General features: G+C 46.2%; 40 protein-coding genes (2 of these 40 cut by a window edge). 15 read left to right on the forward strand and 25 right to left on the reverse strand.

What is annotated here, in order from left to right:
• The 9 genes in view from murC to rsmH are tightly spaced (at most 18 nt apart) and all read right to left on the reverse strand, a layout consistent with a single transcriptional unit that may run on beyond the window.
• A protein-coding gene (gene murC / locus ACESPU_RS11625; protein WP_005861375.1) for a UDP-N-acetylmuramate--L-alanine ligase crosses the window boundary here: on the reverse strand, positions 1–996 show its 5' portion. Its footprint begins 393 nt before the window's first position; 996 of the gene's 1,389 nt are visible here — the first part of the coding sequence; its start codon is at positions 994–996; the stop codon falls past the left edge of the window.
• A 5-nt stretch (positions 997–1,001) separates the two neighbouring features.
• Positions 1,002–2,108: an undecaprenyldiphospho-muramoylpentapeptide beta-N-acetylglucosaminyltransferase gene (murG, locus tag ACESPU_RS11630; protein ID WP_008773833.1), complete on the reverse strand. Its 1,107-nt coding sequence runs from the start codon at positions 2,106–2,108 to the stop codon at positions 1,002–1,004.
• The gene (locus tag ACESPU_RS11635; protein WP_005866970.1) at positions 2,105–3,412 is read right to left on the reverse strand and encodes an FtsW/RodA/SpoVE family cell cycle protein; all 1,308 of its coding nucleotides are present in this window, start codon (positions 3,410–3,412) and stop codon (positions 2,105–2,107) included. The genes murG and ACESPU_RS11635 overlap by 4 nt, the downstream gene beginning before the upstream one ends.
• Before the next feature lie 11 nt (positions 3,413–3,423).
• Positions 3,424–4,761 (reverse strand): UDP-N-acetylmuramoyl-L-alanine--D-glutamate ligase, encoded by a 1,338-nt coding sequence (gene murD / locus ACESPU_RS11640; protein ID WP_373133370.1) that lies wholly within the window; start codon positions 4,759–4,761, stop codon positions 3,424–3,426.
• A gap of 3 nt (positions 4,762–4,764) precedes the next feature.
• Positions 4,765–6,024, reverse strand: coding sequence for a phospho-N-acetylmuramoyl-pentapeptide-transferase (gene mraY, locus ACESPU_RS11645; protein ID WP_005861367.1), 1,260 nt, complete (start codon positions 6,022–6,024; stop codon positions 4,765–4,767).
• Positions 6,025–6,037: 13 nt separating this feature from the next.
• The gene (locus tag ACESPU_RS11650) at positions 6,038–7,498 is read right to left on the reverse strand and encodes a UDP-N-acetylmuramoyl-L-alanyl-D-glutamate--2,6-diaminopimelate ligase (RefSeq protein ID WP_087343696.1); all 1,461 of its coding nucleotides are present in this window, start codon (positions 7,496–7,498) and stop codon (positions 6,038–6,040) included.
• 2 nt (positions 7,499–7,500) lie between these two features.
• Positions 7,501–9,696, reverse strand: coding sequence for a penicillin-binding protein (locus tag ACESPU_RS11655; protein ID WP_005866967.1), 2,196 nt, complete (start codon positions 9,694–9,696; stop codon positions 7,501–7,503).
• Between the two features lie 18 nt (positions 9,697–9,714).
• Complete coding sequence (locus ACESPU_RS11660; protein ID WP_005861360.1) at positions 9,715–10,068, reverse strand: FtsL-like putative cell division protein; 354 nt, start codon at positions 10,066–10,068, stop codon at positions 9,715–9,717.
• A gap of 12 nt (positions 10,069–10,080) precedes the next feature.
• Complete coding sequence (rsmH, locus tag ACESPU_RS11665) at positions 10,081–10,998, reverse strand: 16S rRNA (cytosine(1402)-N(4))-methyltransferase RsmH (protein ID WP_129984525.1); 918 nt, start codon at positions 10,996–10,998, stop codon at positions 10,081–10,083.
• A 476-nt stretch (positions 10,999–11,474) separates the two neighbouring features.
• Here rsmH and ACESPU_RS11670 point away from each other — a divergent pair, with 476 nt between their 5' ends.
• Both ACESPU_RS11670 and ACESPU_RS11675 read left to right on the forward strand, forming a co-directional pair.
• Complete coding sequence (locus ACESPU_RS11670; RefSeq protein ID WP_373133371.1) at positions 11,475–12,299, forward strand: 1-acyl-sn-glycerol-3-phosphate acyltransferase; 825 nt, start codon at positions 11,475–11,477, stop codon at positions 12,297–12,299.
• A 12-nt stretch (positions 12,300–12,311) separates the two neighbouring features.
• A complete protein-coding gene (locus tag ACESPU_RS11675; RefSeq protein WP_005866962.1) occupies positions 12,312–13,286 on the forward strand; it encodes a GNAT family N-acetyltransferase in 975 nt (324 codons plus the stop codon).
• 104 nt (positions 13,287–13,390) lie between these two features.
• Here ACESPU_RS11675 and ACESPU_RS11680 read toward each other — a convergent pair whose 3' ends face one another.
• The 3 genes from ACESPU_RS11680 to ACESPU_RS11690 all read right to left on the reverse strand — a co-directional run bounded on the left by ACESPU_RS11680 (position 13,391) and on the right by ACESPU_RS11690 (position 17,706).
• The gene (locus ACESPU_RS11680; RefSeq protein WP_048927964.1) at positions 13,391–14,122 is read right to left on the reverse strand and encodes a YjbH domain-containing protein; all 732 of its coding nucleotides are present in this window, start codon (positions 14,120–14,122) and stop codon (positions 13,391–13,393) included.
• Positions 14,123–14,188: 66 nt separating this feature from the next.
• Complete coding sequence (locus ACESPU_RS11685; RefSeq protein ID WP_008780715.1) at positions 14,189–16,444, reverse strand: carboxypeptidase-like regulatory domain-containing protein; 2,256 nt, start codon at positions 16,442–16,444, stop codon at positions 14,189–14,191.
• 11 nt (positions 16,445–16,455) lie between these two features.
• Complete coding sequence (locus tag ACESPU_RS11690; RefSeq protein ID WP_034527693.1) at positions 16,456–17,706, reverse strand: hypothetical protein; 1,251 nt, start codon at positions 17,704–17,706, stop codon at positions 16,456–16,458.
• A 597-nt stretch (positions 17,707–18,303) separates the two neighbouring features.
• Between ACESPU_RS11690 and cls the strand changes: the two genes are divergently transcribed.
• Entirely contained in the window at positions 18,304–19,740 is a 1,437-nt protein-coding gene (cls, locus tag ACESPU_RS11695; RefSeq protein ID WP_158532577.1) for a cardiolipin synthase, read from the forward strand.
• On the opposite strand, the gene ACESPU_RS11700 is transcribed toward cls, so the two are convergent.
• Genes ACESPU_RS11700 through ACESPU_RS11710 form a run of 3 tightly spaced genes read right to left on the reverse strand, consistent with a single transcriptional unit; the run spans position 19,712 to position 21,732 of the window.
• On the reverse strand, positions 19,712–20,269 hold the full coding sequence (locus ACESPU_RS11700) for an RsmD family RNA methyltransferase (RefSeq protein ID WP_005861342.1): 558 nt from the start codon (positions 20,267–20,269) through the stop codon (positions 19,712–19,714). The two genes, cls and ACESPU_RS11700, sit on opposite strands and share 29 nt — an antisense overlap.
• Positions 20,260–21,084, reverse strand: a complete 825-nt coding sequence (locus tag ACESPU_RS11705; protein WP_122378445.1) for a DUF3822 family protein — start codon at positions 21,082–21,084, stop codon at positions 20,260–20,262. The genes ACESPU_RS11700 and ACESPU_RS11705 overlap by 10 nt, the downstream gene beginning before the upstream one ends.
• Positions 21,085–21,096: 12 nt before the next feature.
• Positions 21,097–21,732: a hypothetical protein gene (locus ACESPU_RS11710; RefSeq protein ID WP_005861338.1), complete on the reverse strand. Its 636-nt coding sequence runs from the start codon at positions 21,730–21,732 to the stop codon at positions 21,097–21,099.
• Between the two features lie 93 nt (positions 21,733–21,825).
• Here ACESPU_RS11710 and ACESPU_RS11715 point away from each other — a divergent pair, with 93 nt between their 5' ends.
• The 5 genes from ACESPU_RS11715 (at position 21,826) to ACESPU_RS11735 (ending at position 26,344) form a co-directional block, all read left to right on the forward strand.
• Positions 21,826–23,241, forward strand: a complete 1,416-nt coding sequence (locus tag ACESPU_RS11715; protein ID WP_005861336.1) for an ATP-dependent RecD-like DNA helicase — start codon at positions 21,826–21,828, stop codon at positions 23,239–23,241.
• 109 nt (positions 23,242–23,350) lie between these two features.
• Positions 23,351–24,046: a hypothetical protein gene (locus tag ACESPU_RS11720; protein ID WP_057325993.1), complete on the forward strand. Its 696-nt coding sequence runs from the start codon at positions 23,351–23,353 to the stop codon at positions 24,044–24,046.
• Positions 24,047–24,055: 9 nt separating this feature from the next.
• Positions 24,056–24,760: a 16S rRNA (cytidine(1402)-2'-O)-methyltransferase gene (gene rsmI / locus ACESPU_RS11725; protein WP_005861332.1), complete on the forward strand. Its 705-nt coding sequence runs from the start codon at positions 24,056–24,058 to the stop codon at positions 24,758–24,760.
• A 19-nt stretch (positions 24,761–24,779) separates the two neighbouring features.
• Positions 24,780–25,652, forward strand: coding sequence for a hypothetical protein (locus tag ACESPU_RS11730; RefSeq protein WP_005861330.1), 873 nt, complete (start codon positions 24,780–24,782; stop codon positions 25,650–25,652).
• A complete protein-coding gene (locus ACESPU_RS11735; protein WP_005866942.1) occupies positions 25,652–26,344 on the forward strand; it encodes a YjjG family noncanonical pyrimidine nucleotidase in 693 nt (230 codons plus the stop codon). The genes ACESPU_RS11730 and ACESPU_RS11735 overlap by 1 nt, the downstream gene beginning before the upstream one ends.
• Before the next feature lie 131 nt (positions 26,345–26,475).
• Here the strand turns inward: ACESPU_RS11735 and ACESPU_RS11740 are convergent, their stop codons facing one another.
• The 10 genes from ACESPU_RS11740 to ACESPU_RS11785 all read right to left on the reverse strand — a co-directional run bounded on the left by ACESPU_RS11740 (position 26,476) and on the right by ACESPU_RS11785 (position 41,334).
• A complete protein-coding gene (locus ACESPU_RS11740; RefSeq protein WP_057325994.1) occupies positions 26,476–27,483 on the reverse strand; it encodes an FAD:protein FMN transferase in 1,008 nt (335 codons plus the stop codon).
• Between the two features lies 1 nt (position 27,484).
• Positions 27,485–29,065, reverse strand: coding sequence for a peptide chain release factor 3 (locus ACESPU_RS11745; RefSeq protein ID WP_005866938.1), 1,581 nt, complete (start codon positions 29,063–29,065; stop codon positions 27,485–27,487).
• A gap of 29 nt (positions 29,066–29,094) precedes the next feature.
• The gene (rfbD, locus tag ACESPU_RS11750; RefSeq protein ID WP_087343679.1) at positions 29,095–29,958 is read right to left on the reverse strand and encodes a dTDP-4-dehydrorhamnose reductase; all 864 of its coding nucleotides are present in this window, start codon (positions 29,956–29,958) and stop codon (positions 29,095–29,097) included.
• A 14-nt stretch (positions 29,959–29,972) separates the two neighbouring features.
• Positions 29,973–30,521, reverse strand: coding sequence for a DUF4924 family protein (locus ACESPU_RS11755; RefSeq protein WP_005861320.1), 549 nt, complete (start codon positions 30,519–30,521; stop codon positions 29,973–29,975).
• The gene (locus ACESPU_RS11760; protein ID WP_373133372.1) at positions 30,518–31,444 is read right to left on the reverse strand and encodes a UDP-N-acetylmuramate--alanine ligase; all 927 of its coding nucleotides are present in this window, start codon (positions 31,442–31,444) and stop codon (positions 30,518–30,520) included. Before ACESPU_RS11760 ends, ACESPU_RS11755 begins: the two co-directional genes overlap by 4 nt.
• A gap of 63 nt (positions 31,445–31,507) precedes the next feature.
• Entirely contained in the window at positions 31,508–32,977 is a 1,470-nt protein-coding gene (locus ACESPU_RS11765; protein WP_121773458.1) for a PD40 domain-containing protein, read from the reverse strand.
• A complete protein-coding gene (locus ACESPU_RS11770; RefSeq protein WP_373133373.1) occupies positions 32,974–34,749 on the reverse strand; it encodes a DUF6057 family protein in 1,776 nt (591 codons plus the stop codon). Before ACESPU_RS11770 ends, ACESPU_RS11765 begins: the two co-directional genes overlap by 4 nt.
• A gap of 15 nt (positions 34,750–34,764) precedes the next feature.
• The gene (locus ACESPU_RS11775; RefSeq protein WP_008780705.1) at positions 34,765–36,333 is read right to left on the reverse strand and encodes an ATP-binding protein; all 1,569 of its coding nucleotides are present in this window, start codon (positions 36,331–36,333) and stop codon (positions 34,765–34,767) included.
• A gap of 215 nt (positions 36,334–36,548) precedes the next feature.
• On the reverse strand, positions 36,549–38,255 hold the full coding sequence (locus ACESPU_RS11780) for a RagB/SusD family nutrient uptake outer membrane protein (protein WP_036613511.1): 1,707 nt from the start codon (positions 38,253–38,255) through the stop codon (positions 36,549–36,551).
• Positions 38,256–38,271: 16 nt separating this feature from the next.
• Positions 38,272–41,334, reverse strand: a complete 3,063-nt coding sequence (locus ACESPU_RS11785) for a SusC/RagA family TonB-linked outer membrane protein (RefSeq protein WP_347172694.1) — start codon at positions 41,332–41,334, stop codon at positions 38,272–38,274.
• Between the two features lie 464 nt (positions 41,335–41,798).
• Here ACESPU_RS11785 and ACESPU_RS11790 point away from each other — a divergent pair, with 464 nt between their 5' ends.
• From ACESPU_RS11790 to ACESPU_RS11820, 7 genes are all read left to right on the forward strand, one after another.
• Entirely contained in the window at positions 41,799–42,650 is an 852-nt protein-coding gene (locus tag ACESPU_RS11790; RefSeq protein ID WP_373133375.1) for an MBL fold metallo-hydrolase, read from the forward strand.
• A 295-nt stretch (positions 42,651–42,945) separates the two neighbouring features.
• Entirely contained in the window at positions 42,946–45,267 is a 2,322-nt protein-coding gene (locus tag ACESPU_RS11795; protein ID WP_347173271.1) for a glycoside hydrolase family 20 protein, read from the forward strand.
• 74 nt (positions 45,268–45,341) lie between these two features.
• Positions 45,342–47,825, forward strand: a complete 2,484-nt coding sequence (locus tag ACESPU_RS11800) for a prolyl oligopeptidase family serine peptidase (protein ID WP_373133376.1) — start codon at positions 45,342–45,344, stop codon at positions 47,823–47,825.
• A gap of 545 nt (positions 47,826–48,370) precedes the next feature.
• Positions 48,371–51,487 carry a SusC/RagA family TonB-linked outer membrane protein gene (locus ACESPU_RS11805; protein ID WP_373133377.1) on the forward strand — a complete coding sequence of 1,039 codons (3,117 nt, stop codon included), beginning with the start codon at positions 48,371–48,373 and terminating at the stop codon, positions 51,485–51,487.
• Positions 51,488–51,514: 27 nt separating this feature from the next.
• On the forward strand, positions 51,515–53,110 hold the full coding sequence (locus tag ACESPU_RS11810) for a RagB/SusD family nutrient uptake outer membrane protein (protein ID WP_122144757.1): 1,596 nt from the start codon (positions 51,515–51,517) through the stop codon (positions 53,108–53,110).
• 179 nt (positions 53,111–53,289) lie between these two features.
• Positions 53,290–56,979, forward strand: coding sequence for a phosphoribosylformylglycinamidine synthase (gene purL, locus ACESPU_RS11815; RefSeq protein WP_373133378.1), 3,690 nt, complete (start codon positions 53,290–53,292; stop codon positions 56,977–56,979).
• Positions 56,980–57,246: 267 nt separating this feature from the next.
• Positions 57,247–57,671, forward strand: the 5' portion of a protein-coding gene (locus tag ACESPU_RS11820; protein ID WP_005866912.1) for a hypothetical protein. 226 nt of this gene lie beyond the right edge of the window; only the first 425 of its 651 coding nucleotides appear in the window; the start codon lies at positions 57,247–57,249; its stop codon lies beyond the right edge, outside the window.

The following is a 57,671-nucleotide window of genomic DNA, read 5'->3' on the forward strand; positions in this document are numbered from 1 at the left end:
ATCGATCAATACCACTTGATCAGTCTTCAAATGGAAATCGAAACGGCGGCGAGGTCCGGCAAATGTAGCCATACCCTTTTTCAAATCCTCCGGTTTCACTCCGTTCAACCAAGCGATCGCCATAGCCGCTACCCCGTTCTCTATATTAACCTTTACGGGAACACCTAATTCCACATCAGGAATACGGATTTCCGGACCAACGAAGTCAAAGGTAATATTTCCGTCGCAAATACGAATATTTTCAGCGTAAAAGTCCGCTATTTCCGTAACGGAATAGGTATATTTCTTGACACCCTCCTGTAAACGGGGCGTTACGTTGATTCCTTTCTTGATCAGTAGACAACCATCGGGACGAATTAAGGAGGTAAATTTCTCGAAACTCTCCCGGTAAGCCTCCGCCGTACCGTAAATATCCAGATGATCTGGATCTGCGGAAGTAATCACTGCCATATAAGGAGTAAGCCAATGAAAAGAACGATCGAACTCATCCGCCTCGATCACGGTAAAGTCGCTCGTATCAGACAACATCAAATTACTCTCGTAGTTCTTTAGGATTCCTCCGAGGAAAGCATTGCAATCCACTGGCGATTGTTTCAGCAAATGAGCCAGCATAGAAGAGGTCGTTGTCTTGCCGTGCGTTCCCGCCACGCATAAACCCCGGCTGCTTTTCGTAATCTCTCCCAAGACACGTGCCCGCTTCATCACCTCAAAACCGTGCGCCCGGAAATAGGTCAATTCCGTATGCGACTCCGGGACCGCCGGCGTATAAACCACCAGCGTATCATCGGGCGACTTGAACGCCTCCCCGATCAAAGCTACATTATCCTCATAGTGAATATCGGCTCCCTCCTTTTTCAACTCCTCGGTTAAATCGGAAGGGGTCTTATCGTATCCGCCCACTCGTTTTCCCTTAGCGAGGAAATAACGGATCAAGGCACTCATTCCAATGCCCCCGGCACCTACGAAATACACCGCTGTCACTTTATTTATATCCATATTCCTTATTTCTTATCTATAATCTTAACAATCTCATCCACGATACGGTCCGCACTATGGCGTTGCGCCAAGGTCTCGATATTACGGCTCAACGTACGCAAACGTTCATCGTCATGAACTATCTTCAAGGCAGTAGGCACCAAATCCTTTTCCGCGTCTTTATCGGCGATCATAACGGCGGCATCCTTATGGACCAAGGCCAAGGCATTCTTGGTCTGATGATCTTCCGCCACATTCGGCGAAGGCACCAAGACCACCGGTTTTCCTAATAAGCAAAGCTCCGAGATAGAACTAGCCCCCGCACGGGATATCACCAAATCGGCCGCTGAATAAGCATAATCCATACGGGTAATAAAGTCTGAGCACCAAACCGGCATTCCCCGGTACGCCTTCAAATGCTTGGAAGCGTCGCTGTAATAATACCTACCGGTTTGCCAAATAACCTGTACATCCGAGGCGAAGAACTTATCCAGATCCCCTTGAATACTCCGGTTAATCGTCCGTGCGCCAAGGCTACCACCTACCACAAGGATCGTTTTTTTCTCCGGAGAAAGCCCGAAGAACGCCAACGCCTCCTCTTTCTTACTCAGCGCCTCTTCCAAATCCTGTCGCACCGGATTTCCCGTAATCACGATCTTATCCGCCGGAAAGAACTTCTCCATGCCCTCGTAAGCGACACAAATCTTGCTCGCTTTCTTCGCCAACAACTTATTGGTCACACCGGCATATGAGTTTTGCTCCTGTATCAACGCAGGAACACCTTGCGAAGCCGCCATCCATAAAGTCGGTCCACTGGCATAACCGCCCACGCCGACCGCTATATCTGGCTTGAACTCACGAATCGTCTTCCTCGCCAAGCGCAAGCTTTTCGCTAAACGAGCCATGACCTTCACGTTGTTCATCAAGTGGGCACGATCAAACCCACTCACTGGTAAACCTACAATTTTATAACCAGCTGCCGGAACCTTATCCATTTCCATGCGGTCTTCCGCCCCCACAAATAAGATTTCCGCATCCGGAAAACGTTTCTTGAAAGTATTAGCGATAGATATGGCCGGGAAGATATGGCCTCCCGTACCACCACCACTTATTATGATCCGGTACTTTCTCATACTTTTGACTCTACAGTTATCGTTTCGACAGCCGACAGCGGATTATCTTCTTTCTCTCCCTCGACCGCCTGATTTATTGTCTCTCCGGATGGCTCGTCGGAAGGATTCTCTGGATTCTCCGTATCCTCCTCTTCCTCATCCTCATTTCCGATATTGGCTCCAAAACGACTTACGCTCAATATGATCCCGAAATAGATACAAGATATAAGCGTAGACGTACCACCCCGGCTCACCAACGGCATCGGTTGCCCGGTAACGGGCACTAAATTCACGGCTACCGCCATATTCGCCAAGGCTTGGACTACCACCAGCAACCCACATCCCAACACTAGGAATTTCGGGAATGATTTATCACATTTCCGGGCGATCATCCCGACCCGCACTAGCAGCATTATATAAAGCAACAGTACAAAGATCCCCCCAACGATACCCAGTTCCTCTATGATAATCGCATAGATAAAATCTGAATACGCCTGTGGCAGGAAGTCACGCTGTTGGCCATGTCCGGGCATCTGTCCTAATACGCCTCCCCTGGCAATAGCTATCTTCGCATGGGTTACCTGATAATTATCATCGGTTATCTTATACGTACCACTCTCATCCAAATTATCCTTATGCCCGTCGAAGAAACGCTCCAAACGCCCCTGCCAAGTAACGAATCGATCCGGCAAATACTGAGTAATAGCGGCTGGCGTAAACTTAAGCAACACCAAGAACAACACCAACGCCAACATCAAGATGCCCGCCAGCTTCGCCAACTTACCAAATGGCAACTGACCGATAAACATCATCAGGAAACAAACCCCGAATAGCATAAACGCCGTAGAGAAGTTCTCTGGCAGAATCAAGACACAGGTGAGTCCTACTCCAATCAGTATATACTTAAAGATCTGGTTCTCCGTTAATTTCCCCCGCTTGCTGAGCAAGAAAGCGACAAACACGACACAAGCCAGCTTCCCGAACTCCGAAGGCTGGAACTGTATTCCCATGATTTCCAGCCATCGATGCGCATCATTAGCGTCCACGCCGATAAAGGGCGTCACGATCAACATCAACATCGAGACCGGCAATAATATAATAAACGCAGAGAAGAAACGACACGGTATATTATGTAACAGCAATACCATGACGAAACCCCCCAATAAAAAGGTGGCGTGCCGTACGATAGGCGCCCAGTGATTCGCGTTCTTATAAGCGATCGTACTGGTCGCGCTGAACACCTCCACCACCGATATAAGACACAGGAACATGAAGATGATCCATATCACCCGGTCGCCCTTAAACAGTTTACTCGCCAGATCCATTTTATCCTTTATTACAAATTACGTACGCAAGCCTTGAACTGATCGCCCCGATCCTCATAGCTCTTGAACAGGTCGAAGCTGGCGCAACAAGGAGAGAGCAATACCGTATCTCCCTTATGAGCCATCTTATAAGCTTTCGCCACAGCCTCCTCCATCGAGCGGGCGTCTTCAATATTCGCCACTTTCCCGTCGAAGAACGCATGCAGTTTCGTATTATCCACACCCATGAAAATCAATGAATGTACCTTCTTATTCACTAATTCCTCGATCTCCGAGTAATCATTCCCTTTATCCGTGCCCCCTAAGATCAAAACGACCGGAGTCGTCATGCTCTGCAAGGCATACCAACAAGAGTTTACGTTCGTAGCTTTCGAGTCATTGATATAATCAACACCACGCACGCGAAGCACCTTTTCCAAACGGTGCTCAACACCCGTGAAATCACTGAGTGAGGCACGTATTTTCTCATCATGAATGTCCACGATCTTGGACGCTATCCCCGAAGCCAAAGAGTTATACAGGTTATGCGTACCAGTCAATGCCAATAGGTCTTGTTCCATCGTAAATGTTCCGTTTGCCGTTTCAATAACTACTTGATTATTTTCCGTATATCCCTTCACGCCGTTCTCATGTGTCTCGGCGAATGGGTAAAGAGTAGCCTCAGGATGCCGTTTGGCGATCTCACGGGCTATGATCGGGTCATCGTTCCAGAAAATGAAGGCGTCGTCCTTCGTCTGATTTTGCAAGATGCGGAACTTAGCGTCTACATAATTCTGCATCTCATAGTTATAACGGTCCAGATGATCCGGTGTTATATTCAATATAATAGCGATATCCGCTCTAAAGTCGTACATATTATCCAGTTGGAAACTGCTCAACTCGATCACGTAGACCGCATGTGGATCTTCCGCAACCTGAAGCGCCAAGCTGTTTCCGACATTTCCGGCCAAGCCCACGTCCACGCCCGCTTCTTTCAGTATATGATACGTAAGCATCGTCGTTGTCGTCTTGCCGTTGCTACCCGTGATGCAAATCATCTTCGAGTCCGTATACCTTCCGGCATACTCGATCTCGGAAATGATCGGCGTACCTTGCTTCTTCAATAACTGTATGATAGGAGCCTTGTCGGGAATACCCGGGCTCTTGACAATTTCGTCGGCATTCAAGATGTCGGCTTCGGTATGCTGTCCCTCTTCCCAACGAATCCCGTGGTTGTCCAGCATCTCCTTATACTTAGGTTTGATAGACGATTTATCGGACACGAACACGTCGAATCCTTTCGCCTTCGCCAAGACAGCGGCTCCCGCGCCACTCTCCCCGGCCCCTAATATAACCATTCTCTTACTCATCTTTTATCTCATCTTTAACGTAACTATCGTCATAACAGCCAAAATAATACCGATCAACCAGAAACGGACCACGATCTTCGATTCAGGCACGACATTGAACGGCTTTTGGATCAACGCCTGTATACCCGCGTTTCCCGGCTTCTGGAAATGATGGTGTAAAGGAGCCATCTTGAAGATACGGCGACCTTCCCCATACTTCTTCTTCGTATATTTAAAGTAGGCCACTTGCAACATGACCGATATATTCTCCACCAAAAAAATACCGCAAAGGATCGGAATCAACAACTCCTTACGGATGATGATCGCGAAAACAGCGATAATACCTCCCAAGGTCAAGCTCCCCGTATCTCCCATAAATACTTGGGCCGGATACGAGTTGTACCATAAGAAACCGACCGTGGCACCGATAAAGGCAGCGGCATAAACCACCAACTCCTCCGCGCCGGGTATAAACATGATATTCAAGAACGAGGCGAACTCAAAGTGGGATGACATATAAGCCAAAATACCGAGCGCCACCCCGATGATAGCCGATGTTCCGGCAGCCAAGCCGTCCAGTCCATCCGTCATATTGGCTCCGTTCGACACGGCGGTCACCACAAAGATCACCATCAGCACGAACACCAGCCACGCAGCCTCCTCCTTATAATCGCCCGCCCAGTTCACCAAGTTGGCGTAATCGAAATTATTGTTTTTCAAGAACGGGATGGTCGTCTTTGTCGACTTGGTCTCCACCGTATGATAACGCACCTCCTCGATCACGTTATCATGGCGCACCTCCATATTCTCCTTGATCACCACATCCGGGCTCATGAACAATACCAAGCCAACGATCAGGCCCAGTCCTACCTGCCCGACGATCTTGAAACGTCCGTGCATGCCCTCCTTATTCTTCTTGAACACCTTGATATAATCATCCGCGAATCCCAAGGCTCCCAGCCAAACCGTAGTCACCAACATCAATATCACATAGATATTATTCAACTTGGCACACAGTAAAGTCGGGATCAATATAGCGATAATAATGATAATACCTCCCATCGTCGGCGTTCCCTTCTTGCTCATCTGGCCCTCCAGCCCAAGATTTCTCACCGTCTCGCCGATCTGCAACATTTGCAACTTATCGATGATACGCCGGCCGATCGCCGTAGAGATAAACAAGGACAAGATCAAGGCCAACCCCGAGCGGAAAGATACGTACTTAAACATACCCGCTCCCGGGAAATCCAACTGATCCAAATAATTAAAAAGATAATAAAGCATGTCGTCTTAAATATTATGATTGTTGTGTCGAAAAAATCTCGCGTAACTTCTCACGGTCGTCAAAGTGATGTTTCACCCCCTTGATCTCCTGATAGTCTTCGTGGCCTTTTCCGGCAACAAGGATCACATCCCCTTTCTTCGCCAACATCGTAGCGGTCTTGATCGCTTGCGTACGGTCCGTGATACATAAGGCACGTTCCATATCCATTTTCGTCAATCCGGCTACCATATCGTTAATAATATCATCCGGTTCCTCAAAGCGCGGGTTATCGGAAGTCAGAATTACCTGATCGCTCAGCTTGACAGCCTCTTTCGCCATCAGCGGGCGTTTCCCCTTGTCCCGGTTTCCCCCGGCACCCACGACGGTAATGATACGTCCTTTCCCGTCCAATACCTCATGAATGCCATTCAGTACATTCGTCAAGGCATCCGGTGTGTGAGCATAATCCACGATCGCCGTATAACCGAGCGGAGACTGGATCGTCTCGAAGCGACCGGATACGGAGCGAAGCGTGCTCAGCACGATCAACACCTCCTCGGGATCTTTCCCTAAAGAAACCGCGGCTCCGTACACGGCCAGCAAGTTATAAGCGTTGAAACGTCCCACGAAATGCACCATAACCTCCCGACCGTTAATGATCAAGTCTGTACCCTCGAAATGAGATTCCAATATCTTTCCCTTGAAATCGGCCAAGGTACGCAAGGAATAGGTCAGCTTTTTCGCCTTCGTATTTTGCAACATCACCAAGCCGGATTTATCATCGGCATTCGTCAAGGCAAAAGTCCCGGCAGGCAGGTCATCGAAGAATTTCTTCTTCGCTTTCAAGTAATTCTCCACGGTCTTATGATAGTCCAAATGATCACGGGTCAAGTTCGTGAAAATCCCCCCGTCGAAAGACAGGCCGCTGATGCGCCGCTGATCGATCGAATGAGAGCTAACCTCCATAAAAGCATACTCACACCCGGCCTCTACCATCCGGGCCATCAAGGAATGAAGCGTAAGCGGGTCCGGTGTCGTATGATCCGTCGGTACCGCCTCGCCATCTATATAATTACATACCGTGGAAAGCAATCCCACCTTATGTCCCATCTTCCGGAACATCTCATATAATAAAGTAGCGATCGTAGTCTTCCCGTTCGTACCCGTCACGCCTACCAACACCAATTTCCGGGAAGGATCACCATACCAGCGGGAAACCAAAAGACCCAACGCCTCCGCCGAATCCTTCACCACGATAAACGAGCATCTCCCCTCCAAATAGGACGGAGCCTCCTCGCATACGATAGCGACAGCCCCCTTCTCTATGGCGCTGTCCATATAGGCATGGCCATCCACGGCCGTACCTCTCACAGCGACAAACAAAGACCCTTTCGTCACCCGACGAGAGTCTGATTGAATATTCGTGATATCCACATTATCCGCCCCCATCAACATAGGAGCTTCCAACGCACCGATTAAATCCCTTAGTTCCATACCTATTTCAATGTTAATAATACGGTCTGCCCCTTAGACACTCGCTGTCCGGGTTGAATACTCTGCGAAACGACCCGTCCGACACCCGACAAAGAGACACGCAGACCGGCTTGCTCCAACAAGAAAACCGCATCTTTAGCACCCATGCCGACTACCCGGGGTACCAGGCCCTCACGAATCGTCAGATCGCTTAATTTCACCTTATTCTCTTCTTGCTCGGCGGAGGCTACGACCCACTTTGTCTCCAAACTGTCCGTATCCGCCTTAATATCCAATTCATCTAATACGTCCTCTACCGCCCTCAGATCGCCGCCTTTCACACGAGGTACCATCACGGCCATCGAATCCCGTTCCATATCCCGGACATCGAACGACATATGGCTGGCGTATATCTTCTCGGCGATCGCACGCACCACGCCTCCCGACATCGTACCGCCCGAAGGATAACCAATACGGGGACGGCGGATCACCACGATACAAGAATACTTCGGATGATCGGCCGGGAAATAGCCACAGAAAGAGACTTGGTGCCCGCTCGTACGGTAGACACCGCCCGTAGCGATCTGCGCCGTACCGGTCTTTCCGGCGATCCGGACAATATCCGAATGAACCGCCTTACCGGTCCCTTTCTCCACGACTCCCAGCAACATATCTTTTATCAACGCCAGCGTATGATCCGAGCAAATCGAAGAGTTGATCACCTCCGTGGAAAAACTCTGCACGGTCTTGCCGTTATGTAAGATCTCTTTCGTAAACATCGGGCGAACCATCTTCCCGTCGTTCGCGATCGCGTTAAAGAACGCCAGCGTATTGATCGGCGGTACCTGCGTCTCGTAACCGAACGACATCCAAGGCAAGGTGGTCTTGGACCAATAACGGGTCGTATCATCCGGGCGACGTATCTTGGCACGTCCCGCCCCCGGTATCTCCAAACGAAGATCCGCGTTCATACCGATACGGTACAGTCCCTCCACGAACTTTGTCGGGTTATCCGAATAACCTTTCAGGATCGTCTTGGCTACACCGATATTAGAGGAATACCAAATCGCCTGCTCCACCGAGATCCGACCGTATCCGCCTTTATTCATATTATGGTCCGTCATGCGGGCACCCTTATACATATATATACCATTGCCTACATCGACCGTATCTCCCGGATTGCATAAACCATCCTCCAAGGCCACCATGATAGAGGCCACCTTGAAAGTAGAGCCCGGCTCGATCTCGTCCGCCACGGCATGATTCTTCGTCTCGCCATATACGCCCTCACGGATACGCCCCATATTCGTGATCGCCTTGATCTCTCCGGTCTCGACCTCCATCACGACAGCCGTACCAGACTCGGCATCGATCGCCTTCAATTTATCGACCAGCGATTTCTCGGTTATATCCTGTATATTGATATCGATCGTGGTGCGAATATCCATGCCATCCACCGGATCCACCTCAATCACGTTCGTCCAGCCTCCACCGACACGACGAACGGAACTCAACCCGGCCTGCCCCCGCAGGAGCGAATCGTATTGCAACTCCAATCCATTCTTCCCCTTCGTAGTTCCACCCTCCTCGATCTCTCCGTAGATATCACCGATCGTACGAGACGCCAAGGTCCCGAAAGGTTTCTGGCGCTGCACCATCTCCTTCGTATAAAAACCGCTCTTATAACGTCCCAGACGAAGGAACGGGAACTTACGGATCTCCTTCAAGTCCGAATACGAGACCTTCCCCGCGTAAATCGGGAACTGGCGGCTCTTACCGCTCAGCCCTTTCAACAGATAAGCCTTATAGCCCGCCGGCGTACGATCCTTCAATTTACGGGAAAGATAAAACGCCAACGAGTCCACCCCATCCTTCTTGGACGTCTTGAACGTATCCAGCCAATTATACTTGGCATCCTTAGCCGGAGTATACGCATCCGCCTTAAAGTCGATATACATATAATAACGAGGCACGCTGGTAGCCATCAACTTACCGTCCGACGAATAGATATTGCCACGTCCGGGCAACACCAAACGGTTCGGTCGTTTCTGGCTCTCGGCCACCTTCATCCATTTATCCCTCTCCACGAAGGCCGTATCAAAGGCACGGAACAGGATTCCTACGGCCACAAGCCCCAGCAACAGCACGACCACGAAGTAACAGAATAAAATCCGGCTACTTTTAGGCTCTATTTCTTTCGGTTCGTTTTCTTCAGACATACCCATTTACACCTTATCTCACTTATATAACTCATAAGGAGGGGTTTTCGCACCCTCCAGATCAATACCTTGCTCCTCGATCAGCAACTCGATTTGCGATTGGCGGCTATTGCCGGTCAACTCGGATGAGATCGACAACGCCTCGAAACGCACATCCCTCAATTGCTGTTGCAACCGGTCGATCTCACGCAGCTTTTGCATACAAGTATACCGGTTACCGATAAAGAAAAACGCCAACACGACAAGTAACACGATCATACGCGTATGCCTCAAGATAAAATCCTCTTTCAGCACGCCGCCACCGAGTATATACCAGAACGAAAGACGCTTCTCCTTCTTCCTCGTTTTCTTATGTTGTCCGTTTTCTTCCATATCTATTTCTCCTTATACCTTCTCAGCGATTCTCAACTTGGCGCTCCGGGAACGGGGATTCCGCTCCACCTCCTCGTCGGTCGGGACGATCACCTTATTATTGACCAAGCGGAAAGGCGATCGTACGTTCCCGAAGAAATCCTGCTCGCATTTCCCCTCGAAGTTTCCGGTCTTCAAAAAGTTCTTTACCAGACGATCTTCCAAGGAGTGATACGTGATAACCACCAAACGTCCTCCCGGCCTCAACACCCGCAAGGTACTCCGCAGCATCTCTTTCAGCGCCCTCATCTCATCGTTCACCTCGATACGAAGCGCTTGAAAGACTTGCGCCAAGAATTTCTTCTCCTTGTCCTTCCCCGTAAACGGCTTGATCACCTCCAAGAAGTCCCCGATCGTCTCTATCTTCTTTGTCTCACGGGCTTTCACCAGCACAGAGGCTAATTTCCGTGACACCTTCAGCTCGCCATATAGATAAAACACATCGGCCAACGCCTCCGCCGTATAATTATTCACGATATCGGCGGCGGTCTGCCCCGCACGCGTATTCATCCGCATATCCAACGCCCCGTCGAAACGGAAAGAGAAACCGCGATCCTTATCGTCGAAATGATGGGAAGAGACACCTAAATCCGCCAACAGACCGTCTACCTCCCCGCTTTCTCCATAGTAACGCATAAAATTATACAAATAACGGAAATTACTGCGCACGAAAGTGAATCGTGGATCTGCCGGGATATTATGCTCCGCGTCCGCGTCTTGGTCAAAGCCGTAAAGTTCGCCCCCGCTACCCAACCGTTTCAAGATCTCGCGGGAATGTCCTCCACCGCCAAACGTAACATCCACGTAAATCCCGTCGGGACGGATATCCAATCCCTCCAGACTTTCCCGCAGCATTACCGGTACATGATAGCAACTATCTTTTTCTTCCATTCGTCGTTCTTACGTTAAACTTCCTCTTAAAATCAAGCGCCGTACTCCTTTGATACGCACGCACATGCCTTATCGGTGGGTAAAAGTACACATTTCCAAAATTACCCGCCAACATTTATATAAGAAAAGTAGGAAAAAGTTATCAACAGGTCGTTAACCCTTCGTCTTTTCGTCCTTATCTCTTACGCTTTTCACCGGTATCCGTTAACCAATTCTTCCTTTCACCTTCATCTTCTAACGGCCGTTGGATGATCATGCAACAGTTGGTAGATGATCTTCTAACAGTTGGTGCATGATCGTCCAACAGCCGTTAGATAACCGATAGTCAAGCGCCCGGGGACTAACCTCCCTAATGGTAGCGGCTAAAAGATCAAGGGGAAAAGGCCAAGATAGCTGGCGAAAAAGCAAAAACTTCACTCAAACCTCTCTCGTTTTAATTATTAACTTTATCTTTGCCCCTTGACAAGCTTATATAGATGGCAAAACAAGGTGTGACAAAGATAGATATTAAGCAAGTATTGGCACAAAAGGCGCCCAAGGCGTCACGCAAGATTCCGGGATTTATCGTGGACTACTTGATTCGCACGGTTCATCAAGAGGAACTGAATGATATATTAACCCGTTACCACGATAAGGAAGGGGTAGATTTCATGCGTGAGCTTATCGGCTATTTTGACCTTACCCTCGATCTGGTACATGAGGAAAACATCCCGACCGAAGGGCGCTATATCTTCGCCTCCAACCATCCGCTCGGAGGATTGGACGGTATCTGTCTCTCCGCCGTTATCGGTTCCCGGTTCGAAGGCCGCATCAAGTATCCGGTCAATGATTTATTACTTTATCTCTCCAATCTAAAATCCATCTTTGTACCGATCAACAAACACGGCACCCAAGGAAAGGACAACGCACGGATGCTGGAGGAGGCTTTTGCCTCGGACGACCAGATCATCACTTTCCCCGCTGGATTATGCTCTCGCAAGATTGGTGGCAAGATACAAGACTTGGAGTGGAAGAAATCGTTCATCCAGAAGGCGGTGCAATACAAGCGGGATATCGTACCGGTCTATTTCGACGGGAAGAATTCCAATTTCTTCTACAACCTCGCCCGGATACGCAAGGCGCTGGGTATAAAGATGAATTATGAGATGATTTATTTACCGGACGAGATGTTCCGGAGCAAACATAAGACCTTCTGGATTTATTTCGGGAAGCCTATCCCTTGGCAGACATTCGACAATAGCAAGAAACCCGCCGAATGGGCTGAGTGGATAAAAAACAAGGTTTACAAACTCAAGGATTAACAGACGAAACATATGCAAGACATTATCAATCCCATAGACAGGGCACTACTGAAGGCTGAATTGACCAAAGAGAAGAGGTTGAGAAGTACCAATAAATCGAAGAATGAGATTTATATCGTCACGGCGCACGACTCACCCAATGTCATGCAAGAGATAGGGCGTCTGCGGGAGGTCGCTTTCCGTTATTACGGGGGTGGCACGGGATTCCCTGTGGATATCGATGAGTATGACACGATGGAAGACGCTTACCGCCAGCTGATTGTCTGGAGCCCGGAAGATGAGCAGATCTTGGGGGGATACCGTTTCCTTTGTGGTTCGGACGTTAAGTTCGACGAGAATGGCAAACCGATCTTGGCGACCTCGCACTTGTTTAATTTCTCAGAGAAATTTATCAAGGAGATCCTTCCTTATACGGTAGAGTTGGGACGCTCGTTCGTGGCTCTGGAGTATCAATCCACCCGTTCCGGGGCGAAAGGCTTATTCGTGTTGGATAACCTGTGGGATGGATTGGGGGCTTTATCCGTGGTTGATCCGAGCTTGCGGTATTATTTCGGGAAGGTGACTATGTACAATACGTACAACCAAGAGGCCCGTAATATGATCTTATACTTCCTCGGATTGCATTTCCCGGACGCAGACCAACTGATCACTCCGGTATATCCATTGGAGACTAATATGGATGTAGAGAAGATGAGATCTCTTTTCCCTCACGATAATTTCAAGGATAACTACAAGGTATTGAACCAAGAGGTTCGTAAATTCGGCATCAACGTGCCTCCTTTGGTAAATGCTTACATGAGCTTGTCGCCTAAGATGCGTGTATTCGGCACAGCGATCAACCATGAGTTTGGAGAGGTGGAAGAAACGGGTATCTTAATCGCTATTAACGAGATATTAGAGGATAAGAAGAAACGGCATATTGAGACGTATCTGGAAGAGGAGTACAAGTCCGCCGAGTTGATACGCAAGAATTTCATCGGGGAATAAAGCCGTAGATATGGCTAGCGCGACAGCGTAACAAGATATAAAAAGGTTCAGCCTAACCGTTCGCCTCCAAGCGGATTAAAAACGGACAAAGGCTGAACCTCTTTTTATCTCAAATAAATCTTATAGCATAGTCCACCGGAGAAATATTTCATTCGCTGCAATTCGAATTGAAAATGTATATGATTGAATAGCAGGTAAGTGGCTCCCATAGCGAAGTCTTTCGAATCGTATTCGGCTATGACGTTCAAATGCGGGGCGAATGAAGGATTGTAGGTGATACCTCCCGCCACACCGTTCAAGGGATAATCCTCACGGCGGTTATACAGATAGGATAAATGAACGCCTAAGGTTTCCCTTCCCAGCTGAAAATGTTTGGTAGCGGCCAGATAATAACGGCAGAAATAGCCGTTTCCCGTAGCCGAAGCGAATTTATGCCCGGATGACGTAAAAGGGTCCGAAGTCCCCAGCACGACAGCGGGGATGTATTTGCTTTCTTTCAACACACGTAAGCGGGCGGAGAAATAACGATCTTGGTTCGTGAATCCGGAATAGCCATGCTTATCCAATCCAAGGCTCTCGGCCGTAAACAGCGTACAAGTATACGCTACTTCCAGAAACGGGAAGATCGTCACGTTCAAATAATAATTCCACGTATTAAAATTAAACTTGGGAGGCGTAAGCTCTTGATGCAAGAAGTTTCCGCCAAGCATCACGGTCTTGTCCTTTTGCATATCGGCGGACGGAGCATGCAATAGCCCTGTCGTGCCATAAGATAATTGAGCCGGAAGTAAGGTCCAGCAACTTAAGAATATGATCAATAAGAGTAATTTCTTCATTTTTCTTTGTTTACTTATAAACTTCCGGCTCAACATTATTTATAGGGAGGTCAGTCTTCTTGTTGATTATTTACCAAAAATACCGCCTCCGGCATTGTTTCCATTGCCATGGCCATGTCCGTGGCTTTGCTCATAAAGAGGAGCAGGATTAGCCTCTTTCACGCTCAACACCGTAACAGATACCGATTCCAAAGAACCACCTTTATTCAGATAGTAGACAACATATTCTTTAGCCGCATACTTAACAGTAATGTTTACACCCTTAAGAGTCATGCCTTCGTCGACCTTCACGTCATATGATTTTTTGAAAGAGATCAGACCACCATCAGCGTTGATTTTCTTGCCTAAGCAGTTCTTCAAATAATCCTTAGCCGCATTTCCATACGGAACTGAAAGGACAGCTTTATCCAAATCTTTATTATTTAAGAAAGTCGCATTATAAGTAAACTCTACCGAAACCATCTTGTTGTATTCTCCAAACTCCGATTTCTCGATAAAGAACGTACTATCAGAAGGAGCGGTTGTAGTCTTAACCGCCATCAATAAACCTGCGCTGAATTGAGAATAGTGAGCTACAGGGATATTCAATTGGCCATTCTTAAGCTCTACTTTAGCATCTTTATCAACTACCCAATTATCTCCATTCTTATACAGAAGGTTTAGAGGCATATCGGATACGTTCTTGAAGTCCGCAGGAGCGGAAGCTTTAATCACCATAGCCGGAATAATAACCGTACCGTCAGGCTTTCCTGTATAAATACGGGTAACAGCTGCGGCTGGAGAACCGCTTTCTGCTACTGTGCTAGCATCCGTTCCAGTCTCAATCTCCGCTGCTTTCTCACTATTAACCGTTAATTCCACCGTAGCATCACGTTTAATAGAGAAATCCTCCGTAGTGTTATTAGGAGTCACGATAACAACACCTGTATTAGAACCTTCGGTAGAGAATGAAATTTCATCAACCTCAGATTTGTCCTCTACTACAGATTCAATCTTGCCCAAACTTGCAGCGAATGTCTCAGGATTGGCAACAGCCACATTTGCGCCAGATTCATATTTATCCGCAACAGCCTCCGGTATCTTTACAGCAACCTCTACTGTCTTTCCTGTCTCATCTTTTACCTCGACCTTTTTCTCTTGATTAGCTTCAATCTTTTCCTCGACCTTACCTACTTGCTCAACGCCGATTTCCGGATTCACCTCTGTAATCGGTTTAGAAACCTCTCCGCCCTTAGTTACAGGATCGGGATCTGGGGTTGGGTCTGGGGTTGGAGTCGGATCTGGAGTCGGTGTAGCAGGTGTCAAATGGAAATCAGCGATCACATTCGCAGTCTCACCCGGTTTCAGCTCATCCAAAGTAAAGTTGTAAGAATATGCGGCATATCCTTCTGCGACAACACGAATTGTAAATCTCATTTGAGCCGTAACAGCATCTTGAGGAATTACAAAACGATAATGAGAGCCTGTCACAGTCTGAGTCTCAAACCCAGAACGGTAAATCATCTTTGTTAAAGCGCCCGACAAAGTAATTGTCGCATTAACAGCTTTACCATTCACATCCTTAACATCACCTTCCACAATATAAGAAGGACCTGTCGGAGTAGGCGTAGAAGCCTTCAATACCAAATTAGCCGGATACTTCACGTCAAATGTATCACCGTCACCCTCAGCCTTCTCTTGGTCCTCAACCGGAGAAACAACAACTTTAGCGACTGTCTTCTCATAACCGGAAGCCGTAGCGGTAATATCATACGTACCCGTTGCCACGTCAGACAACTCAAAGCTAGCCTTGTTCTCCTTAGCGATTTCCTTGTCACCTAATTTAACGAGCACTGAAAGATCGGAAGCGGTAATATCTTTTCCAGCCTCGTCTTTCACGCTAACGGTCAAGAAATACTTCGCCTTCTTGTATTCCGGCGTAGGCTCGGGAGTTGTTCCCTTTTCCATCACGGCATTCTGGATATTCTCACCCAAGCCGGATTCTACCTTCTTAACGGTTATATCATAGCTTCTCTCGATATAACCTTCTTTAGAGAAAGTCACCTTATAGGCTCCGGCAGCATTCTTTCCCAAGTCGAAAGTATACTGTCCGTCAGCAGCAGTCTTAGCGGACATTGATTTAGCTCCAGATAACGCGACATTCACATCCGCCATAGCAGCACCGTCCACGTCTGTCACTTTACCACTGATCGCATAAGTGGCTTCATTGCCCGGAGTAGGCCCAGGCACATCCCCATCGTCATCCTTACAGCCAGCGAAACCGATCATGGCTGTTGTCAAAAACAAGACCAATAAGGTCTGTAACTTTGTAATTGTTCTCATAATAAAACTATTTAAAAATTGAGTAATTCCGACTTTATAAAGTACGGGTTGAATTGATTTTGCTTCATCATGTTATCTTCCGGCAACGCATAATAGTTCTTATAATAATACCGTTCGTTTCCGGCATTATAAGACATACCCCAATTGTCGGAAGTTGTCACCCTTGCATATTTACGTTTGTATTTATAGGGAGGAAGAGCCACTTGGAAGCGAAAACCTCCATTCTTCAAAGCACCTTGCGCCTTCATCGCATAGAAACCAATCGAGCAATATCGGAAATGACGAATCAAGTCGATTCGTCCTCCAACCTCATGCAATAAATATTGTTCCGCCTTCAACGATATCTGCGTATTGTATTTTGGCCAGTAGAAACTCCCCCCCAACGACCAAGTGATTCGTTGATGCTTACCATAATGAAATTCGAACCCATTCCAATACCCCGTCCCGGTACAACCAATCCGCCCTTCCACAGAAAAACGTTCATCCTTGAAATAATGTACCGCCTTCAAATCTATACCATAGCGATCCGAATCAAACAACCCTACGCTTACTCTCGCAAACGTACGCATCGGTAAGCGGAATGATTGAGAAAGAGCGATTGTTCCCGGGTGAATCTTATCCATCCGCTTTCCATATCCATCATTATATATAGGAAACACCATCTGCGCCGTCAGCTTCATCCCATTCCAGAAAGAGACCTCGATCGCAGGCGAGAGGTTGAATAATACTTGGTAGATTTGCGTGATAATGAGGTTCTTCAGATACAACTCCGGATAAACCACCACGTCTACTTTAAATAAGGAGCTATTCATACGGTACTCTTTCTTCACCTTATCCCAGCTATCGCCCAGATCGTAAGTAGCATCCCAGGCGGAACGGGCCGCATAGGAGCCGGGAGCCGCCTTCAAGCTGTCCGGATTTGCCGTATAGATCAATGAGATCTGCGGTATATTATTATCCAATACGACGATACGGCAGGATTTGCCCTTCTCCGGCAAGCCTGTTTTCTGGATGCGGTCTATGGCATGGGCCAGTCCCACACCCTGCAAACGCCAAGGGGTATTCTCCAAGACATACACTCTCTCCTTCTCGTCTTCCGACCAGACAACATTCTCAAAACCCATATCGACCAGCATATTTGCGGTGATATCCGCATATACCTTATTATATTGGGCCTTTGTAAACATAGGCAATAGTAGCAAAAAGAATAAAAGGCATTCCTTACGGAGTAAAATGGCTCGTATAGAAGACTTTCTATTCATATCTCTAGAGTTTGATTCCAAGTTATCATTGGTTTACTGTTTTTCTTATTCTTACCCTTCCACATAAAAAACGACTAGTGAAAACGATCGTTTAGATCTTGCATTTTTTTAGAAAGTAAAAAGATGATGCTCTTTTGTCATATTCGTGACACTTTGATTAATCTATCCTGTTGAGAAGAAGATATATAGCAGGACAAAATTTAATCGGAAAAGGTTGCCGGTCTCGGAGAAATGCCTACCTTTGCAAACGACTAATTGAAACGATCGTTTTTTACAGTCGTTTTCAATCTAAATATTTTTATTGTTATCATAGATACTTCTCATAATAGCCTGCGCCAAAATCAACAAATGACACTTTATATTTAGAGAACGACCTCATTATTTTAAGATGTACATAACCCCGCATCCAAAGTCAGCTAGCTTCGTTGGCAAAGTAAGTTAACTTACTCGGGCATTTAAGTTAGCTTACTTTGCCATTTAAGTTAACTTACTTTTTGGCCCTTCTATACAGTCCAAAAAGAATACGGAAATTTGCTATTCTCGGAAAGCATTCTTATCTTAGCAAATTATAGCAGATTATAGCAAAGAGAGAGTTTCATGTTAGCAGCCATTCATATACAGTTAATCGTTGGTACGATATTTATCATATTGTATAGCGTCACTATATTAGGACTGGTATTAGTTATCATTACAGAGAATAGGAATCCGTTAAAGACAATTCCTTGGGTAATCGTCTTATTATTAGCACCCGGTATCGGACTGCTTTTCTATTTCTTCTTTGGACAAGATAACCGGAAACAACGGATCATATCGAGGCGTACCTATAAACGCATCATGAAAAGGCCGCAAAAGGGTAAATTACCTCAAGACGCCTGCGTAGTTCCGGACCCCTATAAACCTTTATCGACCTTGTTGACTAACACCAACCAATCCTCCCTCCTATACGGAACACAAATCACGATTTATACGAATGGTACCGATAAGTTCAAAGACTTGCTGGAAGAGATCCAGAAAGCGACCCACCATATCCATATACAATATTATATATTCTGTGATGACGAGATAGGAAAACAGGTGCAACAACTCCTTATCAAGAAAGTAAAAGAAGGTGTGAAGGTACGTGTACTTTATGATGATGTGGGTTGCTGGAATGTAAAAGACGGCTTCTTTAAGGAAATGAAGGAAGCGGGTATCGAGGTATATGCGTTCTTGAGGGTAGCGTTCCCCGTTTTCACCAGTAAGGTGAATTACCGGAACCACCGCAAGATTATCGTGATAGACGGTAAAGTCGGGTTTATGGGAGGCATGAATATAGCCGACCGATACGATAAGGGAACCTCTTGGGGCACATGGAGGGATACGCATTTCAAATTTGTAGGGAAAGGAGTGCACGGGCTTCAATCCGTATTCCTCATCGATTGGTACGTGGTTAGTAAAAAACTCTTGAACGATCGGATTTACTATCCGGCCGCCCAAATCTATAGCGATAATATTATGCAAATCGCCACTAGCGGTCCGGTAGGTCAATGGAGAACTTTGTTGCAAGCGACCATTTTCATGATCGCCAACGCCAAGAAGTATATCTTTATACAAACCCCTTATTTCCTGCCTACCGAAGGATTGAACCAAGCGTTGCAAACCGCCGCCTTAGGGGGAGTGGATGTTCGTTTGATGCTGCCTAAGCGTTCCGATACACGCTCAGCGAATATGGCCAGTCATTCCTTTATCGACGAGATGGTAAAGGCCGGCGTAAAAGTATACCTCTACAAACCGGGCTTCTTGCATTCCAAGCTAGTCGTGTCCGACGACGCATTGACAAGCATCGGGTCCGCCAATATGGACTTCCGTAGCTTTGAGCATAACTTCGAGATTAACGCTTTCGTATATCAAAAGGAATTCGCCCTGCAAATGAAACGGATCTTTACACACGACATGCATCACTGTGAGCGCTTGATCCCTTCCCGCTGGTTAAAGCGCCCCCTCAAGCAACGCATGGCGGAATCATTTATGCGTCTGTTTTCTCCCCTTCTTTAAGGAAGATGCTAAAGTTCACGGAGCCATACACCCGGTGCTGATAAAAATAAGGCAAAGATGAGAAGTCATTGGTCTTAGGATGTTCCATGATGAATATCCCTCCATCCCTTAGTAAATCACGCTCGAAAACCAAGGCGGGTATTTCCGGCAGCTCCGGCAAGGCATACGGGGGATCGGCAAAGATGAAATCGAAACTTTGCTTAGGGGCTGAATTCAAATAACGGAAAACATCCCCACGAATCAGAGCCAATGCATCCGTCTTCAGCTCTTTCGCTACCTTGGCTATAAAAGAGGCATGAGCGTTATTTTTCTCTATGGCGGTTACATTCCGGCATCCTCGTGAGATCAACTCAAAAGAGATACTTCCGGTTCCGGCAAAAAGATCCAACGCATCCATGCCTTCCAGATCCACCAAATTATTTACTACGTTAAAAATATTCTCTTTCGCAAAATCCGTCGTAGGACGTGCGCTAAACGAAGAGGGCACGTCAAAACGCCGACGACCGTATATACCGCTTATTATTCGCATATTAATAAAGATATTAAATCCATAGGGGCTTTCGTTACATCCGTTCCCAACAAATAGGCTTCCGAAGGGATCTCCACCGGCTTAACATGGCGTAAATAGGCTCGCAATCGCTCCAGAACCCGCATTCGCAAGGAAGATTCCCCCGCTAAAAGCAACTGGTCCTTTTCTTGGTTCAATCCCGCCTGTTTCCATACATATAATATATAGTATACTATATCGTCCGATTGGTCGATCGGGTAAGAGTTCACAAATAAGAGTTTCCCTTGAGCATAGCAGGCCACATCCATCCGCTTTCGTTCTATCACGACATACATTTGCCGGGGTAAGCTAGCACTACTTTCTTTTGTCCATAGCGTTAGCGGAGAAGTCATGTAGTGGGAGAAAAAAGGATGCAAAAGAGAACGGGAGCAAAATTCGTAAACCTCCTCGTCTACACCAAACACCAACTTAGCCTGTTGTTCCTTTAAAGTATCGGTTAAGCAATGCAATTCCAGTGTAGAAAAGCTGAAATCCAATAAACGCCCTTCCTTACCGTCCCCCCAATAATTATCAGGGACCAAGCTATATTCCGGAGATACACAGATCACGTTAATCCGTTTATAAGTCCACGTAAGAAACTCATGAGCGAAGAAAAACTCCTTAAGGGAAGAAATGAAAGAGACCGCCCGATCGAATTCCGTTTCCCGATAAAAGAAACTTCCTCCAGCCGAGGGATCATACCCGGAAAAAGAAAGTCCACCCGACCGAAGCCGGATGGACACTATATACTTTTCCGAATTATCAGTAGTTAACGTATCAGGAATGCTGATAGTCATATGAGCCGCTGATTATTCCCAGTTACCTGCGTTGTTATTAATTTCTTCCAAAGAACCTACGCGCAATCCCGGGAACTTACCTTGTTTCTCTGCCTTGTCGATCAAGTTATAAGTCAACTGAGCATCCATGTCACGCAAATATTCTTTGTAAGGAACCTCACAAGCGAATACTTTGATCTCATAACCCGAACCAGATTTCAACGTAGCCGTATCCATCTTGAAAGTAATCTTTTCACCCGGAACGGCCGGAACATAACGCATAGCCGCTACATCATAGTTCTTACCCAGCAAAGTATCTTTCGCCAATACCCACATGGTATCACGTCTGATTAAACCTTTCTTAACAGCCTCTGCTTCTGTCATACCTTTCTCCAACTGCTCATCCGTCAATACACCTTCCTTGATCAAGAACGGCAACTTATCCGTATTCAAGAATTTCTCCAAATCGTCGAAACTTCCGGCATGAGTCTTATACATGTTCTTGTATTCGATCTGAGCCTTACGGATTTCAATCAAACGGGCGATGATCGCATTGTCACGAATAGTCTTCTGATCATCATACTCAATCGGACCAGTGACGCTCTTGTAGCACATGTAAACTAGCAGTACAACTGCGGCAGCTAATAAAATCTTTAATGTAACTTTCATGGTTTGTATTGTTTTTTGAATTTATTTCGTTCGGCAAATTTAAAAAAGAATATTTAATACACTACCTTTATCGCGAAAATTATTGCGATCAAAATGATAAATAGTTACATAAGCCAGCAAATCGAACGAAATTTCCCCTATAAACCGACGGATGATCAGTTTTTAGCGCTTCATACGCTTACCGAATTTCTCTTGTCAGAGGAACCGGACAGCCTTCTACTGATGAAAGGCTACGCAGGAACCGGAAAAACCTCTCTGGTCGGGGCTTTGGTGAAAACGCTTAACGAACTAAAGCAAAAAACGTTTTTGTTGGCTCCAACCGGACGAGCAGCCAAAGTTTTCTCGGGCTACGCTGGCCAAAAAGCGTATACAATTCATAAAAAAATATATCGTCAACGGGCGTTTTCCAATGAGCCGACGGGCTTCATGCCGGCAGATAATTTACATAAAGATACACTTTTTATCGTCGACGAGGCTTCTATGATCGCCAACGAGGGATTGGATTCATTTGTTTTTGGTTCCGGACGCCTGTTGGACGATTTAATCCAGTATGTCTATTCCGGGGAAAACTGCCGTCTTATCCTAATGGGAGATGTCGCACAGCTTCCTCCGGTAATGCAAACGGAGAGTCCCGCCTTGAATCCTGAGATATTACGGGGTTACAACCTACAGGTTTGGGAGATAGCGTTAACTCAAGTCGTACGCCAAAGCGAGGACTCGGGAATCCTGTTCAACGCGACCCGGCTACGAGACGCACTACGAAACCACACGGTCGAGATCTTTCCGAAATTACAATTAAAAGGCTTCTCCGATTTCACGAAAGTCAATGGAGATGAGCTAATTGAGGAAATATCTTCCGCCTATAGCCGCGACGGTATGGAAGAGACAATGATTATCTCCCGCTCGAATAAACGAGCAACGATTTATAATAACGGCATACGTAACCGTATCCTATACAGGGAAGAAGAGCTATCGTCCGGCGATCGTTTAATGGTAGCGAAGAACAATTATTATTGGACAGCGAATTGTAAGGAGATGGACTTTATAGCGAACGGAGAGATCATTCAAGTCATGCGGGTACGCCGTGTCACGGAGATGTATGGCTTCCGCTTTGCCGACATCACGGCTCGTTTTCAAGATTATGATCTGGAAATCGATTTGAAAATCCTATTGGATACTTTACAGACCGACTCCCCCGCCCTCCCTAAGGAGCTAAACGACAAGCTCTTTTACACCATATTGGAAGATTACGAGGACATTCCTACCAAGGCGGGAAAAATGAAAAAGATGAAGGTAGATCCTCATTACAACGTCGTCCAAGTAAAATACGCTTATGCGGTAACCTGCCATAAAGCCCAAGGCGGCCAATGGATGAACGTCTTTCTCGATATCGGTTACATCACGGAGGAAATGCTTGGTGAGGATTTCTATAGGTGGCTCTACACGGCTTTTACCCGGGCGACCCATCACCTATATCTGGTGAATTTACCGGACGAGTTCGTCGAATGATTTACAATATTTTAAGATCGAAACTGGCAACATTGACAAGAAATACTTATTTTTGTTGCAAAACATACGTATGTCCGGATGATTTATAGCATCTGAAAAACATATAGAAATGGCAAACAAGGAAAAAATAGATTATCTATTGATCGATATCAGGGAGCTGGAGAAGTTGGTAGCCGGAATGAGGGACGCGGAAATTTATCCCGCCTCTTTCTTCAACCAGACCTTCCAGTTGACCCACAAGGTATTGAAGGAGCTTCATACGCTGGAGGAGTTTCAGTTAGAGGCTTTGCGTAAACAAATGGAAGAACATCAACGACTTATCGATTCTATTCCCGTAAGTAAACCTTTACAGATGCCGGAGGTGCAACCGGCTCCGGAAGTATCCCCTACGATCGAGGTCGTACAGGTACAAGAACCGGTCGTTGAGGAACCTATCGTAGTAGAACCAATTGTCGAAAAAGTGATCCCAGAAGAAAAGATCGTACAAGAGACAATCCCCTTGAAAGAGATAGAGATTCCACATAAAACTATATTAGCGGATAAATCCAGTATTTCACTGAATGATATATTGGAGAAAAAGAATCTTTCTGATTTCCGTAAGGCATTCAGTTTAAATGATCGTTTCCGCTTCAGAAGGGAATTATTCGGAGGAAATGAGGAGAAAATGAATAAGGCGATCGCAGACCTGAACGATCTTAGCTCGTACGAGGAATCGGTCACTTATCTGAACAAGGTGTTGAACTGGAATATAGAAGACGCTTCCGTAGCCGATTTCATCAAGCTATTGGAAAAACGCTTCTCATAAATATATGATATGGCAAAATTGACTGTAGTCCCAACCCCTGTTGGTAACTTGGAAGATATGACATTCCGGGCGATCCGTGTGCTAAAAGAAGCTGATCTTATTTTAGCGGAGGATACCCGTACGACCGGCATCTTGCTGAAACATTTCGAGATACAGAACAAGATGCAGTCCCACCACAAGTTCAATGAACATAAGACGGTGGAGCAAATCGCGGCCCGCATCAAGGGAGGCGAAAATATCGCCCTTGTTTCCGATGCTGGTACGCCAGCCATCTCCGATCCGGGATTCATGTTGGTGAGGGAATGTGTTCGCCAAGGGGTAGACGTAGAGTGCCTGCCCGGAGCTACGGCTTTCGTGCCCGCCTTGGTAGCATCCGGATTACCCAATGAGAAGTTCTGTTTCGAGGGGTTTCTCCCTCAAAAGAAAGGAAGGCAAACCCGGCTAAAAGAATTGGCTTTGGAATACCGGACTATTATTTTTTATGAATCACCTTTCCGTCTGCTCAAGACCTTGACGCAATTCGCCGAGTTTTTCGGTACGGACCGCCAAGTATCAGTATCCCGGGAAATCTCCAAATTACACGAGGAAACCGTACGAGGCTCCTTAGAAGAAGTAATTCAGCATTTTACCGTGAACGAACCAAGGGGTGAGATTGTTATTGTATTAGCAGGCTTAAAAGATAAAAAGGACAAAGAGACAGAAAAAGATGTTTAACTTAACAAGCAAAAAGAACATGAAGAAAGTATTATTAGTATGTGTCTGCACAGCCATGCTGGCCTCTTGTGGCCAAAATTCAGCGGATTACAAGAAACTAAAGGCTGAGAACGATTCTCTACGTATCGAGAATACGAAGAACACGGATGAGCTTAATGATATGCTCTCCACCCTAAATGATATTGAATCTGATTTTCAATCTATACGTGATGCCGAGAATTATTTGACAATCCAACAACAAACCGGCGGTGAGCTAAATCAGTCACGCAGAGATCAAATCAAGCAGAACATGCAATTGATCAGCGAGACCTTGAAGAAGAACAAGGAGCAAATCAGCCAGTTGGAGGAGAAATTGAAGAAAAGCGGTATTCAATCTTCCGCATTACGAAAGACGATCGATCGTCTTTCCTCCGAGCTGGATCAAAAGGCAACGATGATTGTCGCTTTGCAAGAGGATTTGGCAAAGAAGAACGTACGTATCCAAGAATTGGACGAGATGGTAAGTTCCTTGAATGAGGATGTGGAAAGTCTGGCTACTACCGCAGCCGCTCAATCCGAGAAATTGAACGCTCAAGATAAAGCCCTTCACACGGCTTACTACTGTTTCGGTACTTCCAAGGAATTGAAGGAACAGAAGATCTTATCCGGTGGTGGCCTGTTCTCTAAATCTAAAGTATTGCAGAGTGGTTTCAACAAGGATTATTTCATCTCTATCGATATCCGTGAGGTAAAAGAAATTCCTTTGTTCGCAAGCAAGGCTAAACTAAAATCCAATCATCCGGAAGGATCTTATGAGTTCGTAGAGGATGAAGACGGAAACTTGACCTTGAAAATAAATGACGAGAAGGCTTTCTGGAGCCTAGGCAAGTATTTAGTGATCGAAGTTGGATAATGATTTATAAAAGTATATTTATCGATTTGGACGATACCCTTTGGGATACGTACCATAACAATAAAGAATGCCTTGAAGAGCTATATACCGATTACCACTTTAATCGGTATTATGCCTCCTTCGAGGCTTTCTTTGATATTTATATGCCTCATAATCTAGACTTATGGGCCAAATACCGTTCGGGGGAAATAGACCGGCAAACCTTAATCTTGGATCGATTTCTCTACGTACTTCGTCCGTTAGGAATAGAGGATAAGAAAACCGTCTTATCGGTAAATAATGATTTCTTGCAACGCACGACCACCAAAACCCGATTAGTGCCCGGAGCCATTGAATTACTGGAATATCTCCGCCCTTCCTATCGGTTATTTATTTTATCCAATGGATTCCGTGAGGTACAATTCAAGAAACTTAGCAACGCAGGCTTGGCCCCTTATTTCGAACGGATGATCCTGTCCGAGGACGCTAATATACAAAAACCCCATAAAGGTATTTTCGACTTCGCCTTAAAGAACACGAACTCACGCCGGTCCGAGAGCTTAATGATCGGGGATAGCTGGGAAGCTGATATCATTGGGGCTTACCAATCCAAGATCGACCAGATATGGTTGAATCCGGAAGGATTACCTGCCGATGGATTCACCCCGACCCATACAGTCCGCTCTCTGGAAGAGATCAAATCCATCCTATAAACAGACCTTTCTTACAATGCCCATTATAGCATGCTTACGATGGGCATTATAAGCTCCTTAGAATGGGCATCATAAAGATCTTACAATGCCTATTCTAAGAACAACATCTTAACAGCTTATAAATAAATCGATTATTTATCGGCAGTCACCAGATATCGGCGAAAGCCCTCAGAGTATTCCGGATGATACCCGTCTCCTATCGAATCGGAACAAATAATAAAATATTCAAGACCCGGCACTTTAGCGCATAAGGACTTAGCCTCCTCCGAGCCTAAGACCATAAACGCGGTAGCATACGCATCAGCGGTCATGGCATCCGGAGCGACGATCGTAGCGCTAAGGATATCCCGCTGTACAGGGCAACCTTCACGAGGGTCGATCGTATGGGCGTATTTACGTCCATCCTTTATATAAAAATTACGGTAATTACCTGATGTAGCCATTCCTAACGGTTTAGGGAAGCTAACGATCTGCTCGAGTTCTTGATTCATGCCGGCAGCGTCATCCGTAGGCTTCGTGATCCCTAAGCGCCAATCCATGCCCGAGGGATTCACGCCTTTCACACGCATCTCGCCACCAAACTCCACCAAATAATTACGGACCCCTTTCTTCTCCAGCATTTGGGCTATCATATCGCAAACCGTTCCATCCGCCAAAGAAGAAAAGTTCATCATCAAGCGAGGATCGTCCTTCACGATGCGATCCCCTTCTAAACGAACTTTCTGAAAACCGATAAACTGACGGACACTGTCGATATGGGCAGGCGTTACGCTATCCTTCCGACTGAAGCCAAACCCCCAAAGGTTGATCAACGGGGCGCAAGTCACATCGTAGGCCCCATTTGTCTCAGTAGACACTTCAAGCGCCTTCTTAAAGACTTTTTGGAAGAGCGTATCTACCCGTATGTCACGGTTCTGGTTTACCTGACTGATTACCGAAGTAGAATCAAAAGCATTAAACAGGTGGTAGAAATATTTCAACTGCTCGTCAATCTCCTTATCCAATGGTTTAGTATGCTCAAACTTAATATGATAAGGTGTATGAAGCCTTCCGGATACCTCATAGTATTGGGGAGCCTGTTCACAACTTATCAACAAGATATTAACAAGTAAACAAAGAATGGAGAATTGACTTTTCATATTAGAACTCTGATGTAAAATGGAACTTAATATCCGGAAAATCCTGTTGGGCCATCATCAATACATAGCTGGAATCCGCTAAATAAACATCACGGCCTTCCTTATCCAACGCCATATATTGCGCCTTACGTTTCTTGAAATTCTCCAATGCCTCTTGGTTATCACTCTCGATCCAGCAAGCCTTATATAGGCTGATCGGCTCCCATTTACATTGAGCGGCATACTCATGCAACAGGCGGTATTGAATAACCTCAAACTGCAATTGTCCCACGGTACCGATAATCTTCCGGCCATTGAATTGATTGGTAAACAACTGGGCGACACCCTCGTCCATCAATTGCTCGATACCTTTGTTCAATTGCTTTGCCTTCATCGGATCGGCGTTCTCTATATATTTGAACATCTCGGGCGAGAAGCTCGGCAATCCCTTGAAATGCAATTCCTCTCCGGAAGTCAACGTATCCCCGATCTTAAAGTTCCCGGTATCCGGCAAACCGATAATATCACCCGCGAACGCCTCATCCACCACTTCTTTCTTCTGAGCCATGAAAGCCGTCGGGCTACTGAAACGCATCATCTTACCGAAGCGTACATGCTTATAGTTCGCGTTACGCTCAAAACGACCGGAACAAATCTTCACAAAAGCGATACAACTGCGATGGTTCGGGTCCATATTCGCATGGATCTTGAAAATGAAGCCGGTGAAATTATCCTCATTCGGGTCTACCACACGCTCTACCGCATGGATCGGACGTGGCGAGGGAGCGATACGAATAAAGCAATCCAATAGCTCTTTCACACCGAAGTTATTCAGAGCGGAGCCAAAGAATACCGGAGCGATATCCCCATCCAAATACGTATTCACATCAAATTCGGGATAAACCCCCTCTATCAACTCTATATCCTCACGAAGCTTCGCAGCTTGCGTAGGATCAATATAAGTCTCGAGATCCGGACTAGTGATATCCTTGAATTCCACATTCTCCGTCACATATTGCTTACTCGGGGTATATAGGTTCAGTTTCTGCTCAAAAATATTGTATACGCCCCGGAAACGTTGTCCCATATCGATCGGCCAGCTCAATGGGCGTACCTTTATCTGTAATTCTTCTTCTATCTCATCCAGCAAATCAAAAGGATCTTTACCATCACGGTCCATCTTGTTGACAAAAACGATCACCGGAGTCTTACGCATACGGCAAACCTCCATCAACTTACGAGTCTGCGCCTCTACTCCCTTGGCGATATCGATTACGATAATAACGCTATCCACCGCCGTCAAGGTACGGAACGTATCCTCGGCGAAATCTTGGTGGCCCGGTGTATCCAAGATATTAATCTTATGATCGGAATAATCAAAAGCCATTACGGAGGTAGCTACGGAGATACCGCGTTGCTTCTCAATCTCCATCCAGTCGGACGTGGCAGTCTTCTTGATTTTATTAGACTTCACCGCTCCCGCTACATGGATAGCGCCACCAAATAACAATAATTTCTCGGTAAGCGTAGTCTTACCGGCATCCGGGTGGCTGATTATGGCAAACGTTCTTCTTCTTTCAATCTCTTCTGAATACTGGCTCATTCTATTTTATATGTATATATTGTTATCAGTTACACTTTGTTATTCATGCAGTAGGCCAAGCTAGTCTCCCAATGGGGAATCGTCAGTCCGTACGAGCTTTTTATCTTACCTTTATTCAATACGCTATAATGCGGGCGGCTGGCCGGTGTCGGATAATCCTTGGTCTCTATGGGTATCACCCGGTTATTCATACCTGCTATTTGCAAGATCTTTACCGTAAAATCATACCAGCTACACACCCCCTCGTCCGAGAAATGATAGATACCCGGTATAAATTTACCCGCCTCGGCACGTTCCAGCACGGTAAGCATAGCGACCGCTAAATCTCCGGCATAAGTAGGCGTACCCACTTGGTCGAATATGAAACGCAACTCATCCCGCTCCTTTCCCAAACGCAATACCGTCTTCATAAAATTGTTTCCATACTCGGAATACAACCAAGCCGTACGGATAATCACGGAATCCGGACACACCTCCATCAAGGCCTGCTCTCCCGCCAGTTTCGTACGTCCATATACGGAAACAGGACAAGTCGCATCGCTTTCCAGATAAGGACGGCAACTCGTTCCATCGAACACATAATCGGTAGATACATGAATCACCTTCGCACCTACGGCATGAGCGGCCTCACCTAAGTTCCGTACCGCATCCCGGTTGATGCGCATACACAAATCCTCATGCTCCTCCGCTTTATCCACCGCTGTATAAGCGGCGCAATTCATGACATATTGAACATCATTTTCCAAGACATATTTCCGGACGGCCTCCTTGTCGCAAATATCCAACGTATCTATATCCGTAAAAAGAAAATTATAGCCGAGATACTGGCTGATACGAGCGTGGATAGAACTTCCCAATTGACCGTTCGCTCCGGTTACCAAAACTGTCTTCATGTCTATATCTATTATTAATCCTCTAGTTTAAGTTCCCCTTTCATATCTTCCCGATATTTCTCGGCGAGCAACGCCAAGAAGGAGCTGATTTGTTTAATACCCTCTAACGTCTCCGCACTCACCTCTTTCCCTTGCATACGCAAAAGCAGATAGCCATATACGGCAGCGAAACAAGTTTCCAGCTCCGGCAGATCCTCTCCACCCGATTTAGCCCGGAGCTGTACGATATAAGGAAGCGTCTTATAATAAGCCGCGCTATAAACCATCTCTTTCGGAGATTTCAAAAGACGGAGATGCAAATCGGTCAAAGTAATAATCACATTCTTGTTCAATTGGATATGACCTTTCTCCATCACCCCTTCGCTACGCATCATCTCGATCAATTCCTCGTACCATTGAGCGATTTCCTTCTTCACCTCCTCGGGCTGGTCGTAATGGGCGATCACCGTGCGGTTGATCGAATCCATATCGAACTTATTCGCCCGGATCAAGTCCTCAACCTGCCACATATAAAGCAGATATTCAGCGATATTCTCTTTTCTTTTTTGTCTAGCTATTATCATATCGGCAAAGATAAACTATATTCCGATAACGCTTGATAAAAATCCGCGTCTTTAACGCCTAACTGCCGGCAAGCCAAACGTGCAGCATTCAGATTGATCAAGAAATAGCGATTGGGAATCCGTACCGGATAGTCTCCGTAGCGAGTATGCAAAAAAGTCTGCCCGTCTTTCTCCACGACCGGATGTTCCTCAAAAGGGATAGCGGTGATATCGCTCCGGACGTCCCCTGCCAACTGACTGACAGTATCATCACCTCCAAAATAAATCAATTTCCCTTCCCGCTCAATAGAAACGGAGAAAGACCGATAAGTGGATAAATAGGCCTCCGGAGTCGCATGATCCGTCTCGGTAGACCAAGATAAATTCGTCAGGATGGCGATATGCGGACGATAGAATTCCAATTGGAAACGCTTGTCCAAGGCAGAGGTGATATGCTCATCTCCTTCGATCAAAGCGATACGTGCCTCATAACTCAAATGTACCCGATTCGGAAGCGAGTCCACCTTGCTAGTCAACGCATAGTCGAACGCCAACTTTTGCCGACGCAACGCACAGACCATCATGGAAATAATTGTCTTCTTTCCACGACTACCCGCCACAACAACCCGAGTTTTCGACCGAGTCCGTTGAAATATAAATTCCGGAATAGATTGGATTAACATCCCCAATTCCTTCGCACGCAATAATTCCGGGTTATCTTGCTTTACTTTAGCACCCAAAACCACCGAGTGAATATCTTTTATTAATTTCTCCGGAAACCACCCATCCCCATAACAGGTACAGCCCGCGTTATGAAGTCTTCCTATCATCTCTTCAGTCAGACCACAACCGGAAGCGCTTACCTCATATCCTTTTTCTCGAAGTGCTAGGGCTAGATCTAAAACCAAAGGTTCGGTTACGGAGATCAAATGAACTTTTCGCATCGTTTTGATTTTAGCGCAAAAGTACGACTTTTATAAATACCTTCGGCACAAAGAAGTGAAAAATTAGATGCCCTCGATATGTTTAATGGTCGTAGTGTCTTCTTTTCGTGAAGCCTCGACCAGCCTTTCCTTCGAGATTATAACCGGAGTATGTATAAATTCCGGAACATTAAACGAGAACAGGGAGCATTCATAATAATCCGGAGATGCTTGCGGTAACAAGAAAGGTTTACCGCACTGCCCCCGCTCATTCACATGTACCAAATACGGGCGTGTGAAAAGCCCATCGTCCCGGCGGCTGGAAAAGACAAACCAACGACTATTGCCGCTCCAAGAATGATAGCTCTCTACATCCGGGCTATTCACTTCCGGCAAAGAATCGATTGCCCCGGTAGACAGATCCAGCATATACAAATCCGCATCCTTATGCCAAATAGAGAAATTGCCATAATCGGACACCGTATAAAGTAGCCGCTTCCCATCCGGGGAGACTCTCGGGAACTTAACACTCCGGCCCGCTTCCCTCGCATTATATAAGGTATCCACTTGGGTTCCAATCGAACCGTCTTCCGGATCAAAAGCGACTCGTAGCAGGTTATACCGGACATCCCGATAATTTTCCGGCATACAGACAGAATCCGCCGAACAGAACAGCAGATAGTTACCATCCGGAGTAAAAGTGGGAAAAGTCTCATAACACGCCATGGAAGCCAATAATGGCGAACTGAATACCCTCTCCTTCTCCGTGTCATAGATCAGCACGTCCGATTCCACGTCATATACCTCAATCCGATTCTCATCGGAAAGATGGAAGTCTTGGTGGGTCTCATTGGTAGAAAAAGCGACATACCGGCCGGATGGATGCCAATACGGATAAACGAACGAAGCCGGCTTACCGTCCCGTTCCAACGCAATCGTCTTTACCTGCCGATGATCAATCAAGTAAGTCCCATTATGAGAACCCCGCTGATGAAAAAGCATTTGTTCCCCTTGTCGCTCACAAAAGGCATGGCAGTTCATACAACTATTATTTGTCGATTGGTTATCAAGAATAGACTTTTCAACATAGTTTTCAACACATCGTTGATAAATCCCCATCTCGTTCCACATCCGATATCCGGGAAAAATACGGCGATACACCAAATAAGCGTCAACGGAATCTCTTGACACATAGATAGGGAAACTCATTTGTTTCCAATCACTTTGAGGTTCTCGAAAATAAACCGTCACATCTATTTGTTTTCCTTGTGCGTCCTGCGATAAGACCTTCCAATCCGTTTCCGGCAGGTTGAAAACACCATGATCGGCTGCGATTATCAACTCCCTATTCATAGTTTTCAACCGAGTTATCCCCTGTAGCTGTTGATCAACCAACTTGAAATTGGGAGGGGCCATATTGACCGGTACAGTAACTTCCCTGTAATCCGGAAACACGTCAGTTTCTCCTTGTTCCGCTTGCGCAGGAACTTCCGGTCTACAAGCCACAAGTCCCAAAAGACAACCTATAATCCAACAGATAGATAATCGCTTCATTGTTCTTCTCCTTTAAAGATCTTGAAATAGTAATAATACCAATAGGTATCTCCAAATTGTCGATACATCGAGGACACATCCACTTGGTTGGCAGATCGTCCCAAAACCTGCTTGAATTCCCGGTATCGATCTACGATCTCCGGCTGTATGGAATAGGAGGAAAGCGATATACTGTCTTTGTCCGCCAACAACAATCCGGCTTCTTGGAAATGCCGGGGTATCGGTTCCCCCTTCATGAAAGGTGTCTCTTCCAAGAACCGGCCAAATGCATCCAGCTTCTTACCCAACAAATAATAACATCCCCGGTATTCCCAACCGATCCGATGATCCGGAAGATTGTATCCACTCCATAAGGAATCGACAGGTACGGACAAACTCAGTCGATCTCTTTTCTCAACAGGCATATATTTGTCACTCAACTCCGGATCTTTATCCATTAATTCCGGATGTACCAGATAGGTAGCATAACGGCAAGCCCAATCTTTATAGAATGGCATAGCGGCAAGCAAGTCCAAATATTTCTTGGCCAGCGCCACCTCACCCCTAATCAGACAAACTTGCACGAAACGTTGCATCATGCGGGCACTCCCTTTACGTTTGGCTTGCGTAAATCCGTCCATCGCAAAGCTTTCAGACAAAGAGACATCGCCAACAAGAAAATGAACATCGCTCAATAAACGATCCATGTAAAAGGTCTGATTCCAATCGGCACATAAGCTTTTCGTTCCTTTCTGATCGAAAGTAAACATCCGGTCGGCCAATTCTCCCTTATGGGCCAACGACATATTCAAATAGTTTAAGCTAACATAATTATAGATCTGCTTTCCCCGGTACTTATCAATAATGGCGTCCCATTGCCTCTCCCGGGCTAAGAAAGAGAGCTCGTCAAGCATCATGCGTTGCGCATGCCAAGGTTCCGGCAGGCAAAACCGGATGGATACCAGCGCCGTGATCAGACAAACAACAAGGGCTACCCGATCCATCCATTTACTCTTCTCGTCAATCACCGGAACAAAGCGAGCAAATAAAGCAACACCGACAATCGAAAGGGTAAAGAAAGTCCATACACGATACATATAATAATGAGGTAATCGCTGTATCTCCAGATAGGCTTCCGGCATCCATCCATCAGACAAAGGTACAGGAATCCCTAACCATCCGCTAAACAAATAGATAAAAAGCGCTGGGATCAAGCAGGCAGCGGCGGCCAATCTTTGCCGCGACGTTTTGTAGCGGAGTAAGGCTAACAGCGTATATAAGAAAGCGTAACAGACCGAAAGAAGCCCGGTCAGCCCACATAAAAAAAGTGTAGAGGCAATTCCGTATCCGGCAATAGAACCCGCCCGCCGCACCTTTAGCGAGACCGACAAAGCTAAAAGCATCAAAACCACGCCAACCGTCCCGTCCACCAAATACTCCCCATGAATACTCATCTTAACCAGATACAGGACCGGCAATAAAGAAAGGAACAGCAGGTAGGTCTTGTCAGAAAAACAACGCAAGATCCTATAGACCATAAACCCGCAACCAACGAGTAAAACCGTATGGAGAACCACCGCCGACATAGGCTGCCGGTAGTATTGAATGATCCATTGCCCGGCGACAGCGCAAAATCCTCCCGGCTGAAAAAGGAACTCCCGGATATACCACCACTCAGGTATAAACAATTGCATCTCCTCCTGACCGACAAACACAAACACGCCAAAAAGCAGGAAATAATAAAAAATAGCAGCTGTCGAAAAAGACCAGAAAAGCGTTTGTTTCCAGTTCATATACTTAATAGATTATTATTCCACCAACCATCGCTCGATGTTACGGGTCACAGAGGAGAAGTTCACGCCGATCTTAAAAACTTGCCGTGGATCACTCGCAAAGGGAAGCGCATACTGTCTCTCCTCAATCTGACGCAACGCCTCCTCGGCGGTGCCGTTCAGCTTGAATTCCATCACGTAGATATAGCGATCGGTCTTCAGAACGAGATCAATACGCCCTTGTGAGGTATGATATTCCACCTGCGTATAAAGTCCAACCAACTTAAATACGATAAAAAGCACGTTCCGGTAATGCAACTCCGTATCACGCTCCGGCTTCTGGCCGGCGATCACCTCATAGGGTGTATCAGCGAAGAAGCTTTGTAAACGGCGGAAGAACGCATCGTAATCACCGGAGCGTATCTCTCGTACGAATTGCCCGATCTCGAAAGGGGTCTTGGGGGCACTAACACTCGTGTAAAATGGAAGGAGATATTTCACGAAACCCTCTTCCACTTCCCGGTTGGGGAAACCTAGCCGGTAGATACCAAATTCAGGATCGTAATCCTTGATCGTCAAGTATCCACTCTGGTAGATTACGGGAACGGGATTTTTCGAGGCAGCATCAATACTGTTCAACACATCCGCATCGGTCTCCGTGTTCGCCATCTCGTAAAGGTCGTAATGGGTATGCTTGAGTAATTCAACGAGGTAAGAGGGCGTACCGGTCTCGAACCAATAATCTCCGAACTCCATCTTGGCGAAGGTATTCAATAGGCTAAAGGGATTGTATATTCCCGCAGACTTGGCGGTAAAATGGTATCCGTCATAGCGCTCCTTGAGTTTCTGGCTGGTTTCCTCATAATCCAGTTCCTGTGTCTCAGCCAGCTCCTTCAACTCCTCTTCTAGGTAGGCATGTATCTCTTTCTCCGTGATGCCACATATCTCGACGTAGCGATTGTCCATCGAGATATCCATAAGGTTATTCAAATCGCTGAACACGCTTACCTTACCAAACTTCGTCACCCCTGTCAACAAAGCGAAACGAATGGCTCTATCCATCGTCTTTAACACGCCGTAGAAAGGCTTCAACATATTCCGCAATTGCGTTTGCGTCTTTTCATCGTGCAGGTTTTGCAGCAAAGGCTTGTCGTACTCGTCAATCAATATCACCACGCGATGCCCGGTCTGGCGATAAGCCTGTTCTATCACATAACTGAAACGTTCCTCCAAGGCACGATCCTGTTTCTCCGTTCCATATAAAGCCTCCCATTTCTCCAAGAACTCATTCAAGATACTAGTCAGAGCGGCAGTATCTTTATAATGACGAGCATTCAAGTCCAAATGCAAGATCGGATATACCTCCCAGTCTTTCTCCAACCGTTCCATCGCCAACCCCTCGAACAGCTCCCTCTTCCCTTGGAAATAGGCCTCCAACGTAGATAGCAAGAGACTCTTGCCGAAACGCCGCGGACGACTCAAGAAATAGTAACTTCCGGTCTTAGCCAACTGATAAATCAAAGCTGTCTTATCAATATAGAGATAACCGTCTTTACGGATCTTCTCGAAGTTCTGTATGCCGATAGGATAAATTGTCTGGTTCATAGCGATGATCGTTTAGATATACTTACCATGAACAAAGATAGACATTCCTTTTTATCGGAACAAGATAAGAACATATGATCTCAAAAACTTTCCTTGACAATACGCTTGACTGGCAGGAAAAAACGCTCGATCAAACGCAATGGGCCATTTTCTAAACACAAAGACAGAGAACACCCAAACAGTGTTCCCTGTCTCATTATCTTAAACCCTACGAATCAATATCCCGGATTCTGCTCCAACAACGAGTTCGCGTTCAAGTTGGAATAATGGATCGGGTAGCGATTGTAAGCCTTATTGTTCGTAGCTTTATGATCCCACCAATCTTCCGTAACATAGGCGTTCCAACGAACCAAATCGGTACGGCGGCGTCCCTCACGCAAGAACTCCATCAACCACTCTTTCAGCATACGATACTTGTCCAAGTTAGCCACGGTAACAGGGTCCGGATCGTTTCCGCCCACGAAGTTACGCTTACGGATGGAGTTGATGATATCAGCCGCTCCTTGCTTGTCGCCCAAACGCATCTTACATTCAGCCAAGGTGTAATAAATCTCGGTCAGACGGATAAACGGGCAATCCGGATTGAAACGTTCCTTATATTCATCCTGATTAGGAAGCGGGCTAATCTTAAGCACACGCACACCGGAGTTCTCCTCAGCGTCAGCGATCGTAGAAGGAACCTCCTTAGCGGTAGAGAACTTCTTTCCGATCTGGCTTAATTGAGCGATCTGATCGACTACATTCAAGACCTTCCCCGCATATTCACGGGCACCCATACATTTATAGTCTGGGAAATCCGGATTCTGCAACTCGCCTACGATAAACATACCACGGTATTTGCGGCCACCCTCATACACATATTGCTGCTTACGGATATCCTGAGCGTGGAAGGTCTCATACGGATTACCGACATTGAACTTATACAGATTACCTTCCGGATCACGGCTCGGGCAAAGACACAAGCCATTGTTACCGCCGGCATCCTGCAAGCCACCCAAGAAATCCTTAAAGTTGTAAGGCAAGGTAAAGGCGGTAAGACCACCATCCGTCTCACCCTTGGCGTTCTCGCTCGGAACGGTCCAGATGATCTCCGGGCAAGTCTCGTTGTTCCAACCGAAAATCTCGGTAAAATGATTCGCCAAACCATACTGACCGTATTTACCGTCAATAATATCCTGACATAACTTAGCGGTCTCCTCATACATCGGCTTGCCGATATAAGACTCTGCGTTGAAATACAGACGCACTTTCAACGCCGCAGCAACCGCTTGATGGATAATGTTAGTCTCCGCCCCGCCTAAAGTCGTTTTCACCGGCAGGTTCGGCAACGCCACATTTAGCAATGAATCCACGAAATTGAATGTCTCCACATCCGTAGAACGTCCCTTCACCTCCTCTTTCGTAGAGGTGTACAACGGCATACCGCCGAACATATCCAAACCATCCAGATAGAAAGAGGCAGCCAATACGTTCAGCTGGTTCATCATAGAAGAGCGGTCATCCTCCGTCAAGCCGACAGATACGAAATCCACGTCCGCCAAATCCTCGATAGCGCTCCAAGACTGAGCCACACCCATCGTTGTCAAGTCCCAGCCATCCTTTGTCACGTTCATATCGTCTGTCAGACGATGGTGATGCAGGTTCTGATAAACAGCGCCGTCAAACCAGTCGTTACCACGGGTCGGCACGCACATAGCGTCCGTTCCGACCTCCATCAACCGGACGCGGGCATCGTTTTGAGCCACCCACCAACGCCAGTGCGTGAACGGACGGTTGAAACGAGACCAAACCGCGTCTGCGTTTGTATAATATGTATCCGGAACGACCTGCGAATAGAACGTCGGATCCACATCGCAAGAGGTACCGAGCAGCAAGCAAGAAGCCCCTGCCAATAACCAATTTGTTATCTTGTTATTTTTCATCTTTACCTTAGTTTTTTTAGAATGATACCTGAATACCTAACGTATAAGTACGGACAATCGGGTCACTGTTCCATACCTTATCCGTACCGCCTTCCCATCCGGTTACGTCGACTTCCGGATTATGTCCGCTATATCCCGAGATAGTGGCTACGTTGCCGACTGTTCCATACACACGCAAACGATCCGCCCACTTCGTGTATTTGCTCAACGATAACGTGTAACCCAACGTGATAGCGTCGATCTTCAAGAAAGAACCGTCTTCCAGATAGAAATCGCACAATTGGCGAACGCCCCGGATCTTGTTGTATTTCTCGTCATTAACCGCCGGTTTCCACAAGTTCCACTGTCCGGCGCCGTTCGCGCCTTGGATACCCAAATACATCGGATACGTATTATATACGTCGAAACCGATCCAGCTACGCATATTGATGCCTAAATCAAAGTTCTTATAGGTAAAGGTATTGTTCCATCCCATCATCACCTTCGGCAGATAGTTTCCAATGTATTGCTTGTCATTATCCGTCTTCTCGGCGGCGGGGATCACCTCGCCATCCTTATTATACAATAAGAAATCGCCTTTCTCATCGAAGCCCGCGAATTTCCACATATGGAAAGAACCGATTTTCGCGCCGCTCTCGATACGAGCCGCGTCACCCGGATGTCCCGGATAAGCGAAAGTATTGCCCGAAAGATGCGTATCCTCTCCCCACAAAGTAAGGATCTTTCCGGAGTTATGGCTCATGTTCAAGTTTGATGTCCAAGTGAAGTCCTTATTCCGGATCACATCGCCACCGATCTCGAACTCCCAACCTTTACTTTCCATCTCACCGACGTTCTGCCATTGCTTACCATTCGGGTACGGAGGCTGCGGCACGTTCACCTCATAGATCATGCCGTCGATCTTACGGCGATAATAGTCAAACTTACCATACAGGCGATTACCGAAGAAGGTGTAATCCACACCGATATTCCATTCCTTCTTCTCTTCCCATCCTAAATAAGGATTCACGTTCGAGCTAGGACCATACGTATAGGCCCAGTTACCGTTCGGAAGCATCCAATAAGCGTCGGAGCCTAACGTGTTCGCCATATAAGCCGCGTCAAAGTCGTTATTACCGGTCACACCATAACCGAAACGAATCTTCAAGTCATCCAACCAAGAGAAATCTTTCATGAATTCCTCATTAGAGACACGCCAACCACCGGACAAAGCCCAGAAGTTACCCCAACGGTTCTCGGCGGCGAACTTAGAAGATCCCTCATGACGCAACGTGGCCGTAATCATATATTTATCATTGTATGAGTAATTGGCACGGGCATAGAGGGCAAACAGGCGCTCGGTAATTTTTTTCTCAGACATCATCTTCGCTTTTCCATCCGTCAGATAAGAACCTTTGCCTATATCCCAATACTTGATACCTTCCACTTGGAAGTTATAGTTCTCCATGTTGAATTTCTCGCTGTTCTTCTCAAAATAAGAATAACCGGCTACGGCATTCAAGGTATGTCCTCCCTTGAATTCTTTTACATAAGAGAAATAACCCTCAGAAGTCAAGTGCTCCGTTTTCTCGAAATGCAATTTCGCGTAACCCGAACGATTATTCGATACCTCATCCCTATGATAACGGGATTGGAACTCATGCAATTCCCACTGACGGTTCTCGTAGCCCAAAGTCTGGGTATAACTCAATCCCTCTACAGGCTTGATGTTCAATTTCATTGTCACCTCCGGCTTGAACCATTTGTCGAGCCCCTCATAGTCTGTCAACATACGATCGGCCACGATGTTGAAATCCAATGGTTCTCCAGTCCATACGTTATAACCGGTCTGGTTATCCGGATCGTACACCGAACGGGTCGGGTTATTATAAAGAGCCTGTCTGAAGTTCGCCCTCTTCTCCTCATCCGATCCATCGGAAGTACGGGATGTCTGGCGATAATCCACGATAGGGCGGATCTCCAGCCAACCATCGAACAACTTGAAGTTAGCGTTCAAGCGTCCACCATAGTCCTGACGGTTATCCTTGAGCGCGATACCCTCGTTTGTCTCATAAAAGAAAGAGGTGTACACTTGCGCGTTCTCCGTACCCAGTTCCAAAGAGAGGTGATGCTTCTGCGAGAAATTATCCTTCTGCAACATAGAATCCCACCAATCCGTATCCGATCCATAGTCTTCGATGTTCACGTCCGTACGCTGGCGATATTCATCGGCCGACAGCATCTCCGGCTTACCATAATTCTGCTTCTTGGAAAGCTCGGTGCTATAATTCAATTTCACCTTACCGTTCGTGTTGGAACCGCTCTTCGTGGTGATCAAGATCACACCCGAGGCAGCACGCGTACCATAGATAGCGCCGGCGGAAGCATCTTTCAATACGTCGATAGACTTGATATCATCTTGGTTCAAGGCACGGATATCACCGCCCGGGAAACCGTCGACAACAATCAAAGGAGCCTTACCGGATTTAATAGAAGTCAGACCACGCAACTGGATCGTAGTCTCACCATTGGCACTACCATTGTTCTGCAAGATCAAACCACTGATCCTACCTTGCAAAGAGCTGGTGATATCTGAACCACCCACACCCTTCATCATGTCGCCGGCGGACAAGGAGGTAACGGAACTGGTCACCTGCTTCTTCTCCATCGTACCGTACCCCACTACGACGACCTCTTCCAGTGTCTGGGAATCCTCGGACAAAGAAACATTCACAACGCTCTGATTATTAACAGGAACCTCCTTGGTTATATAACCAATATAAGAGATCTCCAAAATAGCGTTTGCGGGCACATCTTGCAACACGACTTGTCCGTTTATGTCGGTTACATTTCCATTGGTCGTACCTTTTACGATCACGTTCGCACCAATTAATTCACCTGCCGCATCTGATACTTTTACGGTTACTGCCTTTCCTTTTTGGGTAACAGATTCTATTCTCGGTCCATAGCTAGAGGTGATTTCCCTAGCGGCCTGCATATGCGCAGAGGCCATAAATAGCAAACCTGTGGTTAGTAACGCAGCACTGGGTCTAAGCAAGTCAAACTGTGTCTGCTTGCCTTTCTTACTACATTTCTCCATCGCTTTCTTTAAATGGTAATTATTATTTAGAGCTAAATTAGATTAACAATTAAAACACACAATCTTTATGCCCGTATAGGCTAGTCAACAAAGAAACGGCTAGTCTAAACGATCGATTTTTTTAGTCGTTTGCAAAGGTACATATTTATTCAATTCCAGCAACCTTTACGTGTTATTTTTTTGTTTCCTATCCGCTTTCCTATCAATTGTATAGCTTATTGCCCGTAAAAAAATTAAATCTTTTGTTGACTACTTTTCAAACTGCTTAAAAAACGCAAGATCTAAACGATCGTTTAGACTAGTCGTTTTCCTCTTCAATATTCTTATATTTCCTATACATTATTATATATAAGAGATATCCTACTTTTATCCATTTCTGTCCCTTTTTTGAATAAAATGAATGACCTTAAACATTTCCACCTCATTTTTCTTTACTTTTGAACTGACATATGAATCATACAACTATGACTATACAGATAATAGATACCGGCTACTTCTACGCCGACGGAGGCGCCATGTTCGGGGCCATTCCTAAAAGCGCTTGGAGCCGTCGCTATCCGAGCGACGAGACAAATGGTTGCGTGCTCGCCATGCGTAGCCTTGTCATAAAAACAGATGACGGACGCATCGTCCTAGTAGATAACGGAGCGGGAAATAAACACTTAAAACAACTAAGTTATTACCGCTTCTTCAACTTGGTAGACCTCGGCACGGAATTACGAAACCGGGGAATTCAACCGGAGGAAATCACGGATGTTGTCCTCACCCATCTCCATTTCGATCATTGCGGTTATACCACGCAAAAGGATGAATCTACCGGACATTTATTTCTCTCATTCCCAAACGCAAACCACTGGGTTAGCCGCAAGCAATGGGAGAATTTCCTTCATCCGAACGCCTTGGAGAGAGATTCCTATTTCATCGAGAATATGCAAGCCGTCGCAGACGCTAATTCCTTACGGCTGCTAGATGCCGACACATCGATTTGCCCCACTATAGAGCTACGCCTGTACGATGGGCACACTCCGGGACAAATTGTTCCCTATATCCATACGGAGGACCGGACCTTTGTCTTTGCCGGGGATGTTATCCCCCTTGTAGCCAGCGTATCTCCGGAATGGATCTCGGCTTACGATACGTATCCGGTCACGTCATACAACGAGAAACTGCGCATGCTTGCTGAAGCCTCCCGAAAAGGGCAAGCGCTCATCTACTGCCATGACGCTTACATCCGCTGCACAACCGTAAAACATGTGAATACATATTATAAGAAAGACAAGGAAATACCTCTCAAGAAGACGTTTCTTTTCCCTTAGTCCCTAGCCCTTTTCCCTTTAGACCTTAGGTGTTTCTTCCATATTCCTTAGACATTTCTTATAGAAGTATTCATCATCCAACAGCCGTTGCATGATCGTCCACCAACTGTTGGATGATCATGCAACAACTGGTGGACGATCATGCACCAGTTGATAAATAGTCTCTATATATAGACAAAGTCCCTAAGGTTATCGCATCAAAAGTGTAAAAGCATTAGATAAAACGGCTAATTCTTTTTATCTTTGGGCGGTGATACTGAATCAATTATTGTTTTACGTTCTAAACTCTAAACACATGAACAGCCTAAGCAAACTAGCGCTCGTCCTGACATTTTGCACGGGAATGATCGCTTGCTCCGGTGGTAAGGCCGTAAAAGGAGATTACGGAGTAGTGCCTTTGCCACAAGAAGTAACATTGACGAACGGAAATCCTTTCGTCCTAAGTCCATCCACGAAGATATTTTATCCGGAGGGCAATGATAAGATGAAGAAGAACGCCGAGTTCCTCGCTTCTTATATCAAGGAAATCACGGGCTATGAATTAGCAACCGCTACCGGCCAGCCCGGTAAGGGGATCAGCCTCGTTATCGACCAAAGCATCCAGAATCCGGAAGGATATCAACTGACCGTTAGCGATAACGGGATACGGATCGCCGGAAGTACGGATGCCGGCGTATTTTATGGTATCCAGACATTACGTAAATCGATCCCGGCCACGGCCCAAGGGATGAACGTAGAATTACCGGCAGCTACCATCAACGACTATCCCCGTTTTGCCTATAGAGGCATGATGCTGGATGTCAGCCGCCATTTCTTCCCCGTGGATTCGGTAAAAACGTATCTCGATATCCTTGCCTTGCACAACCAAAATACGTTCCACTGGCATCTGTCCGATGACCAAGGTTGGCGTATCGAGATCAAGAAATATCCGGAATTGACACAGATCGGATCTAAACGCAAGGAAACCGTGATCGGCCATAACTCCGGAACATATGACGGAAAGGAATACGGGGGCTTCTATACACAAGACCAGATTCGCGATGTCATCAACTATGCCGCTGAACGCCATATCACGATCATCCCGGAAATCGATATGCCGGGACATCAATTGGCAGCCTTGGCTACTTACCCGGAACTGGGATGCACCGGGGGCCCTTATGACGTATGGGGCCAATGGGGAGTAGCCGACGACGTGATCTGCGCCGGAAACGAGAAATCCATGCAATTCCTAGAAGACGTATTGAGCGAGGTCATCGATCTTTTCCCGTCCGAATATATCCATGTAGGTGGTGATGAGTGCCCGAAGGTACGTTGGGAGAAATGCCCGAAATGCCAAGCTCGCATCAAGGCGGAAGGTATCAAGGGAGATAAGAAGCATTCCGCCGAGGAATATTTGCAAAGCTACGTGATCTCCCGCATGGAGAAATTCGTGGAGAGCAAAGGACGCCATATCATCGGCTGGGACGAGATCCTAGAAGGAGGCTTGGCCCCGAATGCCACGGTAATGAGCTGGAGAGGCATGGATGGAGGTATCGAGGCCGCCAAGCAAAAGCATAACGTAGTCATGACACCGAATACATATGTATATCTGGATTACTATCAATCAGCGGATACGGATCTTGAGCCCGAAGCTATCGGTGGTTACTTGCCGTTAGAGAAAGTATATTCTTTTGAGCCGACAGCCGGTATCTCTCCTGAAGACCAGAAGTACGTGATCGGGGCGCAAGCCAACCTCTGGACGGAATATATCCCGACCTTCTCACAGGTAGAATACATGATCATGCCCCGTATCGACGCCGTAGCCGATATCCAGTGGAGCGATCCGTCCAAGAAAGATTATCAGACGTTCCTGCCCCGTGTGGCCCGCATGACACAACTTTACGATCGCTTGGGATATAATTACGGAAAGCATATCTTCGATATTAACGCCTCCCTGACCACCAATACGGAGAACGGAACACTCGACATAGCCTTGACGAAGTTGGGTGAAGGAGATATCTATTATACGGTAGACGGTAGCGATCCTACGATCGCCAGCATCAAGTATGAAGGCCCGGTACAGATCAACCAAGATTGCGAATTCAAGGCGATCGTTGCCCGTCCGAACGGTACGAGCCGCATCTTCTCAGAAGATATCTTCTTCAATAAAGCGACGATGAAGCCCATCACCTTGAAAGAGCAACCCAGCAAAGGATACGTTTTCAACGGGGCACAGGTATTGGTAGACGGCTTACGTGGAGGTAGTAATTACAAGACCGGCCATTGGCTGGGTTTCCAAGGAAAAGACCTTGACGCCACGATCGATCTAAAGGAACCAACCGAAATCCAGAAGGTATCTTTCAACACAAACGTGGTGAAAGGCGATTGGATCATGGGAGCCTCCGCCGTAACCATAAAGGTATCCGACGATGGCAAGAATTTCAAGGAAGTAGCTTCCAAGAAAATCCCGGAGCTAACCCAAAACGACAAGGACGGTTTATATCCCCAAGAGATATCCTTCGCCCCGGTAAAGGCCCGCTATGTCGAGGTTATCATCAACAGCAGCAAACTACCAAAATGGCACGGTGGCGCCGGAAGTCCCGCATTCTTGTTCGTAGATGAGATAGAAATCTTATAAGATAATGATACAGCGAGATGGCTGAGAGATACCTGCCATCTCGCTTTCTTATCTTATACTAAATAACAAATATCATGATAAACAAAAACATCTTAATTCTTTCAGCCCTATGCTCCTGTTGCTCACTATGGGCGGATGAGGTTGTCGTGCGACATTATAATTACACCGGCCCTTACGAGGTGAAAAAGCCTTTCCTAGCAGATAGCTTGGATGTAAACAGTAAGAGATTCTCTGACAAGGAACTATTGAACACGACCGTTCCTTTCTGCAACCTTTCCCAAAGCGGACAAACCCTTGACGCGGCGTCTTCCGGAGAGCTGACCTTGCCAACCTCGGCCTCTTCCTACGCACTACATTTGGTTTCCTTCTACCTGAATAGTGACCGCTATACAAAAGGCACCTTAAGGATCAATGGCCCTGAGATTTCAGAAGTCTACGTGGATGGACAACTCACAAAACTAACCCAAGGAGAAGCCTCGTTGACCTTGGAGCCGCGACGCTATGAAATCGTAATTAAATATTTATCTGAGAGCCACAAAGAGAATGCCTTAAAAGCCTCATTCAACCCGGAAAAAGACGCGGTGGTAACCGCGACCGTCAATCCGGAGAAACGTTATACATTAAGTGATGTATTTGATGGTAAACGCATCCAATCCGCCAGCCTGTCCCCGAATGGAAAATTCATTATCGTCTCCTATCAAGAAACCTATCCCGGTGGAAAGCAGTCCTCATTTACCCAGATACTAGACAAGGCTACCGGTTCCGTATTAGTTGAGAACGGACAGAGCTTACGCTGGATGCCTAAAAGCAATCTGGCCTATTACACCCGGAAAGGGATGAAAAGCACAGAATTGGTGACCTTAGACCCTACCAGCAAAAAGGAGAACATCCTTTCCAGCCAATTGCCTGAAGGTTCTTTCAGCTTCGGGCCTACCGAAGACTATCTATTATTCTCCATACGGGAGAAAGGACCGCAAGAACGAAAAGAGATCCAAGAGATACTGGTGCCGGATGATCGCCAACCGGGATGGAGAAACCGTATGTTTATCCATAAATATGACCTGCGAACCGGATTGTTCCAACGGCTCACCTATGGACATACTTCTACTTACATCAACGATGTATCTCAAGACGGCCACTATCTGCTATTCAGTCGCAGGGAACCGAATTTAACGGAGCGCCCTTTCTCACGTACATATATATATAAGATGGATCTACGAACCATGCATGTGGATACCCTTATAAAAGGTGAGAAATTCGTAAGCCGTGCCGTTTTCTCCCCGGATGCCACCCAATTACTCGTTGACGCGTCTGGAGAGGCTTTCGATGGTATCGGACTAAAGATCAAAGAAGGACAGACATCGAATACGAGCGACGGGCAATTATTCCTATACAATATAGCAGATAAAAGTATAAAGCCGCTTACGAAAGATTTTGACCCCTCTGTCGATTCCTACGAGTGGAACGCCCTCGATAAACAAATCTATATCACGGCGAAAGATAAGGACCGTGTTCGCATGTATAGTCTAAACCCGTCCAACGGAAAGATTAAGCAACTTCAAGCCAAGGAAGATGTCATCTCCGATTACTCCATCGCCAATCAAGCTTTCGAAATGGTTTATTTCGGATTAAGCGCTTCCAATTCCCAAAGGCTTTATACCTATAACTTGAAAAACGACGCCTCTTCCTGCTTGATCGATCTCTCCAAAGAGATCTTGAGAGACGTCACTTTAGGAGAAGTGCAAGATTGGAATTTCGTTTCCGCCCAAGGGGATACGATTTACGGCCGCTTCTATCTCCCTCCTCATTTTGATGCGACCAAGAAATATCCGATGATCGTGAATTATTACGGAGGAACAACCCCTACGGCCCGGGTGATGGAGAGCCGTTATCCTTCGCATATATACGCCGGTTTAGGGTACATCGTCTACATCATACAACCCAGTGGAGCGACTGGATTCGGCCAAGAGTTCTCCGCACGCCATGTCAACGCATGGGGTAAACTTACCGCTGACGAGATCATCGAAGGCACGAAAAAGTTCTGTGAGGAGCATCCTTTTGTCAACACGAAGAAAATCGGTTGCATGGGGGCTTCATACGGAGGTTTCATGACTCAATACCTACAAACAAAAACAGATATATTCGCGGCGGCCATGTCTCATGCGGGAATCAGCGACATCACCAGCTATTGGGGAGAAGGTTACTGGGGATATTCATACAGCTCGTTGGCTAGCGCTAACAGTTATCCATGGAATGCCCGGGATATGTACACTTTACAAAGTCCGCTGTTTAACGCAGACAAGATCAATACCCCGATCTTGTTCTTACATGGAACCGCAGACACGAATGTTCCGATTGGAGAGAGCATCCAGATGTTTACCGCATTAAAATTATTGGGTAAGCCTACAGCGTTTGTCCAGGTAGAAGGAGAGAACCACCATATACTGGATTACGAGAAACGTATCTTGTGGAATAACACAATTTACGCATGGTTCGCTAAGTGGTTGAAAGATCAACCGGAGTGGTGGGACGCATTATATCCTCCGAAAAGCCTATAAAAATCAAAATAGGTCACTCTATTCACACATATTTAAAGAGTATCTTTAGTTAGATACTCTTTTTTATTTAAATACATTAGATAGTATTTATGAAACACCTTAGTCTCCGAAGAACTAAATCACTTTTCCGCTCAATATTTATTAATTATTATAAATATCTTAATAAATTATAGAACATACAACCTATGTAAACATCTGTTATGTCTAATTGTACTATTTACAGCAAGCATTTTATTTTAATGGCTGTACGGCAAATATAAAGATATATTTGCAATAAACAAACATATTGACAACAAAAATAAACTTACACGAAATTTTGTCAATGCATATTATTTTAAGTCATATGTTAATTTAATACATTTTAGTATTAATATATGGCATTAATATGCAAATTATTTTTAACTCAATCCCGCATCAATGCTAGGAAGTAATACCAAAGTACCTTACCCTCATGAAGTTCTTCGGAAACTACGTCAATCTACTAAGTGGCAACAATTGATTATAACAATCTATTTATTAACAAATTAAACAAAAAGTATGTGTCTATGAAAAGGTTGACTTATCTATTACTATGCTTGTTTACAAGTATAGCGTTCGCAACGGCTCAGACCGCGAAGGTGACCGGTACGGTTATCTCGGCGGAAGACGATGGCCCTATCATCGGAGCCTCTATTGTAGTAGCAGGTACTACTACCGGTACAGTAACCGATTACAATGGAGCGTTCACCTTGGATGTTCCTTCTAACGCGAAAAAACTAATCGTTTCCTACATCGGTATGAAATCTGTGGAAGTGGCAGTAAAACCGGTTATTAGAATCACAATGGAGTCCGACTCTCAGAACTTGGATGAAGTCGTGGTTGTCGGTTACGGAACTCAAAGAAAAAAAGATGTGACAAGTGCCATATCTAAAGTAGGCGGTGAAGACTTAAGCAACTTGGCAACAGCGTCTTTCGACTCTCAATTAGCTGGACGTGCCGCTGGTGTACAGGTTACGACTCCTAGTGGCGTATTGGGAAGCGGCCCTCAATTCAAGATCCGTGGTATGAGTACGATCAGTTCTAACTCTCAGCCGTTATTCATCGTAGATGGCATGCCGATCGCCACCGGTGATAACGCCGATGGAAAAACCGGCTTAGGAATGGCTTACGCTTCTTACAACGCGATGTCTGATATTAACCCGAATGACATCGAATCCATTGAAATATTGAAAGACGGTGCGGCTACAGCTATCTATGGCTCCCGTGCGGCAAATGGAGTTGTATTGATCACAACTAAAAAAGGCTCCAAGGGACGTACTCAAGTAACTTACGATGGCTATGTAAGCGCAGCCAGCGCGGCTAAATTGCATGATCTTCTGGGAGCGAAAGATTTCGTGACTATCGCTAACGAGAAATACGAGAACTGGGGAATGAAAGGACAGGCTGTTTACGATCCGAACGGACCGGACACAAACTGGAATGATTATATTTTCCGTACAGGTTTCCAGCACAATCACAACTTATCCGCCAGTGGTGGTACGGATAAAAGCCAATATTATGTATCATTAGGTTTCACGGAACAAGAAGGTATCATTCGCGCCAATGACTTAAACCGTTTGAGCTTAAAGGCAGATTTGACACAACAAGCGACAAAATGGTTACGCATCGGATTAAATGGCCAGATGACCCGTACCCGGGTTAATGGTGTCATGAATGACGAGAATTCATTGGGTGGCGTAGGTTTCGCCGGCACTCGTATGCTTCCGAACGTATCTGTATTCAATCCGGATGATCCTACTGGTTACAATATCGACGCTGAAAACCGTAAGACATTAGGTCGCGGAAGCAACCTTTCCTATATTGATAATGGTATCCAGAATATCGTCTGGGCATTAGACAATAACGTAAACCGTACGACCAATACCCGTGTATTAGGTGGTGGATGGGCTGAAATCACATTCATGGACGGATTGACTTTAAAGACACAAGCAGGCTTAGACATCTCGAATGTTAAAGATTTCATGGTATGGAACCCGGAATCAGGAGACGGATACGGCTATGGCGGCTTATTGGAAGAAATCAATACCACATACACGAACTGGAACTGGCAAAACGTAATCAACTTTAACCGTACATTCAATGATGTACATAATTTGACGGCGACAGCGGTACAAGAGTACACCCATCAAGAATATGAATATACGGACGCAACCGTGCAACAAATATCCGATGCTTTCTTCACCGACCATATCATTTCCAACACATTTGGTGAGAGATTCGTATCTGGAGGTAAAACGTTTATGGGATTAGCCTCCTATATGTTTCGTGCGAATTACAACTATGATAGTAAATATTATATCGGAGCCTCTGTCCGCACGGACGGCTTATCCAGCCTTCCGACAGACACTCGCTGGGGTACATTCTGGGGAGGATCAGCCGCTTGGCGTATCTCTCGCGAAAAATTCTGGAGCGAATCAACTATTAATGATTGGTTTAACGACTTACGTATCCGTGCCAGCTACGCTACAATCGGAAACTCTGACCTAGGGAATTATTTCCCTTATCTGGGAACTTACGGGGCGAAGAAAGCAGGATCGAATACAGCTATCGCTTGGAACCGTATGGGTAACAGCCAGCTTAAATGGGAAACAACCGAGACTTTCGATATCGGATTGGATGGCTCTTTCTTTAATAACCGCCTGACATTCGAGCTAGCTTATTGGCAAAAGAACTCCAAAGACTTGGTGTTGGAAGTTCCTACAGCACCTACCGCCGGTATTCCTTACAACTCATATTTTGATAATATCGGTAAGATCAAGAACTCCGGTATGGAGTTGACGGTTAACGCTACAATCATCGCTACCAAAGATTGGAACTGGCAAACTAATTTCAACTTCTCCACGGCTAAGAACACGGTGAAGAGCTTATATGGCGGAACAGACATCGTAGACAATTACACAATTATTCGTGAAGGAGAATCATATAGATCTTTATATGGATATGATTATTACGGCGTAAACGCCGCAAACGGTAATCCGATCTGGAGTAAGGCGGACGGTTCATTAGTGCAATTCGACACATTCGGCTCTTACGACTATGCGGAATATGATCCTTCCAATCCTTCGGATGTCTCCAAGGCATCTTCCTTGGACGCTAGCGACCGTAAGGTATTAGGTTCATCTATGCCTACTTGGTACGGAGGTTGGAATAATACAGTTTCTTACAAGAATTTCGATTTAAATGTATTCTTCCGCTTCTCCGGAGGTAATAAGATCATGAACGCTTCTCGTCAAAGCGCATTGTTCAATATGGATTTCTCCAACAACGGAACAGAAATCTTAGGCCGCTGGGTTTCTCCAGAGCAACCGGGTGACGGCATGACTCCAAAAATCGGTTATGGAGATGCCTCTTCCTTATTCAATGATGGATATACGGATTCACACTTCGTAGAGAGTGGCAATTACCTAAAACTATCTACGTTAGCTTTAGGCTATACACTACCGAAGGCGGTCGTATCCAAACTGAACATGACAAAGATTCGTTTCTATGTTCAAGGACAGAATTTGCTCACTATCACAGGTTATTCCGGATTGGATCCTGAGACAAACTCTCGTTTAGGTGTAGATTGGAACGGTATGCCACAGCAACGTTCATTCACTTTTGGAGCGAACATTACATTCTAATTTCACAAACTAAGAAAAGTTACAATTATGTTATACAAGAAATTATATAAAAACATTTCAGTAGTAGCGCTAGGGACAGCCCTATTCTCGCTACCCGTGTTCACCGCCTGCGAAAGCGACGTCGTAGACCTTGAACCTGTTGACAAATTCTCTGAGCTTACGGCATACGGGACAGAAGAACGTTGCGAGTTAGCCGTAGTCGGAGCTTATGATGCCGCACAATGTGGTATGTATATAAATCCGGATGATTATGGCTGGGCACGCGGCTATCCTTTTGGAGCGGCCAGTATATTGCAAGGCGAAATGCGCGGTGAAGATATGAATCTAACCGCCCAATTCTATGATTATACCTATTCCGCAACCTATAACTTGACTACCGCTAATAACGTGGCGATGTGGGAAACCTCTTTCGAGGCTATTAACCGCTATAATACGGTATACGCCGGTATAGAAGGCGCGGTAGCTGCGGGTGTCATAACCGAAGAGAAAGGGAATCAGTACAAAGGAGAATGCCTGTTCTTACGTGCGTTAACCTATCACAACTTGATGATTCATTATGCCTTGCCCTACAACGTAGAAGGTAACAATAACTACGGTATGCCTATTTACACGAAAGCCGTAAACGACCCCAGCCAACTCGCTGAGCAACAAAGCATAGGCCGTTCTACCGTTAAGGAGACTTACGATCAGATATTAAGCGACTTGAATAATGCGGAAAGCATGCTTCCGGACATTATCGATGCTGATAAAATCGGACGTGCGAGCAAAGGTGCCGCCATCGCATTGAAAACGCGCGTATATTTGCATATGCGTGATTGGAACAATGTAGTTACTGAAGCTAAGAAACTGGAAGGCGGACGTTTCATTCTGGAAACCAATCCTGCCACTCCTTTCGTTTCTTACAAAGACAATCAGGAATCTATATTCTCCATTCCGAATGACTCTCAAGATAACGCATCTGTAAATGGAGCTATGTCCGCTATGATGTCTGCCCGTGAAGGTGGCCGTGCGATGTGCCCGACATCCCCTACCCTTTACAACTCCAAATTCTGGAAAGGGGATGACAAGCGTCGTAACCTCGTCCTTTATCGTGCGTCTGACGATTATTACTTCTGTGATAAATACCAGAATCCTCAAACACGTGAAGAGTATGCCCCGATCCTGCGCTATGCCGAGGTATTGCTAAACGAGGCCGAGGCTGCCGCACGTGCGGGAGACAAGACTCTCGCATTGGAGAAATTGAATCAAGTAAGAGACCGTTCTTTGGCCGACCCCGCTACACAAACGTATAAGGCTGGCGATTTCGCCAACACGAAAGCGCTGGTAGAAGCTATCCTTTGGGAACGTCGCATTGAGTTCCAAGGTGAAGGTCGCCGTTGGGAAGACATTCATCGTTTAGCGGCTGACGACTTGTTGCCGTCCGGTGGTATTCCCGCAAAGATCGAATACAACAATGTGAAGAACCAAGGCGCATTCGTTGTTGGTGGAGAAGTGAAAGCAGAATGGTTCGGCAACAGCAAACAGTTCATCCCGTACACAGATAAACGCTTTATTTGGCCGATCCCATTGAATGATATATTAAGAAACCCCACGCTAGCCGCACAACAGAACGCAGGCTGGTAGAATATAGACACACTCTTATTTTTTACTATGCAGGGGACATGAGAGGGCGAGACCGGGAGGTTCCGCCCTCTTTTCTTTTAAAACGTATTGACATAATAATTCACGGGAAATCATTATCTTTGCACTCTCTAAAAGAGGCTTATTCGTTATTTCGTGATAAATACTAATAAATCAACGATATGATTCTATTCTTTCAATCTTCAACAAAGACGGTGCTGGCTGTAGAGGCCGCGCACGCTTTCTCTCCTGAAGACACTCAAAAACTGGTTTGGTTGTTTAGCGAGGCAACTCCTGTTCAATCAGAAACATTGGAAGGCTGGTACGTAGGGCCACGCCGGGAAATGATTACCCCGTGGAGTACGAACGCCGTTGAAATTACCCAGAACATGGGCCTGACCGGTATTTCCCGTATTGAGGAATATTTTCCTGTTTCTTCTGGCGACGCGGATCACGATCCGATGTTACAACGTATCTACAATGGCTTGAATCAGGAGATCTTCACGATCAGTAAAAAACCAGATCCTATTGTCTATATTGAGGATTTGGAAGTGTACAACCAACAAGAGGGCTTGGCACTAAGCCAAGAGGAGATCGCTTACTTGAACGAGGTAAGCCAGAAGTTGGGACGTAAGTTGACCGATAGCGAGGTGTTCGGTTTCTCTCAAGTAAACTCGGAACACTGCCGCCATAAAATATTCGGAGGTGTATTCATCATCGACGGCGAGGAAAAAGAAAGTTCCTTGTTCAACTTGATCAAGAAGACTTCCGCCGAGAACCCTAATAAATTGGTTTCCGCTTATAAAGATAACGTAGCGTTCAATGAAGGCCCGACGGTAGAGCAATTCGCTCCCCTATCCGGTGACAAACCTGATTTCTTCGCCGTAAAAGATATCAAGACGGTTATCTCCTTGAAAGCCGAGACGCATAACTTCCCGACAACCGTTGAACCGTTCAACGGTGCCGCTACCGGAACAGGTGGTGAGATCCGTGACCGTCTGGGCGGTGGTAAGGCATCCTTGCCGATAGCGGGAACAGCTGTCTACATGACTTCTTACCCGCGTACAGAAGGCGCTCGCGAATGGGAGAAGATCCTAGACCCCCGCCCTTGGTTATACCAGACTCCGGAGCAGATCTTGATCAAGGCTTCCAATGGTGCCTCTACATTCGGTAACCATTTCGGCCAGCCGCTTATCTGTGGTTCTTTATTGACTTTCGAGCACACGGAGAACGATAAGAAGTACGCTTACGACAAAGTAATCATGCTTGCCGGCGGTGTAGGTTTCGCAAATATGCGTGATGCCTTGAAGGGCGATCCGGAACCGGGCGAAAAAGTGGTTGTGATCGGTGGCGATAACTACCGTATCGGTATGGGTGGTGGAGCCGTATCTTCCGTAAACACGGGACAATATACAAGCGGTATCGAGTTGAACGCCGTACAGCGTGCCAACCCGGAAATGCAGAAACGTGCGGCTAACGTGATCCGTGCGATCGCCGAGTCTGACGAGAACCCGATCGTCTCTATCCATGACCATGGTGCGGGTGGACACCTCAACTGCTTGTCTGAGTTGGTTGAGGCTACCGGCGGACACATCGATATGAGCAAATTGCCGATTGGCGACCCGACTCTTTCAGCGAAGGAGATCGTAGGAAACGAGAGCCAAGAGCGCATGGGCTTATTGATGAAAGAAGAAGATGTAGCCCGCGTAAAACGTATCGCGGATCGTGAACGTGCCCCGATGTATGTGGTAGGCGAGACTACTAACGACATGAAGTTTGTCTTCGAACAAGCGGACGGCGTAAAACCTATCGATATCAAGCTGGAATATATGTTCGGTAAACCGCCTAGAACGGTTATGACAGACCATACGGTCACTGAATCTTATCAACCGGTTGTTTACAAAGAATCCGAACTTCACCATTATTTGGAGAACGTACTTCAATTGGAGGCCGTAGCCTGCAAGGATTGGTTAACAAACAAAGTAGACCGTTCCGTAACCGGTAAGATCGCTCGCCAGCAATGTCAAGGTGAATTACAATTGCCGTTGAGCGACTTAGGTGCCGTAGCGTTGGATTACCGCGGGAAAGCTGGTATCGCAACTTCTATCGGTCACGCTCCCCAGGTAGCCATGGTTGATCCGGCCGCCGGTTCCGTTATGGCAATCGCCGAGTCATTGACCAATATCGTATTCGCTCCGCTGACAGATAAGTTGGAGAGCGTATCCTTAAGTGCCAACTGGATGTGGCCGTGCCGCAACGAAGGTGAGGACGCCCGTCTGTACACGGCCGTACAAGCCGCTTCCGACTTCGCTTGCAGCTTAGGTATTAATATCCCGACTGGTAAGGACTCCCTATCCATGACGCAGAAGTACGGTGACGATAAGGTGATCGCCCCGGGTACGGTGATTATCTCCGCCGGTGCCGAGGTTAGCGATATCAAAAAGATCGTCTCTCCCGTATTGGCACAAGACAAGAATACATACATTTATTATATAGACTTCTCTTTCGATACCTTGAAGTTGGGTGGTTCCGCCTTCGCCCAAGCCTTGAACAAGCTGGGTAACGAGGTTCCTACCGTGAAAGATCCGGAATACTTCCGTGACGCTTTCAACGCCGTACAAGACGCGATCGAGAAGAGACTCATCCTTGCCGGACACGATATCTCAGCGGGAGGTATGATCACCGCCTTGTTAGAGATGTGCTTCGCCAACGTAGAGGGTGGTTTGGATGTCAACTTGGATAAGATCTCCGAGAGTGATATCGTGAAGATCCTGTTTGCCGAGAATCCGGGTATCTTGGTTCAGGTAAAGGACAAAAAGGCATTCGAAAAGTTGATGGAAGAAGCTGGCGTAGGTTTCGCCATCATCGCCAAACCGACCGACGAGCGCCATGTATTGGTATCGAAAGAAGGCATCCAATATCACTTCGGTATCGACTATATGCGTGACGTATGGTACGAATCTTCTTATAAGCTGGATGTAAAGCAGAGCGGAAGCGTTTGTGCCGGAAACCGTTTCGAGAACTATAAGATGCAGCCCGTACAGTACAAGTTCCATAAGGACTTCACCGGAAAGCTTTCTTCTTATGGAATATCCGCCGATCGCCGTACGCCGAACGGTATCAAGGCCGCCGTTATCCGCGAGAAGGGTACGCAGTGCGAGCGTGAGACCGCTTACGCCTTGTATCTGGCTGGTTTCGACGTGAAGGATGTCCATATGACGGACTTGGCTAGCGGACGCGAGACTTTGGAGGATGTAAACTTCATCGTATTCTGCGGTGGTTTCTCCAACTCCGACGTATTAGGTTCCGCCAAGGGCTGGGCCGGCGGTTTCTTGTATAACGAGAAAGCCAAGAAAGCGATCGACAACTATTACGCACGTAAAGATACGTTGAGCATGGGTATCTGTAACGGTTGCCAGTTGATGGCCGAGTTAGGCTTGGTTTATCCGGAGCACGAGAAAAAGCATAAGATGGTTCACAATGATTCCCATAAGTTCGAGTCTAACTTCGTTAGCTTGGAGATCCCGAAAAACAACTCCGTAATGTTCGGCTCCTTGAGCGGCACGAAGTTGGGTGTATGGGTAGCTCATGGTGAAGGTAAGTTCGAGTTCCCCTACGAGGAGAAGGAGTACAACATCATCGCTAAATACAACTACGATGGCTATCCCGCCAATCCGAACGGTTCTCCTTGGTCCGTTGCCGGTGTTTGCTCAAAGGACGGCCGCCATTTAGCCATGATGCCTCACCCCGAACGTGCGATCTTCCCTTGGCAGTGCGGTTATTACCCCGCCGACCGTAAGGAGAACGACGAGGTCACTCCATGGATCGAGGCGTTCGTGAACGCTCGCAAGTGGATCGAGAATAATAAGTAAAAATAACGGGGGTTGTTTTTAGCGTTCTTTGAACCTTAAAAACAACCCCTGTTTCTATATCTCCTTAAAGTTTCTTGGTAACCGCCTTTTGATTGAACTCATCCACACGGCAGAATAGACTTTACAACGAATCCACGATTTTAATATCCAAGCCGGTACAGGGGGATTATCGGTAACCATTACTTTATACAACCGTAATATCCCTGCAACACCTCGCTAATATCTTTGCCTTCGAAATTAATAGACACAGAATTTAATAGAAGAATCATGGAAAGGTTATTTAAAATCAGAATCTTTACGGTTATGTTCTTTTTAGCCGTAGCTTCTATAGCAGCGAACGCTAAAGAAAGTAAGAAGGAAGGTGACAATTATCATGCGAAGCAAATTCTCATCGTAGGTTTGCACGATAACGTGAAATCAAACTATTTCTACAATGGGATGATCGCCGAAGAGACCGGTATGAAAGCGGATAGTATCGACCAAACGTATAATACGATCATCGCCGAGAATATCGCCGCATCCGTAAAGAACGGAGATTGTAAGTTTATCCCGGCAAACGCTACACAAGTGACCGGACAGGTACTGAATGAGATCAAGGTGAACGGGGAGAGCGAGGATTGCTATTCCGATCTTTCAGCCGTGCCGACCGAAGAGTTACAAAAGGTATTGGATAATGCCGGCGCTGATTATCT

Origin of the sequence: Parabacteroides sp. 20_3 (genome assembly GCF_964238835.1) — a bacterium.
Lineage (GTDB): Bacteria > Bacteroidota > Bacteroidia > Bacteroidales > Tannerellaceae > Parabacteroides > Parabacteroides distasonis.

What these genes read in the sequence shown, in the direction of transcription:
- ACESPU_RS11670 (WP_373133371.1), top strand. Translation starts at nt 11,475, where the DNA reads ATGGCAAAACAAGGTGTGACAAAGATAGATATTAAGCAAGTATTGGCA.
- ACESPU_RS11785 (WP_347172694.1), bottom strand. Translation starts at nt 41,334, where the DNA reads ATGGAGAAATGTAGTAAGAAAGGCAAGCAGACACAGTTTGACTTGCTT.
- ACESPU_RS11710 (WP_005861338.1), bottom strand. Translation starts at nt 21,732, where the DNA reads ATGAAAGTTACATTAAAGATTTTATTAGCTGCCGCAGTTGTACTGCTA.
- ACESPU_RS11770 (WP_373133373.1), bottom strand. Translation starts at nt 34,749, where the DNA reads ATGAACTGGAAACAAACGCTTTTCTGGTCTTTTTCGACAGCTGCTATT.
- ACESPU_RS11680 (WP_048927964.1), bottom strand. Translation starts at nt 14,122, where the DNA reads ATGAAGAAATTACTCTTATTGATCATATTCTTAAGTTGCTGGACCTTA.
- ACESPU_RS11650 (WP_087343696.1), bottom strand. Translation starts at nt 7,498, where the DNA reads ATGGAACTAAGGGATTTAATCGGTGCGTTGGAAGCTCCTATGTTGATG.
- ACESPU_RS11740 (WP_057325994.1), bottom strand. Translation starts at nt 27,483, where the DNA reads ATGAAAAGTCAATTCTCCATTCTTTGTTTACTTGTTAATATCTTGTTG.
- rsmI (WP_005861332.1), top strand. Translation starts at nt 24,056, where the DNA reads ATGGCAAAATTGACTGTAGTCCCAACCCCTGTTGGTAACTTGGAAGAT.
- ACESPU_RS11755 (WP_005861320.1), bottom strand. Translation starts at nt 30,521, where the DNA reads ATGATAATAGCTAGACAAAAAAGAAAAGAGAATATCGCTGAATATCTG.
- ACESPU_RS11715 (WP_005861336.1), top strand. Translation starts at nt 21,826, where the DNA reads ATGATAAATAGTTACATAAGCCAGCAAATCGAACGAAATTTCCCCTAT.
- murD (WP_373133370.1), bottom strand. Translation starts at nt 4,761, where the DNA reads ATGAGTAAGAGAATGGTTATATTAGGGGCCGGGGAGAGTGGCGCGGGA.
- ACESPU_RS11730 (WP_005861330.1), top strand. Translation starts at nt 24,780, where the DNA reads ATGAAGAAAGTATTATTAGTATGTGTCTGCACAGCCATGCTGGCCTCT.
- ACESPU_RS11745 (WP_005866938.1), bottom strand. Translation starts at nt 29,065, where the DNA reads ATGAGCCAGTATTCAGAAGAGATTGAAAGAAGAAGAACGTTTGCCATA.
- ACESPU_RS11760 (WP_373133372.1), bottom strand. Translation starts at nt 31,444, where the DNA reads ATGCGAAAAGTTCATTTGATCTCCGTAACCGAACCTTTGGTTTTAGAT.
- ACESPU_RS11775 (WP_008780705.1), bottom strand. Translation starts at nt 36,333, where the DNA reads ATGAACCAGACAATTTATCCTATCGGCATACAGAACTTCGAGAAGATC.
- cls (WP_158532577.1), top strand. Translation starts at nt 18,304, where the DNA reads ATGTTAGCAGCCATTCATATACAGTTAATCGTTGGTACGATATTTATC.
- murG (WP_008773833.1), bottom strand. Translation starts at nt 2,108, where the DNA reads ATGAGAAAGTACCGGATCATAATAAGTGGTGGTGGTACGGGAGGCCAT.
- ACESPU_RS11705 (WP_122378445.1), bottom strand. Translation starts at nt 21,084, where the DNA reads ATGACTATCAGCATTCCTGATACGTTAACTACTGATAATTCGGAAAAG.
- ACESPU_RS11800 (WP_373133376.1), top strand. Translation starts at nt 45,342, where the DNA reads ATGATAAACAAAAACATCTTAATTCTTTCAGCCCTATGCTCCTGTTGC.
- ACESPU_RS11780 (WP_036613511.1), bottom strand. Translation starts at nt 38,255, where the DNA reads ATGAAAAATAACAAGATAACAAATTGGTTATTGGCAGGGGCTTCTTGC.
- ACESPU_RS11790 (WP_373133375.1), top strand. Translation starts at nt 41,799, where the DNA reads ATGACTATACAGATAATAGATACCGGCTACTTCTACGCCGACGGAGGC.
- ACESPU_RS11735 (WP_005866942.1), top strand. Translation starts at nt 25,652, where the DNA reads ATGATTTATAAAAGTATATTTATCGATTTGGACGATACCCTTTGGGAT.
- ACESPU_RS11700 (WP_005861342.1), bottom strand. Translation starts at nt 20,269, where the DNA reads ATGCGAATAATAAGCGGTATATACGGTCGTCGGCGTTTTGACGTGCCC.
- ACESPU_RS11655 (WP_005866967.1), bottom strand. Translation starts at nt 9,696, where the DNA reads ATGTCTGAAGAAAACGAACCGAAAGAAATAGAGCCTAAAAGTAGCCGG.
- ACESPU_RS11660 (WP_005861360.1), bottom strand. Translation starts at nt 10,068, where the DNA reads ATGGAAGAAAACGGACAACATAAGAAAACGAGGAAGAAGGAGAAGCGT.
- purL (WP_373133378.1), top strand. Translation starts at nt 53,290, where the DNA reads ATGATTCTATTCTTTCAATCTTCAACAAAGACGGTGCTGGCTGTAGAG.
- ACESPU_RS11635 (WP_005866970.1), bottom strand. Translation starts at nt 3,412, where the DNA reads ATGGATCTGGCGAGTAAACTGTTTAAGGGCGACCGGGTGATATGGATC.
- rsmH (WP_129984525.1), bottom strand. Translation starts at nt 10,998, where the DNA reads ATGGAAGAAAAAGATAGTTGCTATCATGTACCGGTAATGCTGCGGGAA.
- ACESPU_RS11675 (WP_005866962.1), top strand. Translation starts at nt 12,312, where the DNA reads ATGCAAGACATTATCAATCCCATAGACAGGGCACTACTGAAGGCTGAA.
- ACESPU_RS11685 (WP_008780715.1), bottom strand. Translation starts at nt 16,444, where the DNA reads ATGAGAACAATTACAAAGTTACAGACCTTATTGGTCTTGTTTTTGACA.
- ACESPU_RS11805 (WP_373133377.1), top strand. Translation starts at nt 48,371, where the DNA reads ATGAAAAGGTTGACTTATCTATTACTATGCTTGTTTACAAGTATAGCG.
- ACESPU_RS11690 (WP_034527693.1), bottom strand. Translation starts at nt 17,706, where the DNA reads ATGAATAGAAAGTCTTCTATACGAGCCATTTTACTCCGTAAGGAATGC.
- ACESPU_RS11810 (WP_122144757.1), top strand. Translation starts at nt 51,515, where the DNA reads ATGTTATACAAGAAATTATATAAAAACATTTCAGTAGTAGCGCTAGGG.
- rfbD (WP_087343679.1), bottom strand. Translation starts at nt 29,958, where the DNA reads ATGAAGACAGTTTTGGTAACCGGAGCGAACGGTCAATTGGGAAGTTCT.
- ACESPU_RS11795 (WP_347173271.1), top strand. Translation starts at nt 42,946, where the DNA reads ATGAACAGCCTAAGCAAACTAGCGCTCGTCCTGACATTTTGCACGGGA.
- ACESPU_RS11765 (WP_121773458.1), bottom strand. Translation starts at nt 32,977, where the DNA reads ATGAAGCGATTATCTATCTGTTGGATTATAGGTTGTCTTTTGGGACTT.
- ACESPU_RS11720 (WP_057325993.1), top strand. Translation starts at nt 23,351, where the DNA reads ATGGCAAACAAGGAAAAAATAGATTATCTATTGATCGATATCAGGGAG.
- mraY (WP_005861367.1), bottom strand. Translation starts at nt 6,024, where the DNA reads ATGCTTTATTATCTTTTTAATTATTTGGATCAGTTGGATTTCCCGGGA.